Raw genomic sequence first — 53773 nt, 5'->3', positions numbered from 1 at the left:
GGACCGCGGCGGCGGCGCAGCGCGTGGCGGGAGCGGCGCACGGCTGCTCCTCGCCTTCATGGCCAGCGCCGCGCTGCTTTCCATGCTGATATCCAACACCTCCACCGCGCTGATCATGATGCCGATGGCGCTGGCCGTGCTGGCCGCCGGCGGGGCGGGCCTGTCTGGCTCCGCTGACGAAGCGGACGGCCCACCCGGTGGTCTGGGCCTTGCGGGCGCGCTGCCAATCGGCATTGCCTTTGCCGCCAGCATTGGCGGGCTGGGCACGATTGTCGGATCGCCCACCAATGCGATTGCGGTGGGCCTGCTCGACACCACGATCGGCCTGCGCATCAGCTTTGCGCAATGGAGCGCGTTCGGCCTGCCGATTGTGCTGCTGGGCGTGCCGCTCGCCGCCTTCATCATCCACAAAGTGTGCCGCGTGGGCGAACACCGGTTCGATGTGCACGCCGCGCGCGCCGCCATCGACACGCATGCGGCGTGGACTACGCCTGAAAAGCGGCTGGTGCCGCTGGTGGCGCTGACCTTTACCGCCTGGCTGGTGCAGCCGCTGCTGATCCCGCTGCTGCCGGCCGGATCGCTGAGCGATGGCACGATCGCGGTGATCGCGGGGCTGGCGCTGTTCCTGCTGCCCGATGGGACGGGCCGCCCCCTGCTGGTGTGGAAGGAAGCCGACCGTGCGCCGTGGGGCGTCATCATGATGTTCGGCGGCGGGCTGGCGCTGGCCGCCGGCATGACCAAGAGCGGGCTGGCCGCGTGGCTGGGGCAAGCCTTGCTGCCGCTGGCGGGCGTGCCGATGGTGCTGGTGGCGCTGGCCTTGGTGGCGCTGGTGGTGCTGGTGACCGAATTTGCGAGCAATGTCGCCACCGCGAGCGGGATCATGCCGGTGGTCGCCAGCCTGGCGCTGGCGCTGGGCGGCGATCCGATGCTGCTGGCCATGCCCGCCGCCCTGGCGGCGAGCTGGGGCTTCATGCTGCCCGCGGGCACCGGCCCCAACGCGATTGCCTGGGCGACGGGCCGGGTGCGGCTTGCCAATATGGTGCGCGCAGGGGTGCTGCTCGATCTGGCGGGCGTTTTCCTGATCGTGGGCGTGTGCTGGGCGGTGGCTTCGCTCTAGGCGGCGCGCAATTCCGGCTGTTTGTTGACAGGTGATGACGCCGCTGTGTCCGCCAGCACGCGCACGGGCAGATGCACGATGAAGCTCGATCCCGTGCCTTCGCGCGACACCGCATCAATCCACCCGTCCATCAGCCGCACCAATTGCGCGCAGATGGCAAGGCCCAGCCCCGCGCCGCCGTGGCTGCGCGCAATTCCGGCATCCGCTTGCCGGTAGCGTTCGAAGATATGCCGCATCGCCGCCGGCGCGATGCCGATCCCGGTATCGGCCACTTCGATCGACAGCTGCGTTGCCAGCGCGCCTGGTTCGGCACGGGCCTGCACATGGACGTGGCCGCAATCGGTAAATTTTACCGCATTTCCGATAATGTTGAGCAGCACTTGCCGCAACCGCAGCGCGTCGCCCGCAATCAGCACGGGCACGGCGGGATCGATCGAGCAGGTGAGCGCAATCCCCTTTTCCGCAGCGCGCGGGGCGAACATCGCGGTGCAATAGGCGAGTTCGTCATGCAGGCGAACCTCGCCCATATCCAGCGTCAGACGGCCGGCCTCGGCGCGGGTGAAATCGAGAATGTCGTTGAGCAGACGCACCATCGTCTGCCCGCTCTGCGCGATATGTTCCACGCTGGCGGTCTGCGCAGGCGTCAGCGCGCCCTGCCGGCGCAGCAGATCGGCAAATCCGATCACGCCGTTGATCGGCGTGCGAATATCGTGGCTGATGCTGGCGAACAGATCGGCGCGGGCCTCCGCGTGCCGGCGCACCTGCCTGAGCAGCAGGCCGAGCGGCACTCCTGCCGCCGCCATGCCGCCCAGGAAAAGCGCGAGGGCCAGAAGCGGTTCGTCGATCATGCAGATGGTATCCCCAAGCACGGGGCGTGGTAAACGAACAGGGTGAAGCAGGCGTGACCCGGCGCCTGCGTATATTCGCCTAGGACGCGCTCACCCGCGCCATTCGCGGCGTTCCTCGGCCTGGCGCAGCACTTCATAGGCGACCTGCGCTGCCTGAAACGCCTTGGCCGCCGCCTCGTCTCCGGGGCGGACATCGGGGTGCAGTTCCTTGGCGCGTGCACGCCAGGCCTTCTTCACCTCCTCGAAACCGGCATCGACTTCGAGCCCCAGCACTTCGAGCGCGCGCATTTCATCGCGGCTGCGCGTGCCATCGCCGCTGCCGCCCCAGCCGTAATGCTGCGCCTCGGCATAGCCGGCATTGTCGCGCGCTTCGGCGCGGGCGCGCTGTTCCGCCTCTTCCTTGTCGAGGCCCTGGAAATAATCCCAGTTGCGATTGTATTCGGCCGCATGCGCCTGGCAGAAATACCAGCGTTCGCGGCTGTTGGGGCTTTTGGGCGCAGGGCAATCGCCCTTTTCGGTGCAGCCGTGACGGTCGCACAGGCGCACTTCCACCGCCTCGCGGCTGGAACCATAGCCACGCCAGCGCGGAAAACCCCAGTCCATCGACCGGCCGCCGCGCGCCATTACTTGTGCGATCCTGCTGTCATCTTCTGCCCTATACCCGCCCGGCCCGCGTGATGAAACCGCCCAAAGGCCATGCTGCACCGCACAAAGGACAGGAAGCCGTAGCGGTGTGTCTCCGATACAATTGAAGACGCAAATCTGGTTGCAATACGAAACCCAATGCCTATGTGCGGCGGGCGACTGCAAGGAAAAAGGTTTTCCCATGAGCAAACAACTGGCCGTTTCCGCCGCGTTCAGCGTGTTCGCCATGGCCGCCTTTGCCCTGTATGTCGCCCCGCTTCACGGGTTTGACGGCAACGAAAAGGGCGCGCCAGCCTATGCCAGCGCGCCCCTTGAAGGCGGAAGCCAGACGGCTTCCACCCTGATCAACCGCTAGATCAGTTGACCATGATCGTCACCGCGCGGCGGTTGCGGGCCCAGGCCTGTTCGTTCGACGCAGTGGCAACCGGGCGTTCCTCGCCATAGCTGACGGTGCGCAGGCGGCTTTCGGGCACGCCCAGGCTGACGAGGTAGTTCTTGGCCGCATTGGCGCGGCGTTCACCCAGCGCAAGGTTGTATTCGCGCGTGCCGCGTTCGTCCGCATGGCCTTCAATCGTGGCGCGGGCGGCGGTGTGCTGCAGCAGGTAATCGGCCTGCGCGCGCAGCGCGGCGGCGTCTTCGTTGTCGATGTTGAAGCGGTCGGTATCGAAATAGATCACGTCGCGCCCGTTCATCGCGGCGGCGAAATGCGCCTGCGAGCCGGCTGCCGGGCCAGCCGGGGTGACGGGTGCGGGCGTCGGGGTCGGCGTGGTGGGGCGGGCGACTTCCTGCGGCGGGGGCAGTTCTTCCACGCGGTTCTTGGAACAGGCCGACACCGTCAAGGCGGCAGCGACAACGCCAAAAAGGGCAATCTTCTTCATTTCAGACTCCTCATCTGTGTACGAAAAGAATCATTTCGTCGCGCCTGGACAACGCTTCGTCGACCTTAAGACAGACAAAATGCGGCAACTTCATGGCAAAATCGGCCCCCAGGCAGGATCAGACGCGCCAACCGGCGTATTCAGGCGGCGTTCGTTGCGCCCGGTCAGGTCCACCTGCCAAATTGCTGTTTCGCCCGAATTTCTCTCGGTACGGAAGAACTGGATGATGCGGCCATTGGGGGCCCAGGTGGGGCCTTCATCGTGCCAGGCATCGGTCAGATGGCGCATATTGCGCCCCGATGTATCCATCACCGCAATGCGGAAGTTGCCCGCGATGTGGGTAAAGGCGATCTGGTCGCCGCGCGGGCTCCATTCGGGCGTGGCGCAGCGCCCGCCAAAGAAGCTGATGCGGCGCTGGTTCGATCCGTCGGCATCCATGATATAGCATTGCTGGCTGCCCGACTGGTCGCTTTCATACACGATGTAGCGGCCATCGGGCGAGTATGAGCCACCCACCTCGATGCTGGGGCTGTTGGTCAGCCGCTGCGGCGTGCCGCCGGTGGATGGCACGCGGTAGATGTCGGTATTGCCCGCCACCGCCATCGAATAGAGGATATAGCGGCCATCCGGGCTCCAGCGCGGGGCAAAGGTGGGATTGGCGCTCTGCGTTACCAGCGTTTGCCGCCCGGTGCCCAGATCATAGACATAGATGCGCGGATTGCCGTCCGAATAGGACAGGTAGGCGATGCGCGAATAATCGGGGGAATAGCGCGGAGTGAGCGCAGTGGATTGCCCGTTGGTGATAAAGCGGTGATTGGCCCCGTCGCTATCCATGATGGCAAGGCGCTTCACCCGGTTATCCTTCGGCCCCGTTTCCGCGATATAGGCGATGCGGCTGTCAAAGAACGGGCTTTCGCCCGACAGGCGCGAATAGACGAGGTCGGCGCAGCGGTGCGCCGCGCGGCGCCAGTCGGCAGGTTCCACCACCCAGCCATCGCGCACCAATTCATCCTGCAACACCACGTCGTACAAATAGCACCCAACCGTCAGCCGCCCGTCGGAATTGGCGCGGACATAGCCTTGCACCAGCATCTCGGCATTGCGCCCCCGCCAGGTGGCCCAGGCCGGATTGGTGATCTGCGCGTAAGTGGGGCGCGGCAGCGCGTCCGGCCCCACTGGGCGGAACAGGCCATTATTGCGCAGATTGTTGAACACGATGCGCGAAATCTCGTGCCCCAGCGCGGCGGTGCCATTGGCATTGGCGGGCGTTGCCACATCGGCGTTTGTGGCAAAGCTGGCGATCGCAATGCCCAGATCCTGCCAATCCGAATCATCGGTGACGGTGCCGGTCAGCACCTCGTCCTCGGCTGGCGGCGGCGCTGCATCCTGCGCCAGCGCGGGCGCGGGGCCGAATGCCAGCACCAGCAAGGCGGCAAGGAAACCGGAGGCGGGATTACGCATGGGTCATAGCCTTCTGTCGAATGTCCAACGAAGCTTGCGCCACCTGCTGTAATGATCGGCAGGCAGGCGGAACGGAGCGGCAAGCCGGACCGCGCGCATGGCGCGTTCGGCGTGGAGACTGGCCTGCGGGCGGTTGCTGTCGGTAATGCCCGATTGCTGCACCAGCACCGGGTTGCCGCGCAAGGTTCCATCCTCGTTCAGCTCCCACTCGATGATGGTAACAAGCAGCTCCACGTCAACCCCAGACGGGGCCGACCAGTGCGGGCGCAATTGGCGCGTGACGGCGGAATTGAGCGCGGCCTGTTCCGCCGCGCCAAAGGGGGCGGCCTGCCCCCGCTCGCCCGCGCCATCCCCTACCCCGGACATGAAGTCCTGGTTGATCCGGCTTCCGGCCGCGCGCGTGGCGGTAGCGGTGGGCGCAGGCGTGGCGCGCGGCGAAGCGGTGGGGGCGGGGGTTGCCCGCTGCGTCGGTGCCGGGCTGGGCCGTGCGCTGGCGGTGGCTGTCGGCGTGGGTGTCGCGCGCCGCGTAGGTGTTGCCGTGGGCTTTGGCGTTGGCGTGGGCGTCGCACGGCGCGTAGGCGTGGCGGTTGGTGTCGGCGTGGGCCGCGCAGTCTGCACCGGGCTGGGCACCGGCGATGGCGGCGGCGCGGGCAGCACTTCGGGTTCGGGCAGGGGCGCGAGTTCCGGCGCCAGCGCGGCAGCGCTTTCGGGCGAAGGGTCGCGCGTGGTGGTCACCAGGCCCACATCTTCCGCCAGGCTCACCGTGATGCGTTCGGCCGGACGGATCGGCTCTACCGCCTTGTTGTGCAAGGCCAGCGCCAGCGCCAGCGCAATATGCGCCGTGCCGGCCACCAACAGGCCGATGCGTTCTTCGCGCGTAAGGTTGGCGAGCGGTGCCATCACAATCGGGATCCTTGCTCCGGTCAGGCTATGGAGCGTCGGCTGAACCGCTGGTGACCAGCGAAATGGAATTGAAGCCCGCGCGGTTGAGCTCGCCCATCACCGCCATCACCCGCCCGTAATCGAGCGCGCGGTCGGCGCGCAGCGTGACCAGCGGCATTTCGGGCGTGGTGCGGCTGGCGGCAACCTGTTCCAGCGCCACCGGCAGATCGCCTGTCGCCAGCGCGTTGTCGTCCAGATAGATCACCCCGCCCGCATCGATCGAGAGAGTGATCTGGTCCTGTTCCTGATCCAGCGCATTGGCGCGGCTTTCGGGCAGTTCCACCGGCACGCCGCTGTTCAGCATCGGCGCGGTGACCATGAAGATGATCAGCAGCACCAGCATCACGTCGACAAAAGGCGTGACGTTGATGTCCGCCATCGGCGCGCGGCGGCTCGACCGGCCCCTGCGCCGCCCGCCCCCGCCGCCTGCGGAATTGAGGCTCATCGCCATGTCAACCCGCCTCCATCTCGCGGCTGACCTGCGCGTGCACCTTGTCGGCAAAGCGCTGCAGGCGCGCTTCGAACCGGCCCACATCGTTGGAGAAGCGGTTATAGGCGATCACCGCCGGGATGGCCGCGAACAGGCCGATCGCGGTGGCAAACAGCGCCTCCGAGATACCCGGCGCGACCACGGCAAGCGAGGAATTGTTCTGCTGCCCGATCTGGAAGAAGCTGTTCATGATGCCCCACACGGTGCCGAACAGGCCGACAAAGGGCGCAACCGCGCCGGTCGAGGCAAGGAAAGTCAGCCGTTCAGACAGCTTGTCCGCCTCTGCCGCGACCTGCCCTTCCATGGCGAGCGCAATGCGCGCAAGCGTGGCGTTCTTGTCGCGAATGCCTTTCTTGGCGCTGCGGCGAAATTCGGCCAGACCCGCGCCCGCCACCCGGCCTGCGGGAATATCCCCCTTTGACCGCGAGATCAGCGTTTCGGGATCGTCGGCCTGCCAGAACTCGGTCTCAAAGGCGGTGGTCGCCTTGCCCAGCTTGCCCATACGCATGGAAAAGGAAACGATGATCATCCACACCCACACCGATGCCAGCAGCAGGCCCACCATCACCGTCTGCACCACGATGTCGGCCATCAGGAACAGTTCCACCGGGTCGAGCCGGGTGGGCGCGATGGTTCCCGCACCGGAACCGGCAGCAGCAAGAAGGTCGATCATCGTCATGCAGTTGAATTCCCCATAAAACTTGCAAACGCCGCGCGCCATGCATCAGGCTGGCGGCGGGGACGGCCATTGGGGCCGACAAAGCCCACGCGAATAGTCAAATCGGCAAGCACGTCCTTGCCCCGGACGACGCGCTGATCCAGCCGGACGCTGGCAGCGCCCAATTCAGCAACGCGAGTTTGAACGGTCAATGAATCGTCCAGCCGTGCGGGCGCGCGAAAATGGATCTGCGCCTCAGCCACGGCATAGGTGCCTTCGCCCGCTTCCTGCGCAGCGCGTTGATCGACGCCAAGCAGGCGCAACAGATCAGATCGGGCGCGTTCGGCATATTTCAGATAATTGGCGTGATAGACGATGCCAGACAGATCGGTATCCTCGTAATAGACGCGCACGGGGAACAGGTGCCGCGCACCATCAATCACGCCTGAAACCGGTTGCAATTCCCCGCTCATTTCCCGGCCTTAGCGGGCCAGCGACTCGCAGGGCAAGCATTTCGGAGCTTGCACGAAATCTTTAGGTCAGATGGCCGATATCATCCGGCCTAGTGGCCTGCCGCCAAACAGGTGGACATGCAGATGCGGCACTTCCTGCCCGCCATGCGCGCCCACATTGGCGAGCAGCCGGTATCCCGGTTCCACCAGCCCCAATTCGCGCGCCACATGGCCCACCGCACGCACGAAACCGGCAATCTCCTCCGCGCTGGCACGGGCGGAAAAATCGTCCCACGCGACATATTCGCCCTTGGGGATCACCAGCACATGCACGGGCGCCTGCGGGGCAATATCGTGAAAGGCGAGCGCCCATTCGTCTTCGTAAACCTTGCTGCACGGGATTTCGCCGCGCAGGATCTTCGCGAAGATATTGCCGGGATCGTAAGGCTGGGTTGCGTCGACGGTCATCCCTCCTCTCCCCGCGATGCCTTTTCCACCAGCCCCGATACGCCTTCGCGCCGCGCCAGTTCGGCGCGCACATCGGCAAGGCCAAGGCCGCGCGCGTTCAGCGCCACCAACAGGTGAAAGACGATATCTGCCGCTTCGCCCACCAGTTCCGTATCATCGCCCGAAAGCAGCGCGATTGCCGCTTCCACGCCCTCCTCGCCCAGCTTGCGCGCGATCACCGGCAGGCCGCGCGCGTGCAGCTTGGCGACATAGCTTTCATCGGGCGAGGCATTGCGCCGCTGCGCAATCACCTGTTCGAGATGGTCGAGAATATCCATGGTGCGCAGGGATGCGATCCCCGCGGCCAATCGTCAAGCACGCTCAGTCGTGCTTTTCATCCTTCTTGCGGCTGGAAAAGCGACGGCCCAGCATTACGCCCGCCAGCCCCAGCGCGAAAAGGGTCAGGCTCGACGCTTCGGGCACCGCTGCTGTCGCGCGGGCCGCCACATTCGCCATCGCATTGACCGGGGAGGCAAGCAGCACCAGGCTGAAAGAAAGGGCAAGAAGGATACGGGCCAACATGAGCCAAGCCTAGCGCACACTAGACGATTCGCTGCAAATGTGCTTGTTTCACCGTCCAATTTTGGGACTTAGGCCGCCAGACTTCCTAACTGCCTAGCTTAACCACGGGCAGGCAGGCCCGCCGCCCTCAGCGCCGCGTGCGCCTCGGCAATGGTATGGGTGCCGAAATGGAAGATGCTGGCCGCCAGCACTGCGCTGGCATGGCCTTCCACCACGCCAGCGACCAAGTGTTGCAGATTGCCTACCCCGCCGCTCGCCACCACCGGCACCGATACCGCATCGGCAATGGTGCGGATCAGCTTGAGGTCATAGCCCTTTTGCGTGCCGTCGCCGTCCATGCTGGTGACGAGCAGTTCGCCCGCGCCCATCTCTGCCAGCCGAACCGCGTGTTCAACCGCGTCGATCCCGGTCGCGCGCCTTCCGCCATGGGTAAAGATCTCCCAATGCCCGTTTCCTTGGGGGTCATGCACCCAGCGCGCATCGACCGAGGCGACAACGCATTGGCTGCCCATCTTCTCGGCAATATCGGTGACAACTTCAGGGCGCGATACGGCCGCAGAGTTCACCGCCACCTTGTCCGCGCCCGCCAGCAGCAGCGCGCGCGCATCCTCCACGCTGCGCACGCCGCCGCCCACGGTCAGCGGCATGAAGCACACCTCTGCCGTGCGCCGCACAATGTCGAGCAGCGTGCCGCGCCCTTCGTGGCTGGCGGAAATGTCGAGGAAGCAGAGTTCGTCTGCTCCGGCAGCATCATAGGCCTGCGCCTGCTGCACCGGATCGCCGGCGTCCTTCAGATCGACAAAGTTCACGCCCTTGACCACGCGGCCATCGGCCACATCAAGGCAAGGGATGACGCGGATGCGGACGGTCATGCTCTCAAGCCTTCCCCGCCATGGCAATGGCGGTCGCCAGATCGAGCCTGCCTTCGTAAATCGCGCGGCCGGTAATCACGCCTTCGATGCCGTCCTGCGCGTGCAGCGCCAGCAGGCGGATATCGTCCAGCCCCTTCACCCCGCCGCTGGCGATCACTGGGATGTCCACCCGGCGCGCAAGATCCACGGTCGCCTCGATGTTGACGCCTTTGAGCAGGCCATCGCGCCCGATATCGGTGAACAGCAGGCTGGCAACGCCCGCATCCTCGAACCTTCGGGCGAGATCGACCACGGGCACATCGGACACCTCGGCCCAGCCTTCGGTCGCCACCATCCCGTCCTTCGCGTCCACCGCCACGACAATGCCGCCGGGAAACTCGCGCGCCATGTCCTTCACGAATTCGGGGTCTTTCAGCGCCGCGCTGCCCATCACCACGCGGGCGACGCCCAGATCGAACCAGCCTTCGACCGCCGCGCGCGTGCGGATGCCGCCGCCAAGCTGGACATAGCCGGGAAAGGCTTCGACAATTGCTTCCACAGCGTGCGCGTTTTCGGCGCGTCCGGCAAAGCTGCCGTCGAGGTCCACCACATGCAGATGCTGCGCGCCTGCCTCGGCAAAGATCAGCGCCTGCGCGGCCGGATTGTCGCCATACACCGTGGCGCGGGCCATGTCCCCTTCGGCGAGGCGCACCACCTGCCCGGCTTTCAGGTCAATCGCGGGGAAAACAATCATTGCGGATTCCAGTCGAGGAAACGGGCGAGAAGTTCGAGGCCGTAGCGCTGGCTCTTTTCCGGGTGGAACTGCACGCCCAGAATATTGTCACGCGCCACCGCTGCGACCAGTCCGCCGCCGTGATCGGTCATCGCGGCGACATGGCGGCCTTCATCGGGCTGGAAGTGATAGGAGTGGAGGAAATAGGCCTCGCCCGCCTCGATCAACTCTGCGCCGTCATGGTGGGCGGATGGCGCCACATCGTTCCAGCCCATATGCGGCACCTTGATCGCGGGATCGGTGCGCTCGATCAGCTTGACGTCGCCGGGAATCCAGCCAAGCCCCGCCGTCTCGCCATGTTCCAGCCCGCGCGTCGCCAGCAATTGCATGCCCACGCAAATGCCAAGGAACGGCACGCCCTTGCCAATGACGCGTTCCTCCAGCGCCTCGACCATGCCGGGGATGGCCCACAGCCCCGCCGCGCAAGCGCCGAACGCGCCGACGCCGGGCAGCACGATCCGTTCGGCGCGGTGAACCACGGCCGGGTCAGCGGTAACCGCCACATTCGCCGCGCCCGCCGCCTTCAGCGCATTATGCACCGAATGAAGATTGCCCGCGCCGTAATCGATCAGCGCAACGCTCATTTGAGAAGCGCCTCAAGCCCCGCCCCGGCATGGCTGGCGACAAATTCGATGACTTCAACCGTGGCAACGCCGCCTTTGATGAAGGGATCGGATGCCGCCAGCGCCTCGGCTTCTTCACGGCTGGCTGCCGTGGCAAAGATCATACCGCCGCTGCGCGGGCGCTTGCGCCCCCAGGCCAGCAACACCCCCGCTTCGCGCCCCGCGTTGAGCCAGGCGAGGTGATCGGGCAGCAACGCATCCACCTCATCAAGCGGCGCGGCGTAGGAGAGCGAGAAGATGAACATCTCAGCCTCCCAATTGCCCCTTGGTGCTGGGCACCGCGCTGCCCTTGCGCGCATCCAGCTCCACCGCGTCGCGCATGGCGCGGGCAAAGCCCTTGAACGCGGCTTCGCAGATGTGGTGGTTGTTGGTGCCGTAAAGCTGCTGGATGTGCAGCGTCAGGCCCGCCGCCTGCGCGACCGAATGGAACCAGTGGTCGATTAGTTCGGTATCGAGTTCGCCCAGCTTTTCCTGCGTGAAGCGCACTTTCCAGACCAGATAGGGCCGGCCCGAAATATCGAGCACCACGCGCACCAGCGTCTCGTCCATCGGGCTGTGCGCCTCGCCATAGCGGCCTATACCCGCCTTGTCGCCCAGCGCGGCGGCAAGCGCCTGCCCCAGCGCAATCCCGCTGTCCTCGGTCGTGTGATGCTGATCGACATGAAGGTCGCCCTTCACCTTCAGCGTCACATCGATCAGCGAGTGGCGCGAAAACTGTTCGATCATGTGATCGAGAAAGCCGATCCCGGTGGAAATGTCATACTTCCCCGTCCCGTCGAGGTTCACCTCGACGAGGATTTCGGTCTCGGCGGTCTTGCGCTCTATCCGTCCGGTTCTCATGGGCAACGCCTATAGGCACGAAAGCGCCCCATGCAAGCTGTTGCATGGGGCACAAATGCGCTTTGCGCCTTGACCAAGCGCGCTGGCATAGTCACCTAGCCAGAATATGAGCAACGACACGCCCGACAGCCTTATTCCCTATGACGAAATCGTGCAGGAAGCGCTGCGCGCCGTGGTTGGCCGCGTGCTGGGCGAGGTGGAGGCCGCAGGCGGGGTGCTGCCCGGCGCGCATCATTTCTATATCACCTTCAAGACCCACGCGCCCGGCGTGCAATTACGCGCCGATCTGAAGGAACGCTTCCCGGACGAGATGACGATCGTCCTGCAGAACAAGTTCTGGGATCTGAAAGTGGGCGAAACCGGCTTTTCGGTGGGCCTGTCGTTCAACCAGCGGCCGGCAGAGCTGATCATCCCCTTTGCCGCGATCACGGCCTTTGTCGATCCGGCAGTGGATTTCGGCCTGCAATTCCAGGCAGCGGAACTTGCCGAACCCGCCGATCACGAGGAGCCGGAAAACGACAGCAATGGCGGCGAGGCCAAGCCAGCGGTGGCTGAAGACGGCTCCAATGTCGTCACGGTCGATTTCGGCCGGAAGAAATAGGGCGGCCGCGGCATGGCCTGGCGACGCACAAAGCGGTCGGCTGCCAAAAGTTCGAAGAAATCTCCGGCAGCCGCCGTTAAGGACAGCGAGAGCGGCGCTGCCGAAAATCTGGCGCGGAATCCCGTCCTCAGGCTGCTGCTGGCCGATGCGGTGATTATCGGCCTCACCCGCATGATGCGCAGCCAAGTGGCGCACCGCTTCATCGCGCGCAAGCTGGGGATCGTCCCTCCGGCAAAAGGGGGCGGCAAAAGCGCCGCGCCCAAGCCTTCGCTCCCTGCCCGCATTGCCGGGGTCATCGCGCTGCGCGTGGCGACGCGGTCTGTCCCCGGTGCAGCGCTGGTGGGGGCGGGGATGCTGGCGCACACGCTCTACAAACGGGGCAAGGCCCGGCGCGCGGAAAAGCAGGGCAAGCATTGACCGCACCACAGCGGACTTGAAATGCACCGCCGAACCAAGGCAAGTGCGCGCATGACCGATTCATTCGTTCCCGCCGAACGCGCGCGCCTTGCCCTGCCCCGGCGCGGGCTGATGCTGATCATGTCCTCCCCATCGGGCGCAGGGAAAACCACGATTTCGCGCAAATTGCTGGAAGCCGAGGGCGCTTCGCTCGCCATGTCGGTTTCGGTCACTACCCGCCCCATCCGCCCCACCGAAGTGGACGGGCGCGATTACCATTTCACCGATGTGCCCGCCTTTCGGCGCATGGTGGATGAGGGCGCTTTCCTCGAATGGGCGGAGGTGTTCGGCAATCTGTATGGCACACCGCGTGCGCAGGTTTCCGCCGGGCTGGCGGCGGGGCAGGATTACCTGTTCGATGTCGATTGGCAGGGGGCGCAGCAATTGGCGCAGGCCGCCGGTTCGGATGTCGTCACCGTATTCCTGCTACCGCCCTCGGTGGCCGAGCTGGAGAGCCGCCTGCGCGGGCGCGGCACCGATTCCGAGGAGGTCGTGCGCGGCCGCATGGACCGGGCGCGTGCCGAAATGAGCCATTGGAGCGAATATGATTATGTCGTGGTGAACGATGTGATCGAGGATTGCTTCGCCAAGGTGCAGACCATCCTCGCCGCCGAACGGCTGAAGCGCACCCGCCAGACCGGCCTTGTCGATTTCACCCGCGGCCTGATGGCCTGATCCTAGAAGCCCCGGCTCCAGCGCAGCGCCACCCCGGCATCGTCGGGCGCACCCGCAATGTGGCCCGGATCGCGCCGCCAGAACAGGCTGGCCGATGTGGCCCCGCCCGCCAGATGGCCGCGCCATGCCAGTTCGGCATCGACTTCGCGCCCCGATGGCGCCAAGTTCAGCCATTGCTCCTGCCGCGTGGCGGTAAGCGTGGCGTAATCCCATAGGCTGGGCAGCGCGAGCACCAGCCGCCCGCTTTCCACCCGCAAGGGCTGCGCCACGCGCAAAGCCAGCGCATCATCCGCCTGAAACAGGCCGCGCCGCTCGACATCCAGCGCAAAGCTGCGCGTGACCAGTCGCGATCCTCCCGCCACCACAAGGCTTTGCCGCGCGGTGGTGAAGCCTTGCCGGAAACTGCCGCCCAGCCGCCAGCCAGGGGCGATCTGCCAGCCGAGAGAGATATCGGCAAACAGGCTGTCTGCCCCCGCCAGCCCCAGACCGGGCTGGAAGGTCGCGCCCAAAAGGCCCGTTTCCTCGCCCATCCAGGTAAGGCCCAACGCGCCTTCCACATCGCCCAGCCGCCGGTCGAGCGAGAGGCCGATTTGCGCAACGCGTCCCGGTTCCCCCTCGCCGCGCAAAGCCGCCGCATGGCGCGCCGGAGCATCGACCCAAGCCTCGCCATTCTGGGCAGATACCGTCAGCCCCCACGCGCCGACGCGGTGGCGCAGCGCGATGGCCGCTTCGGTCGACTGCCAGCCGCCACTGTCACCCTGCGTCGATCCGGCAATGAGGAAAGCGGGCCTGTCCTGCCCCTGCAATTGCGCCACCAGCCCGTCGGCCCCTTGCGCATAGGCAAAGCCTGCCTTGGTATCAGCGGACAGGTTCAGCACCGCGCGCGCGGCCAGCACGCGGGCCTGCTGCGCCTCTCCGGGTGTAAGCATCAGGGCTTCGGGCCGTGCCGCATTGTCCACGGTAAAGGACACCGCCATTGCCGCATTTGCCCCGCCCAGATGGCGGTGCTGCCCCGCCAGCGCGCCATGCAGCACATTGCGTGATGGCGAGGACCGGAAGGTTCCGCCAAGGTCCACCTCGAACGCGCGGGCATATTCGTCGAGAATCAGCGTGGTAATCGCCGCATTGGCCGCCGCATCGCCCATGGCGGGCGAGAGCGTGCCACCCGCCGCGCCCAGCACCAGCGCGCCCGATCCGCCTGCAACGCTCGTGGTGCCGAGCGGCTGAAACGCCCGGTTGATGTCGAGTATACCGCGCCCGAACTCCGCATCGGTGCCGGTGGCCCCGGCATCAAACGCGCTGCGCAGCAGGATATCGGCCAATTGCTGCCCGGTCAGGTTAGGAAAGGCCGATGCCAGCAGCGCCGCCGCGCCCGCCACTTGCGGCGCGGCAAAGCTGGTGCCCGAAATGACAAAGACCGAACCGCCTTCGACCAGCAATTGCCCGTCGACATAGGTGCAGCACACCCGATCGCCGCGCGCCGCCAGGTAGAATTCCCCGTCACTGCCCGCGCGGTTGGAATAGCTGGCCATGCGGTAGCTTTCGGTCACCGCCCCCACCACCAGCACCGCGCCATCGCCCGCTGCCAGCATCTGCTTGCCGAAATTGTCGAGCGAGCTTCGCCCGTCATTGCCCGCCGCGATCACCACCAGCACCCCCGCAGCGGCGGCATCGCGCACCGCCTGTTGCAGCGCGGCGCTGGCCCCGCTGCCACCGCCCAGCGAGATATTGATGACCTTGGCCCCGCGCGCGACCGCATGGTCTATCCCGCGCGCCACATCGTCATCCAGAAAGGTGCAATCATCCGCAGCAGAAGGGTTATCGGCGGTGCAGCTGTCCGGCTCGTCCCCGCGAATCGCCATGATCGTTGCGCCCCAGGCCATGCCCAGAATGCCGGTTCCGTTGCGCGCGGCGGCCGCAATCATGGCAACGCTGGTGCCGTGGTCATCCTTGCCATCGATCGAATTGCGCGACGGGTAGAGGTCGATCGAATCGGGCGAAAGGCGTCCGGCGAATTCGGGGCTGTCGCTGTCGATCCCGGTATCGATCACCGCGATCGTCACCCCGCTGCCGCTGTGCCCCCCCGTCCAGGCGGCATGGGCGTTGTGTTGGCGCGGCCCGGTAGACTGGCGGAATTCGGCGGTGTTGTAAGCCGTGGGGACGGCTACTTGCGGAAATGCACTTGCTGTAGGCGTGGGTGTGGGCGTGGGCGTTGGGGTGGGCGGGGGTGTAGGCGTGGGTGCCGGTGTTGGCGCGGGCGGCGGTGGCGGCGGAGCGGTGCCGGGCCGTGTCCCTCCCCCGCAGGATGCCAGCATGGCGCAGGCCGTGAGCAGCAACAGGCAGCGAGAGCGCAGGGGCCGGGTGGTTGGAGCAGTCATCACTTGTCCTTGACGGATCGGAACGGATTGTCGCGGATCCGGTGGGCTTATGCCGCTTGTCCCAATTTTTCCTGAACCTGTCCATGCGGCAGAACCATCAGCAGGCGGGTTGAGCGCACATCCCCTTGCCCACCGCCGCCATGCAGGCTAGCCGCGCTGCACACGCGGACAGACAAGGGAATTGAGGCCATGAGCGGCGATCTGGAAAAAGCCATCGAACAGGCATGGGATGCGCGCGACAGCGTAACCCCGGCCAGCGCCGATGTGCGCGAAGTGGTGGAGGCGGCGCTGGGGCTGCTCGATTCCGGCGCGGCGCGCGTGGCAGAGCCCGATGGCGCGGGCGGCTGGAAAGTGAACCAATGGCTGAAAAAGGCCGTGCTGCTATCCTTCCGCCTCAACGACAACGAAGTGATCGCCAATGGCGCGGCGGGCGCTCCGGCCTTTGACAAGGTGCCGAGCAAGTTCGCCGGGTGGGGTGCGGACCAGTTTCGCGCGGGCGGTTTCCGCATTGTGCCCGGCGCGACCGTGCGGCGCGGCAGCTTCATCGGCAAGAACGTCGTGGTAATGCCCAGCTTTATCAACATCGGCGCGCATGTCGGCGAAGGCAGCATGGTGGACACCTGGGCCACGGTCGGCTCCTGCGCGCAGATCGGCAGGAACGTCCACCTGTCGGGCGGGGTAGGCATTGGCGGCGTGCTCGAACCCTTGCAGGCCGGCCCGGTGGTGATCGAGGACGGCTGCTTCATCGGCGCGCGCAGCGAAGTGGTCGAAGGCGTGCGCGTGGGGGAAGGCGCTGTGCTGTCGATGGGCGTGTTCATCGGCGCATCGACCAAGATCGTCGACCGCAACACGGGCGAAGTGCATATGGGCTATGTCCCGCCCTATTCGGTGGTGGTGCCCGGCTCCATGCCCGGAAAGCCCTTGCCCGATGGCACGCCCGGCCCCAGCCTCTATTGCGCCGTCATCGTCAAGACCGTGGACGCGCAGACCCGGTCCAAGACCGGGATCAACGACCTGCTGCGCGATTAAGCCAGAGCTCCGGGAGGGAGCACGCGATGCCAACGCCTCTGATTGCCGACCTGCTCGACGATTTTCTGGTTTCCGCAGTCTTGGTGGTGTTGTGCGTGGCCATGCACGGGGCGGGCCTGTTCGGGCTGAGCCGGTGGATGCGCAGCGAAGCCACGACCGAGCGGCTGAAGCACGTGGACCCGCTGTCCCCCCGCGGCGCGCTGTTCACGCTGGGCGTGGTGGTAGCGATCATCGTGCTGCATGGCCTCGAAATCTGGCTTTACGCCTTTGCCTATCTTGGCATCGGCGCGGTGCGCGGCGGGCTGGAGGAGGCGCTGTATTTCTCGACCATCAGCTATTCCACTGTCGGCTATTCGGATGCGCAGATCCTGCCCGGATGGCGGCTTGTCGGCGCGTTCGAGAGCATACTCGGCGTCATCCTGCTCGGCTGGTCGACAGCCTTCTTCCTGCGCACACTTTCGCGGATCGACCCGCACTGACACAGGGCCATGCGGAACCTTCTTCGCTCCTGTCCGTAGGTTTGATATAACCAAGGGTAAAGACAGGAGCGCGCGATGGAACGCCGCGGAGACGAAGTGCATATCGAAACCGAAGAAGCCCGCGCCGGCGAAACCAATAACGGTGTCCGCTGGGTTCTGGGCATCAGCCTGGGGCTGGCGGTTGTCGCCATGTCGGTGGTGTGGCTGATCCCCGCGCTCAGTTGATCGGCGTTTCGATCGGGGCCATGCCCCGCTGGCTGGCGGCATAGGCCTCTGCCTCGCGCAGCACGCGCATCATGTTGCGGCTGGCGATCTTTTCCATGTCGGCGCGCGAATATCCGCGGCGGGCCAGCTCGGCAAACAGCGCGGGATAGCCGGATACGTCCTCCATCCCCACCGGGCCGGTGGGCATTCCGTCGTAATCGCCGCCAATGCCGATATGGTCGATCCCGGCCACGCGGCGGATATGGTCGATATGGTCGGCCATGTCGCCCACGCTGGCAAGCGGCGCGGGGTTTGCCGCATCCCATGCCGCCAGTTCCTCTGCCGCGCGGGCAGGTTGGCCCTGCCACAGCGAGGCAAGCCGCGCGCGTTCGGCCGCGCGCGCGGCGGTATGTTGGCGCAGGTCTTCGGACAGGTAATCGGGCAGGCCCACCACCATCACGATGCCGCCTTCCTGCGGCAGGCGTTCGAGCACGCTGTCGGGCACATTGCGCGCATGGCCGTTCACCGCACGCGCACCCGAATGGCTGAAGATCACCGGCGCGCCGATCGCGGTCATGGCGTCGTGCATCACTTCCTCGCTCACATGGCTGAGATCGACCAGCATCCCCATGCGCGCCATTTCGCGCACCACCTGCACCCCGAATTCGTTGAGGCCACCGTGGCGCGGCGTGTCGGTCGCGCTGTCCACCCAGTCCAGCGTGCGCGAATGGGCCAGCGTCAGGTAGCGCACGCCCAGATCATACATCTGGCGCAGCACCGCCAGGCTGTTGCCGATTGAACTGCCCCCCTCGGCCCCCAGAAGCGATGCAATGCGTCCGCGCCGCATCGCCGCCTCCACCTCGTCCGCCGTGGTCGCGAAGGCCAGGATGTCGGGATAGCGAGCAATCAGCCGCTTGGTCACATCAATCTGTTCGATCGTGGCGACCACGGCCTCGGCATCGGGCAGACTGGCGGGGACATAGACCGACCAGAACTGCGCCCCCACCCGCCCTTGGCGCAGGCGCGGCGCATCGGTCTGCAACGGATTGGCGTTCTGTCCGGCAGGGGGCACATTGGTGCCATCGTTGAAATCGAAATTGCCGATCACATTGCGGTAACGCAGCCGCAACTGGAACGGCAGGTCGTTGTGCCCGTCCCACACGGGCGCGGCGTCCAGCGCGGCATTGGCGCGTGCCTGCTGGGCGGCCGTCGGTGCTTGCGCAGCCGCCGGAACGGCCAGCAACGCCCCGACCGCGCCAAGAATGGCGGCCCGAATCATCGAACGCTGCGTCACCTGTCGCCCCCTGTTTTTCCGGAAGGCGAAGGTTATCGCTCTTGCCGCGATGCACAATGCCCAAACGCCGATCGGCGGCCCTGCCGAAGCAAGACCGCCGACCTGTGTTGCATTGTTCCGACAGGTAAGCGTCAGAACTTGATGCTGGCGCCCACGCCGCCGCCGACAGCATTTTCCGAGAAGCCGACATTGGCGCCCAGGCCAAAGCCGCTTTCGGTGACGAACTGCGCGCGGATCGCGCCGGCATATTCGCCTTCGAACGTGCCCGCGCCGACCGAGATGCCGCCTTCGCCATTGGCGAGGTTAAGCGGCGCCGCGTTCATCGCAAAGCCCATCGCAACGCCCTGGAAGGCGCGCTGCATGTCGCCTTCGAGCACGGTCACGCGCGCATTGGTGAGGTCGATGCGCGAATTCAGCGTGTTCACCGCGCTGGTGAGCTGGCCGAAGGTCGCCACATCGCTTGCCGCCGTGCCCGCAGCCACGCCGGAAATGCGACCGCCATTGTTCATCACGATGGAACCGGCCTGCACCTGGCCGTTCACCGTCACGATATCGCCATTGGTGGTGGAGATATCACCCGATGCCACGACATTGCCCGCCGAGGTGATATTACCCGTCGCAGCCAGGCTTCCGCCGATCGTGGCGTTGCCCGTGGTCGACAGCGTTGCCGTGGCGATATTGCCGCTGTTGGTGATGTTCCCGGTATTGGTGATGCCGTTGGTCGTGGTCGCCCCCGACACCGCCAGCGCGCCGCCAACCGAAGCATTGCCCGTGGTCGACAGCGTGGTGGTGGCAATGTTGCCGGTGTTGGTGATGCCATTGGTCGTGGTCGCGCCCGTCACCGCCAGCGTACCGGCCAGGGCGGTGTTGCCCGCAACACCAAGGTCGCCGCCAATCGTGGCGTTACCCGTGGTGAACAACGTGCCAGTATTGGTGGCGCTGGAATTTACCGTGCCGAAATTGGCGGTGTTGCCGTTCACCGTGTTGACATTGACGGTGTTGATATTGGCGGTGGTGCCGTTCACCGTGCCAAAGGTGCCGGTGGTTGCCGACACGCTGTTCGCGCCAATGCTGCCCGCGGTCACCGTGCCGAGATTGGCAGTATTGGCGTTGACCACATCGGTGTTGACGGTGTTCGTGTTCACCGTGCCGAGATTGGCAGTATTGGCGTTGACCACATCGGTGTTGACGGTGTTCGTGTTCACCGTGCCGAAATTGCCGGTCGTGCCGTTCACCGCGCCAACAACATTGACATCGCCCGCGACATTCACGTCGCCAGAAAAATTGCCGTCAACCGCGGCGACATTGCCGGTGAAGGTGCCGTTGCCAGCATCGTCGAGCGTGAAGGTGGTGCCATTCGTGCTGTCTTGCACCAAGATGCCGTTGTCGTCGATCGTCACAGTGGTGGAGCTGGAGCCGCCATGCAGCACGACGCTTTCCTCGTTCACCTGGACATAGCTGGGCCCACCCGCCTCGATCGTCAGGCTCGGCGCGGTGCTCGAGATGCCGCCGGCACCATAGGTGGTCGTGTCGGTGCCATCGCTGAACGAAGCGCCGGTGGCGGTGTAATCCGCCGTTTGCGTGCCGCTGCTGTCGGTCTGCGTGGCGCTGAAGCCGTTCGCCGTCTGGCTCGACGAGGACGAGGTGCCGACAGTGTTGTCATACTCCTCGAAGGTCGACTCGAAGACGTCCTCGCGCGAGCTGTTGCCCGCGGTCGGCGTGTAGGCGACATTGCCCGTGGTGGCATCGAAGGTCGAAACACCGGTCGTCAGCGAACGCTCAGTGAAATCCGGATTGACCCAGCCAGAAGACTGGCTGCCCGTCCCGGTCGCGCCGGTGCCCGAAACCGAGGTGGTTCCAGCGTAAAGGTTCTGCTGATCGGTTTCGACCGACTCGGTGTACGAATAGTTGCCCGGGGTCGGCGAAGTCAGCGGAACGACGTCCACATATGGATTGCCCGGATCTGCGGTTGCCGGATTGGTGTTGGTGTCAAACACCTGCGTGGTTTCGGTCACCTGAATGTAGGTCGAAGTGGCCGAACCGGTCTCAGTGGTGGTCGCCGCATCACCATTGAAGGTGGTCACCACAGGCCCCACGGCGGTGTTGTAGCTCTGCGTCACGTCCTGGTTGGTGCAGATCGTGCTCGCCGTATCGTAGGGCGTATCGCTGATGTCCACCATCGGGTTGGGGTGCGTGTCGGGGAACACCGTGGTATAGCCGCCAACGGTCGTCCCGTCGGCACAGGTATTACCACCATTGGGCGTAGCAACCGTGCCGCCCGGGGTGATCGTGCCGATCACCTGCGCGTGTACTTGCAATGCACCCAACGCCAAGGGAGACACCGCAATCAACATGAACGCTCTACTTTTTTGCATTGAACTTCTCCAGGAACAACTCAATTGAAGAACGAGGACACTTAAGACGAGAATGTTTTTGCGTCCTACTGTATTGCGACAGCTTTCAAGCAGTCGATTTTTGGGTGCAGCCCAATTCCCTCCTCCGGCCCACACTTCCCTCCTGTCCCAATAAATGGGCAGCGCGACGATGCCCATATGCCGATCAATCGAAGGGCTTGCAACAACTAATGTTTAGGGTCCGGACTCGTTCGGAGCCAGAACGCGACGGCGGCAGCGAGGCTCACGGCAGATAGGAAGTTTCTGGCGAGCTTGTCGCAGCGGATAGCGATGCGATGGACCCGAAGGGTGGCGAAGCCAACGCCTTGAGGCGGCAGAACATGGCCTCCACGCGTCAGCGGTCCTTGTAGTGGCGTTCGTCATACTGGATCGGGCGCTTGCGGTTGCGGCGCCCGGAGATCACCGGGATCGTTCCCGGATCACGCAAGGCAGCTCTGATGCGGTTCGCGTCGTGGCCACGGTCGGCGATGACACGCATCATGCCGATGGCTTCGCCTATCAGCAGATCAGCCCTTTGCCCATCCGAGGTATTGCCGGGAGTCAGGATGAGGCGAAGTGGTCTCCTGAGGACATCGGCAAGCGCGTGAATCGTGGTCGTTCGACCACCGCGCGCGATACCAATGGCATTGGCCCGCGCCCCCTTTTGCGCCACCGGCAGAGCGGTGGGCCTTGATGTAGCTGCTGTCGATCCGCGCGGTTTCGGCAAGCGCGGCTCGATCGCAGCCCAAGCCTCATCCGACAACAGAACAGCGAACGCGGCATTCGAAACAGCCTCCTTGCACAGAGAAAGCCCCCCTGAATCAGGGTGATCGTCAATTACCAAGAGCCTGATTGGGTTTGGACCCGAACTCGCTGTTCGCTTGTAAGGACAACTCAAACCTTGAACATGCCCTGCGAAAAACAGCATTTGTCATAATGCTTGACGGCTGGATCGGCTGGCAAAGCCGCGCTAGGTTGAGGTGAACAGGTGAGGGATGAACACGATGATGGCGGTTAAGGCCCAACTTCGGATGCGTATACGGGCGCTGATATGCGGCATGGTTACAGCGCTGGCAGCAGCCGTTTCAGCCCCCGTCCCTGCCGCGGCCGAGGGTTTCGTGAACACGCGCGGCGGGTGGATGGCGCTGACGGCGGAGGCGAAGGCTGCCTATGTGCAGGGGCTGAATGACAGCCTCAATTTCTTCTATGTCGACGATACGCTGGTGGAAGCGCTGGCCAAGCGCGGGCGCACGCGCTGCCTGGTGGAACAGCGGGTGACCGCCGCGGCGCTCTCCGCCATCATCACCAACGCCTATAACGAGCCGCAGTTTGCCCGGTCATCGCCGGTCGCGGTCTATGTCCTGAAAATCGGGGAGCTGTGCCGCCCCTATATCAACCGCGAGCGGCAGGAGTTCGGCCTGGGTCCACAGTAAGGCGGCCCGCAATAAGGGGCGGCAAGGCGGGCTGAACCGGCGGATCACTCGGCCGGTTCAGCCTCGACCGAATAATTGATCGCGGCATTGCGGGTTTTCTGGAAATCGGCAACGCTCATGCCCTTCATGGCGGCATAGACATCGATATTGCCCAGCCCCACCACGGGCGCGAGCTTTTCCAGATTGAAGAAGATCACGCCGTAACGGATCATGCCGATCCAATCCAAATCGCGGATCAGCGTCTTTTCCTCCTCGCTCAACCCATGCTCAGCGGCCAGCGCCTCGAAATCGGTCTTGAAGCGGGCGCGGAACGCCGGATCGACGATGGAGTGCAGGAAATTGTTGATCCGCCATGCCTTGGCGCTGCGGCTGACGGTGAAGGGATAGGTGCCCTCCAGCCCCAGCGCGGGCGCGACATCGGCATAGATGCGCGCGGCGTATTCGTCCCTGGTTTCGGGACTGGGATCGGGTTCGGCATCCTCGAACACCATGCTGGCGATGCTCGTCATCGAAGGCAGGAAGAAGCTGCGGTGCAATTCGTTCACCTTGGGAGCAAGGGCACCGCGCATCAGCATCCACATCACGATCTCGGCACCTTCCATGCCGCCCAGCTTCACCAGCTCGCCCACCGGAATATCGATCAGGCTTTCGGGATCATTAGCGAGGCGGTCCATGAATTCATGGTCCCATTCCACATTGTTGAACCCGCAGCGTTCGCCATGCACCTGATGCGACAGGCCACCCGTGCCCGCAATCGCCACCTTGATATCGGCCGGATAGTTCTGGATCGCACGGCGCAAGCTGCGGCCAAAGTTCCAGAACCGCTTCGCCTTGGGGATCGGCAATTCGAGCACCCCGCATTGCAGCGGCACGATGCGGCATGGCCAGCCCGCTTCATCCGAATGGGGGAGCAGCACCGACAGCGGGCTGAACGCGCCGTGATCCAGCCCCATGCCCTGCCAATAGGACAGGTCGAAATCATCCGCCACCAGCCCGAAGGCGATATGTTCCGCCAGCTGCGGATCGCCCTTGATCGGCGGCACCTTGCGCGCCCCGCCCCCTTCGTCGGCTGCCGCATATTCCTCGCCAATGCCGATCGCGAAATGGCTGTAATGCTGCATCCAGAAGCTGGTCATGTGGTCGTTGTAGACATAGACGATCACATCGGGCTTCACCCGCGCCAGCCAGTCCTTCACCGGCTGGAACCCGTCGAAGATCGGCTTCCATACTGGGTCGTCCTGCTTGCCCGCGTCCTGCGCAAAGGCGATGGTGGGGGTGTGCGAAACGGCGAAACCGCCGACAATCTGGGCCATGCATTCTCTCCCGCCGGGCCGAATCCGTGCGGCCCCTCGGCGGGCAGAATTACGGCAGGCGGCGCAAGCGATCCTTGCGCCGGGTCAAACGCAAAAGGGGCCGGCAAGCGGATCGCGCTGCCGGCCCCTGTTCGGTGCAGTGGGTAACGCCGATGCGGCTTACTTTTCCTTGCCCGCCACGCCGTAATTGATCGCGGCGTTACGCGTCTTCTGGAACTCCGGCACGGTCATGCCCTTCATGCTGGCATAGATGTCGATATTGCCGACGCCGGTGACCGCGCCCAGCTTTTCCAGCATGAAGAAGATCACCCCGTAATGGATCATGCCGATCCAGTCGCGGCGGCGCACCAGATCCTTTTCCTCCTCGGTAAGCCCACCCTTTTCATAAGCCGCTTCCTCGTCCTCGCGGAACAGCTTGCGCATGTCGGGCTGGGTCAGCGAATGGAGGAAGTGGTTGAGGCGGAAACCCTTCACGCTGCGTTCGATGGTGAAGGGATAGGTGCCTTCCATCTCCTCGACCCCGACATAATCGCGGTTGGCGCGTGCCAGCGTCTGCGCCGGGTCTTCCACCGGGGCATCGGGGGTGCGTTCTTCGAGGATCATCGTGGCGATCGGGCACATCGAGGGGAGGAAATAGGTCTTGTGGATGCATTCCACATCGGCCGACAGCGCCCCGCGCATCATCAGCCACATGACCACTTCCGCGCCTTCCCAGCCGCCCAGCTTGGCGAGTTCGGCCACGGTCATGTCGAGCAGGCTTTCGGGATCCTTCTCCAGCCGCTCCATGAATTCGTGATCCCATTCGGGGTTGTTGAACCCGCAGCCTTCGCCGTGCACCTGGTGGCTGAGGCCGCCCGTGCCCGCAATCGCCACCTTGATGTCTTCGGGATAGGACAGGATCGCCTGCCGCAGGCTCTTGCCGAACTTGTAGAAGCGGCGCGCCGAAGGCAGCGGCACGGTCAGCACGCCGCATACCACTGGCAGCAGCTTCACCGCCCAGCCGCCATCGTCGTAATCGACCATCACCGACAGCGGCGAGAAGGCGCCGTGATCCAGCCCCTTGCCCTGGAAATAGGACAGGTCGAATTCGTTCGCCACCATCACGCGCGCGACATGTTCGGCAAACTTCGGATCGCCCTTTATCGCGGGAATGTCGCGCGGGCCGCCGCCTTCGTCGGCCGCCTTGAACTCCTCGCCCACGCCCAGCGCAAAATGGCTGTAATGGTCGAAGAACGACGTCATGTGATCGTTGTAGATATAGATCAGCACATCGGGTTTCTTGGCGCGGAACCAGTCCTGCACCGGCTTATACCCATCGAAGATCGGCTTCCACACCGGGTCCTCGAACTTGCCCGCATCCTTGGCAAAGGCGATGGTGGGGGTATGCGACGTGGCAACGCCGCCAACGATGGTAGCCATGGGTCTTTCGTCCTGTCCTCTCGCGCCGGGCCGGCCATACCGCCGGTGCTGTCTGTCATATGGTGCGCGCGATTGTGCCAGCCAAGGCGGGCGGCGGCAAGGCGCTTCTCCGCATGGATGAAGTTTTCACAAGAGTGAATTGCGGACACAAGGCCTTCGGGCGGAACCTTGGGCCAAGGTCGGGCTTTCCTGCTGCAACCAAACCGTTAGAGCCACGGCCATGAAACTTGCCCGCTTTGCTTTCGCCCTCATGTCGAGCAGTGCCGCGCTCGCCGCTGCCTCTGCCGCCCATGCGCAGGGCGGCGCGCCACCCTTGCGCGACACGGTGACGCTTGGCCTGGGGATCGGCGTATCATCCGATTATGACGGGGCGGACGAATACCGGCTGATCCCCGGCGGCGTGGTGCAGGGCACGGTGAAGGGCCATGATTTCCGGCTGAACGGGCTGCAATTGTTCGTCGATGCCGTGCCCAATGATCCGGCGCGGACCGTGCAACTGGAACTCGGCCCGGTGGTGGGTCTGCGCTTCAACCGCAGCGGCGGGATCAAGGATGCGCAGGTTGCCGCGCTGGGCAAGCTGGACGAGGCGGTGGAACTGGGCCTGCGCGGCGGCATCGGCATAGCCGGCGTGGGCAACCGCAGCGGCACGCTGTCGCTGGGCGCAACCGCGGTGCACGATGTGGCAGGCGCGCATGACAGCTGGCGCATCAGCCCCTCGGTCGATTATTCCACGCTGGTGGGTCGGCGCACCTTCGTGCGCGCATCGGTGGGGGTGGATTTCGCCAGCAACGCCTATGCCGATTACTATTTCAGCGTAAGCCCGGCGGGCGCGGTTGCCAGCGGGCTTGCCCCATTTGCGGCGCGCGGCGGGCTGGAAAGCGTGGGCGCGAATGTGCTCGCCACCCATTCGCTGTCGGGCGGACGGCAGGGCTGGTCGATCTTTGCCATCGGCAGCGTCAGCCGGTTGCAGGGCGATTTCGCCGACAGCCCGATCGTGCGCGATGCGGGCGATGCCACGCAATTCTTCGGCTCGGCGGGCATCGCCTACACCTTCTAGGCGGCTTTCCTACAGGCTCCGACACGCGCCAACGGACAGGCGGCTCTTTCCCACTGTCGATCCCGATCAGGAACGAAAGCGTTTCGCTACGATGTCAACTTCGCATTTCCTCCGCAAAGCAATGGTCTTGCTGGAGAAATGCCGCGAATCTGGCATCGTCCCGCTGTCAACTTCGTCATCTTCAGGCCAAGGCGGCCGCAGCAACCCGCATATGAAAACGGGCGGGAAGCACCCAACTGCTTCCCGCCCGCCTGCCTATCTCACCCGAAGGCCGGATCTTAGCTGAGGTGCTTGGACACCGCAGCCGTCATCTTGAACATGCTGATCTGGTCATTGCCGATCACCGCGCCCAGCTTGGCATCGGGGTTGATCTGGCGCTTGTCCTTGCTGTCCTGCAGGCTGTTGGCCTTGATATATTCCCACACCTTGCTGGTCACTTCGGCGCGGGTCATCGGGCCCTTGCCCACCACGTTTTCCAGCGCGCCCGACAGGGTCACCGGCTTGTTGAGAGCGTTGTTCTTGGCAGCCATTGTAATCGTCCTTCCCTTCAAAAGATCGCCCGGTGGGCGGTGTTCCAATTCAATACGTCAACATCAATCCGCGTCGTCGTCGTCCCAGTCGTCATCGCCATCTTCTGCGCGGGCGTAAAGCCCTGTCAGCAATGCAACCGCCGTGACATGGCCCGACATGGCCTTCACCAGATCCTCGCGCGTGGCGCCGGGCATCAGCACCAGCGGCAGGTCAAGCGCGAAAAGCTGGAATACGTAGTGGTGCGGGGCATCGCCATGCGGGGGCGCGGGCAGCAGCCATTCGGAATTGCCGCGCCCGTTCTTGCCGACGCGCGGCGGCGCCTCGCCTTCCAGCAGCTTGCCGCGCTGGCCGGGCAGGCCCCAGACGGCCCAGTGGCACAGCGCGCCCGCCTGCGGGTCCTCGACCAGCAAAACGAGTTCGACAGTGCCGGGCGGAGGCGCGGTCCATTCCAGCGGCGGGGCAACCGAATCTTCCTCGTCTGCGGTGAAGCTGGGGTCCAGCTCCTCCCCATTGGCGAAGGCGGCGCTCGTCAGCGCAAAGCCGCCCTTGCCCAGCATCGCGTCCGATACCAGTCCCTGCTGCGCCAGACGCGCCACGGCAAGGCCGGCATGTGCAGCGCCGGGAGCGACAAGCCCCTTGGCCAACCAGGATGGCACAGGATCAGACATGAAAAACCGTTACTTCCTCCAATGACCCCGCGCGAAGATAGGCGCAGGGATTTGCGCAGACTGGCACGATTCAGCCTTCTCCCCCAGGGCGGAGGTGCCGATGTGCCGCGCAAGACGCCCCTTGGCAAGGGCACTTGGCCCGCAACAGGTCCACTATGGCGTAATTGCGCACAACTTTTGGGCCGGAAGGCGGGTTTATCGTGCTTGCCAGTGATCCAAGGGGCCGATAGCCTTGGACAAATTCTAGCCCTTGGCTGCGCATGACCTTGCGGCAACGGGGCAACCGGACTGGATGACTTCAATGAAAATGGCCCGCCCCGCCCTTGTTCTCGCCTGCGCGGCGATGCTGGCATCCTGCGGGGGATCGGGCAGTGCGGGTGGCGGCGGCACCGGGGTGATCCCCACGCCGACGCCCACCGCCACGCCTACGCCCACGCCCACCAGCGCCACCTGCTCGCTTTCCGCGCGGCAGGATTGGGCGGCGGCGCAACTGACCGAATGGTATCTGTTCCCCGATCTGCTCGCCACCAATGTCAACAAGGCCTCCTATACCAATTTGCAGGCCTATATCGATGCGCTGGTGGCCCCGGCCCGCGCGCAATCGCGCGACCGGTTCTTCACCTACATCACCTCGATTGCCGAGGAGAACGCGTTTTTCGAGGCTGGCTCCAGCGCCGGTTTCGGCTTCCGCCTGGCTTACGATGTCGCAGCGCGGCGCGTGGCGGTGATCGAAGCCTTCGAAGGCGCGCCAGCGCTGGCGCAGAATATCGACCGCGGCAGCGAATTGCTGGCCATCGGCACCAGCGCCAGCACGCTGCAGACCGTCAGCGCGCTGATGGCCAGCGGCGGGCCGGATGCAGTGGTCAACGCGCTGGGCCCTTCCGCTCCGGGCATTTCGCGGGTGCTGCGCGTGCGCGACCAGACCGGGGTGGAGCGGCAGGTAACGCTGACCAAGACCGAATTCGCGCTCGATCCGGTGTCCGACCGTTTCGGCACCAAGATCATCACCGACGGCGGCAAGCAGGTTGGTTACATCAACCTGCGCACCTTTATCGACACCGCCGATCCCGATCTGCGCGCCGCCTTTCTCGCGTTCCGCAATGCGGGGATAAACGAACTGGTGATCGATCTGCGCTACAACGGAGGCGGGCTGATCTCGATTGCCGAACTGATGGGCGACCTGATGGGCCGCAATCTGGGCGGGCAGGTGTTCGATTACATCACCTTCCGCCCGTCCAAGGCGTCGAACAACAGCAGCTATCGCTTCAGCCCGACGCCGCAATCGATCCAGCCGACCAAAATCGCCTTCATCACCACCGGCGGCAGCGCCTCGGCAAGCGAAATGATTATCAATTCGATGCAGCCCTATCTGCCCAATACCGCGCTGGCGATCGTGGGCGAAAACACCTTTGGCAAGCCGGTGGGCCAGATCGCGCTTGACCGCGAGGCCTGTGATGACCGCCTGCGCGTGGTGGCGCTGCGCGTGGAAAACGCCAACCGGCAGGGCGATTACTACACCGGCCTTGCCAGCACGGTGCCCAATAGCTGCCGCGCCTTTGACGATATCAGCCGCCCACTGGGCGATCCGGCGGAAAACATGCTGGCCACCGCGCTCACCTTCCTGCGCGGGGGCACCTGCACGCCCATCACCGCCACGGCAGAGGCGCGCACGACCGCTGGCCTTGCACCCGAAAGAGGCGTGCTGCGCCGCCCCGTGCCCGATGCGGTGCAGGAATATGTGCCGGGATTGTTCTGAGGCAGGAAGGGCTATTCGGTGCCGGTAAAGGGCTGCCGGTCGCTCCAGCCGCAGCCGTTCAGCTGCTGTTCGCCCTTCTGCACGGTCACAGCAAAGGGATAGGTGCGGTCGCTCATCCCATCGCTGCACGGCGCGGGCGTGACCACGATGTCGATGGCTGCGCCTTCCAGCGAGCCACTGAACGACAGGCCGCCGCGCCCGGCAAACCGTTCCACGCTGATGGCCTGCCCGTCAATATTTTCAGGGGTAGACCAGCGCAGCACATTGCCCGTGATCTCCCCGCCCCAGAACGGTTCGGTGCCGACAAGGCGGATCACCTCGTCCGGCGCGATAGCGGAAAAGGGCTGATCGTCCTGCGCATTGCCGGGCAATTGCCCGTCGGGCTGGGACGTGCAGGCGGCAAGTGCGGAACAAAGGCCGAGGGGAATGATTATCCATCGCATGCGGGGGATTTAACGCAAATCACGCAGTCAGACGAGTGCAGTATGCCGCGTGCAAGGGCTTGCATGCCGATGCGCCGTTTGGCACGCGCTTTCCCGTATACAGACTAAAGGAGACGAGCCGGGCCATGTTTTCCCTGCTCTATTGCAGCACCGCCACCGCCAATCTGAACGACGCCGGGCTGACCCGCCTGGCTGAAGGCGCGGCGCGGTTCAACGCACAGCGTAACGTCACCGGCCTGCTCGTGTTCAACGGCAAGAACTTCATGCAGGTTTTGGAAGGTTCGGAAGAGGATGTCCGCGAGGTGATGGATCGCATCGCGGCCGATCCCGGCCATCGCGATATCATTTACCTGCGCACCGAACCGCGCCGGGCGCGGGAATGTCCGAACTGGTCGATGCACGCCATCGTCACGCCCTTGGCAGGCGCGGGCGCATCCACGCAATTTGCGCATAAACTGCCGCTCAGCATGGATATCGACACGCGCATGCTGTTTTCCAGCTTTGCCAGCGCGCTGCGTCCGCAGGAATTAGGCTGAGCATGCAAAAGGCGCAGCGACACTGCCGCCGCGCCTCCTGAAAATTCCTGGGATCAGTCCGCCATCGTCAGATTGACGGCGCTTTCCTTGCCATTGCGGCCGCGCTCAACCTCAAAGTTGACACGCTGTTCCTTGTCCAGCGTGGCCCAGCCCGCTGCCTGCACGGCAGTGATGTGGACGAAGCTGTCCGACGAACCGTCGTCCGGCTGGATGAAGCCATAGCCCTTGTCGGCGTTGAAAAACTTTACGGTGCCAGTCTTGGCCATGCGATGTTCCTTTCCATGGAAACAGAGTAATGCCCGGACAGAATTGCCCGAACGGTCGTGCGTCAGTCTCGTCCAGAGAAAGGAAGTCGTCGTCCAAGTACGCCGTCCCTGCTTGGCAGGGCAAAAGCGGTCGTCAAAAGCCGAAGTCCGTCGCAATATTCGACGTCAGCAAGGGGCTTGTAGCACGCTATCGCCCAATCACCTAATCCTCATCCGCCGATCAGGCACCCATCGCCAGAAGCAGCGTGATCGTGCCGAGGCCCAGCGACAGCGCCAGCCGCAGCCGCAGCCACCATTGCGGCACCAGATCGCCCAACCGCGCATCGACCAGCGGGCTCGCCAGCAGCAGCAGCGCCAGCACCGCAAGGGAAGGCGCGGGCCAGGGGTAGCCGAAAACCCACGGCATGAAGCTTGCCAGCGCAATCAAGCTGGGTGCAACCGCCGCGAGCCACACCCAGGCGGGGACGGCTCGCCCATCGCTCAGCCGGGCGGCGGCAATGCCCCACCACATCCCGCCCAGAAAACTGAAGATCAGCGCGGCATAGGCCCATGCCGCCGCCAGCGCGGTCCAGCGCCATTCGCCAACCCCGCTCCACACCGCCAGCAGGCAGGCCGCCTGCGGCAAAAGGCCGGCAAGACCCAGCCAGCGCGGAAAGGGCGGTACGCAGGCCAGCATCCTATAATTCCCCCAAACAGGCCGGGCCGGCCTGCCGCTGTTCCCCGGAAGGATCAGCGCCAGACCGGCCCGCAAAAATCAAATCCGAGATCAGCCCGGCATCACCACGGTGTCGATCACATGGATCACACCGTTGGACGCAGGCACATCGGTGGCGGTCACGGTGGCAGTGTTGCCCGCTGCATCGGTCAGCTGCACCGCGCCGTCCACGACCCGCGCCGTCAGCGTCGCGCCGTTGACGGTGGTCATCGCGTAACCCGCATCGCCTGCACCTTGGATCGCGGCCAGCAGATCGGCGGCCATCACATTGCCCGCCACCACGTGGTATGTAAGGATGCCGCCCAGCGTTTCGGTTTCGGTGGTGGTCAGCGTTTCCACCGTGCCGGCGGGCAGCTTGGCAAAGGCGGCATTGGTGGGCGCGAACACGGTGAAGGGCCCGGTGCCCGACAGCGTTTCGACCAGGCCCGCGGCCTGCACGGCGGCAACCAGCGTGGAGAAATCGGGGTTGCCCGCGGCCACATCGACAATGGTGCCCGTGGCGGCAGGAGCCGCTTCCATCGCGGTATCGGCGGCGGTGTCGGTTTCGGCAGCCTGGCTGCATGCGGGAAGGGCCAGCACGCACGTCGCCAGCAGGGGAAGGAAAATGCGCTTGGTCATGGTGATCCTTTCAGTGTTCCCCCCGTCCGGAACGACCTCCGCCCACACATATGGGCCCTTGCCAGCGCGATACGACCTGTCCCAAAGGGCAGGTGTGCGCAAAATAGCGGGGGACGCGCCAATGGCGAATGATGACAAAGACTATGTGCATGACGAGGACCGCGGCGAAGGGATGCCTGTCGCGTAACTGGCCGCAAGGCGCGCGCAAGAGATAAGCCAAAGGCCGGACATGTCTCCACGCCCGGCCCTTTGGCCTCGTTGAATGGCGGCAGGGTTACACGCCGCCCGCCGGAATCGACTGGTCCGGGCGCGGATGGCGGTCGGCCTTGCCGAATTGCCGGTCGAGCACGGTTACCAGCTTGTCGGCTGCCGCGCGTGCGGCGCTGTCGACATCGCCCGCATGGGCGGTGGCAGAGAGCGGATCGCCGCCGCGCGGACGCGCTTCGATCAGGCAGCGGACATCGTCACCGCCGCCCTTTCGCCCGTTGGTGTCGCTGATGTGCGCCTCGATGCGGGTCAGCCGTTCGGCAAAGCGGGACAGGCGGTCGCGCACCTGCGATTCCACCCGTTCCGCCACGTTCTCGGTGCCCATGACCGAACTGTCGGTGTTGAAATGGAATTCCATTGCTGTCTCCTCTCGCCTGTTGGGTGTTCTTCAACCCAATGGGCCAAAGGTACCGTTGTTCCCCGGAACCGCAAGCCATGCGCCCGGCGGGGGCCAGATGGAGGAACGCGCCTCAGTCCGCCCGGCGGATCGTCTCGGTCAGCCGGGCCACCGTGATCCCGAAACGGCGGATGCGCATCACATTCTGCGCGCTCTGCCCGCCGGGATGCGCGGTGATGACCTGATGCACGTTCAGATTATTGTCCATCGTGTAGGTCAGCGTCAGCGTATTTCCCGAAAGCGTGCCCGAAAGGTCGTTGGCGGCATCCGAAATCGTCCCGGTAAAGCGGCCCGGCGATGTTTCGCGCAGGCGCCAGGTGCGCGGGCGTTCGGGCTGATCGCCGATCTTCACCGTCTGATCGAGCACCATGCTGCCATCGGCCTGGCGCGTGCCGAAAGTGGACACGCGCGTCGCCTTGTCCGAAGCGAAAATCTGCGTCAGCCTGCCTTCGCTGGTGGTGCGGCCGGTAAAGAAGGCGGCCGGATCGAACCGGGCGGCAGGGGCCTGCGCCTGAAGCGTGGACGATCCGGATAACAGCACCAAGACCAGCGCGGGAACAGCGCCCGCGTGCAGGAGAAAGCCGCGCGCACGCAGCGTCGTCGTCATGTGCCGTGTCATCAAATGCGCCCCTCCCCTTATCGGCCCCGGACAACACCCCGCATGCCGTTTCGCCGCAGTCTGGGTGATGTTCCGCCGATAATCCAGCACAACAGAAAGGTTACGCGCAAAAGACAGGATGGCGCGGCGTGAGCCCCCTGGCCTCGCGCCACAAAGGCCACTGCCCCCTCGCCTATCCTACCCCTTCTGCTTTGCCTTGTGCGCTGCAATCGCTGTATCCAGCGCAGCGATGCGCTGGCGTTCGGGGGTGTGCTTGGCCAGCCCTTTCAACCGGCACGTGGCCCACAGCGCCTTGCGTTCGGATTCGAGGTTTTTGAGGTAAAGGTCGGCCATCAATCGTGCTCGCGCCCGCCTGCGCCCAGATACAGCTCGCGGCCCAGCTCGTCATATTTGCGGCTCATCTCGGCCATGCCCTTTTCCGCTTCCTCTGCGGCGATGAAGGTATCGGGCGCGGCGTTCTGCTTGGCGGCAAAATCGCGCACGTCCTGCGTGATCTTCATGCTGCAGAACTTTGGCCCGCACATTGAACAGAAATGCGCGGTCTTGGCGCCTTCTGCCGGAAGTGTCTGGTCGTGATACTGCTCCGCCGTATCGGGATCGAGGCTGAGGTTGAACTGGTCACGCCAGCGGAACTCGAACCGCGCGCGGGACAATGCATCGTCGCGCAGCTTTGCCGCCGGGTGCCCCTTGGCAAGGTCTGCCGCGTGGGCCGCCAGCTTGTAAGTCACCACGCCGACCTTCACATCGTCGCGGTCGGGCAGGCCCAGATGCTCCTTGGGCGTGACATAGCAGAGCATGGCGGTGCCATACCAGCCGATCATCGCCGCGCCGATGCCGCTGGTGATGTGGTCATATCCCGGCGCAATATCGGTGACGAGCGGCCCCAACGTGTAGAACGGGGCTTCACCGCACGCCTCCAGCTGCTTGTCCATATTCTCCTTGATCTTGTGCATGGGCACGTGGCCCGGCCCCTCGATCATCACCTGCACATCCTGTTCCCACGCGCGCCTGGTCAGTTCGCCAAGCGTGTAAAGCTCGGCAAACTGCGCCTCGTCATTGGCGTCGGCAATGCTGCCGGGGCGCAGGCCATCGCCCAGCGAATAGGCGATGTCATAGGCCTTCATGATCTCGGTGATCTCGTCGAACTTCTCGTAGAGAAAGCTCTCCTTGTGGTGCGCGAGGCACCATTTGGCCATGATGCTGCCGCCGCGGCTGACGATGCCGGTCACGCGCTTTGCCGTGAGCGGGATATAGGGCAGGCGCACACCCGCATGGATGGTGAAATAGTCCACGCCCTGTTCGGCCTGTTCGATCAGCGTGTCGCGGAAGATCTCCCAGGTCAGGTCCTCGGCAATGCCGCCGACCTTTTCCAGCGCCTGATAGATCGGCACGGTGCCGATGGGCACCGGGCTGTTGCGGATGATCCATTCGCGCGTGTCGTGAATGTTGCGCCCGGTGGACAAGTCCATCACCGTATCCGCGCCCCAACGGATCGCCCAGACCATCTTGTCGACTTCGCTCGCCACGTCGCTCGCCACCGCGGAATTGCCGATATTGGCGTTGATCTTGACGAGGAAATTGCGCCCGATCGCCATCGGCTCGCATTCGGGGTGGTTGACATTGCTGGGGATGATCGCGCGACCCCGCGCCACTTCCTCGCGCACGAATTCGGGCGTGACATGATCGGGAATGGCGGCACCCCAATCCTGCCCGTCGCGCGCTGCCGCCTCGCGCAGCATTTCGCGGCCCAGATTCTCGCGGGTCGCAACATATTCCATTTCGGGCGTGATGATGCCGCGGCGGGCGTAATGCATCTGCGACAAGTTCGCGCCCGGCTTGGCACGCAGCACGCGCTTGCGCACATGGGGGAAAGGCGGCACGCCGCCGCTGCGATCGGGGCCAAGCTGGCCGTTGTCTTCGGGCTTCACTTCGCGCGCGTCGTATTCTTCCACATCGCCGCGCGCCAATTGCCACGGACGGCGCAATGGCGGCAGGCCAGCGGCAATGTCGATGGCCGCGGCCGGGTCGGTATAGGGGCCGGAGGTGTCATAGACGCGCAGCGGAGGTTCGCCGCTGGAGGGCTCCAGATCAATCTCGCGCATGGCCACCTTCAGCGGGCCGACATGCACCTTGCGGCTGCCACGAATAGGCCCGGTGGTAACACCGATTTCCAGCTTCGAATTGATATCGGCCATGGCAACGCTCTCCTTCAGGGGCAGGAGAGGGTTTTGCGGCATGTGCAACCGGCCCTCCCTCCGCCCGTGCTAACGGGTTCAGGTTCAACGGGTCGGGCAGAGCTTACCTGCCCCTCTCAGCCAGCTGGCTCCCCGGGGATGGCGATGATGTAGTCCTTTTCGGCCCCGCCGGGAAGCCCTTTACCGACGCATCAGAACCGCAAGGCGGCAAGGCAGATCGCCACCACGCCAAAGCCTGCCCCCAGCAAGGCCCAGACGCGGTTCACCCCGCCAAGATAACGATTAAAGAAATGCAGATAGGCCCGGCCAAAGGCCAGCATCACCAGCCCTTCCACCACCATGGCCGCGCCCATGATCGTCACCGCGACCGACAGCCAGTCTGCCGGATTGTAGGGATTGACCAGATAGACCGCCGCGCCCAGCGTCAGCATGAAAAGCCCGGTCAGAAAGCGCAGGCCTTCGCGCTTCTCGAATTCGTCGAGCATCGCGGCCCAGCTTCCCGGCTGGCGCAATTCACCCACGCTGGCGGCAAGTGCGTAAAGCCCGGTGAACAGGGTTACCCATGCGGTGATCGTGGCGGCAGTGGCCATGGCGGTTATCTCCCTTCCCTGCCCGGCAGGAACGGATCGTGTCGCCGGGCCTCCTCCGAAGGCAGGCTAGGCCCGGCGAGGCGCCAAGTCCACTGCGGAGAGGCCGCGCTTACAACCCCAGCGCCGCCACCAGATCCTCATGCCATGCGCCGGTCGTCTGGTCGCGGATGGCGAAGCTGTTGGTATAGCCCCAGGCGCAGGCGTCCACATTGATCCCTTCATAGGCCACGCGCATCGTGCGGTAATATTCCGCGCGCTCGGCCATGGGAATCCCGTCTATCGCGCCATATTCGCCAAGGAACACGGGACGCCCGGTGCGCGCGGTGAAGTTCTGCACGATCTGGAGGTGAGCCTGCAGCGCGTTGAGGTCAGCCGGGCTGCCGAAGGTTGCGCCCATCGGCGGCGAAGGGTTCACCCAGCTCGCCCCCTGATGCGTGAAATTGAACGGGTCATACGAATGGATCGTGGCGATGATATAGGCATCGTTGGGCAGCGGCAGCGTGTCGAGCGTCGCGACCCCGCTCCAGTTCTCGCCCCCGATCACTACGGGCCGCGTGGGATTGGTGGCGCGCACCTCGGCCAGCGAGGGGCCGAGAACAGACAGCAGATTGGCGTGGGTGAGGTTGTTGTGCGGCTCGTTCAGCAGTTCGAACCAGACCATGTCATCGGGCTCGTTCCGGAACTGGGTGGCGATCTGCTTCCACAGGCCCGCCAGCCGCGCGGTCTGCCCGGCCGGATCGCTGAAGATGCTGCCGCCCGGATCGTCGTAATGGTGGACGTTCAAAATCACGCGCAATCCCGCCGCGCGCGCCTGCCCCACCACCTCGACCACGCGCGCCATGAAAGCGGGATCGATGGTATAGGGCGGGGAATAGCTGGCATGGTTCGACCAGCGCACCGGCAGACGCACCGTCTCGAACCCCTTGGCGGCAATATCGGCAAAGTCGGTATCGTTGATGGCGCGGCCCCAATCGCCTTCGCGCGGCGGTTCGAGCATATTGGCCATGTTGATGCAGGCGCCGATGCGGGCATCGTCCTGGCTGAGCGCGGAAGGGACCAGCACGGCGGGCGGGGTGGGAGTGGGCATCGGGGCCGGAGTGGGTGCGGGCGTTGCCACTGGCGGCGGTGTTGGGGTGGCCGAACTGCCGCTGCCCCCGCAGGCTGCCAGCGCCATCACCAGCGCCGCCATGCTTGCCCGACCGATTGCCCTGCCCGGCAAATGTCCTGCGCCCGCACCCATCGTCCAATCCTTTCCCGTTCAGATGTTTGCGCAGGATGGTAGCGCTCCCAAAACAGGAGTCCAGCGGGCATTTGCACATCGGTCATCGCGGCCCCATGGTGTGGGCAGGATGACCATGCTCTACCGCCTCGATGCGCCCGCTGCGGCGGTGGCGCGCGCCTTTGGCGCGAGCGCGGGGGATGATCCGTGGCCGGGCGGCTATGCCGCGCCGGGGCGGTTTGCGCCGGTCATCACGGCGGGGCGCGAGGCAGTGGCGGGGCCGCGCCCGGCAAGCGCTCCGCGCCGCATGGTGCCGCGCCTGTGGGGCGTGCCGCCGCCGCCTTCGGCCCACGATCCCGCGCGGCTGGTGCCGCATGTCGCCAATGCGGACAGCCCGTTCTGGATCGGCAATCTGAGGAATGGTGAGTTCCGCTGCCTCGTGCCGGCGACCTCCTTCATCGAATGGGGTGCGGGCACAGATGTGGAGGGGCGGCGGGAACGCTATGCCATCACCAGTCCCGATGCCCCGATCATGGCGCTGGCGGGCGTGTGGAAGGACAGCGAGGTGCCCTCCTTCGCGCTGCTCACCTGCCCCGCCAATGGCCTGCTGAAACGGCTGGGCCGCGCACGGATGCCGGTGATCCTGCATGGTGGGCGGGCACAGGAAGATTGGCTTCGCAGCAATTGGCGCAAGGCCGAGGCGCTGATCGCGCCTGCACCCGACGAAAGCCTGAAAGCCAGCCTTTTGGGCGATTTTGCCTGATTTGCACGCTGTGTTACCTTTGCGCCCGACGGGAAACAAAAGGAGATAAGGCGATGGCACGGCGTATCCTCTTGACCCTTGGCGCAGCGGCATTGCTCAGCCCGCTCGGCGCGGCGGCGCATCACGGCTGGGCGTGGACACAGGCGGAGGAAAGCCGGCTTTCGGGCGAGATCCTCGCCATCAGTTTCACCAATCCGCACCTGCAATTGCGCCTGCGCGATGCGGCGGGGGCGACATGGGTGGTGGACCTTTCCCCGCCGATCCAGGCTGCGCCATCAGGCTTTGGCCCCGACCATGCGCGGGCCGGCGACCGGGCGATCGTGACAGGGCACCGTGCGCGCGACATGGAATCACGCACATTCAAAGGCGAGACGATCACGGTGCGCGGGCGCACATTCGATGTCTATCCCAATCGCGAAAAGTCGCTGCGCCCGGCGGGGTAAAGCCATTGCCTTCGCTGTGCTGCTTGCTATGACGGTTGCAACTGCAACTGTTTATCCGGGGCATTCCGTGACATGACCATTCTGCGCCGGGCCGGCCTTGCCAGTGCCCTTGCCCTCCCGCTATTGCTGTCCAACACCGCGCTGGCCCGCCCGATGACGCCCGAAGATGTGGCCCGTGTGCGCGCGGCGGTGAGTCTTGCCGTGTCGCACGATGGCACCGGCATTGCCTATACCACCGGATCGCGCCCCGATGTGACCGCGGGCGAGCCGGATGGGAGCTTGCGCCAGCAATTGTTCCTGGCGGACGCGCCGATGCAGGCGCGCGCCTATCTGCCCGAAGGCGTCAATGCCGGGCAGATCGCCTTTTCGCCCGATGGCAGCCTGATCACCTATCTGTGGGCGCAGGGCGATGAAAAGCGCGCGGTATGGGGTGTGCCGGTCAATGGCGGCGCGCCGCGCAAGCTGGCTGCCGTGGCCGATGCCAATGTCAGCGCCTATGCCATCAGCCCCGATGGGGCCACAGCCTACCTGCTCGCCGGCCCTGCGCCCGACACCGCGCGCGAGGCCGAGGCAGGCAAGGGCTTCACCGCGATAGTTTACGAGGAAGAACAGCGTTTTAACCGCCTGTTCGCCGCCAATCTCGGCGCATCGGTGGACGCTGCCCCGCGTGAAATTGCCGTGCCCGGCCATGTGGACGAGATGCGCCTGTCGCCCGACGGCAGTTTTCTGGTGGTCAAATCGGCCCCCACCACGCTGGTGGACGACAATCTGATGCGCCGCCGCCCGCATATCATCGACCTTGCCAGCGGCGACGTGCGCGTGGTGGAAACCACCGGCAAGATCGAGGATCTGGAAATTGCGCCCGACGGGCAGACGCTGTCGCTGATTGCGGGCGTGGACCAGCACGATCCGGCCGCCACCACGCTCTACATGGTCGATGTCGCCACGCTTGCGCTCACCCCGGTGAACGAGGGCGCGGCCGAAGCGGCGATGGATGCCGAATGGATGGCCGATGGCCGCCTTGCCGCGACCGTCCATGTCGGCGCGCAGAGCGTGCTGCGCTTCTATGACCCGCGTGGCACGCTACTGCGCGAGGTGGATACCGGCGGACTGATCGTCACTGCGCTTGAACAGGGCGGCAACCGGCTGGCCGTGCTGGCCGACAGCCCGACGCATCCGCAGGAGCTGTTCGTCTATTCGGGCGGCGGGTTCGACCGCTGGACCGAGCACAATCCGTGGCTTGCCGAAATCACCTTCGGGCCGCAGCGCACGCTGACCTACACCGCGCGCGACGGGCAACAGATCGAAGGCATTCTGATCGAGCCGGTGGGCGGCATCCCCTTTGGCGGCGCGCCGCTGATCCTCGATGTGCATGGCGGCCCGGAAGCGCATGAGACGAACGGCTGGCAAACCGGCTATGGCAATCCGGGGCAGGTGGCTGCGGGCAAGGGTTATGCCGTGTTCCTGCCCAATTACCGCGGCTCCACCGCCTATGGCGTGGCGTTCTCCATGCAGCACCAGGGTGACTATGCGGGCAAGGAATTCGACGATCTGGTCGATGCCAAGGCCGCTCTGGTGGACATGGGGCTGGTCGATGCAAACCGCGTGGGCATTACCGGCGGCTCCTATGGCGGCTTTGCCAGCGCCTGGGGCGCGACCTATTACAGCGCCGAATTCGCCGCAGCGGTGATGTTCGTGGGCATTTCCAACAATATCAGCAAGTTCGGCACCACCGATATTCCCAACGAAATGTATCTGGTGCACGAACGCAAATGGCCGTGGGAGGAATGGGACCACCTGCTCGAACGCAGCCCGATCTACCATGTCGACAAGGCCGAAACGCCGATCCTGATCATGCATGGCGATGCCGACACGCGCGTGTCGCCCACGCAGAGCTATGAACTCTATCGCCATATCCGCACGCGAAAGCCCGAAACCCCGGTGCGGCTGGTGCTCTATCCCGGCGAAGGGCACGGCAATGCGCGTGCGGCGGCGCGGTATGATTACAATGTCCGCATGATGGAATGGTTCGACACCTATCTGATGACCGGCGACCGCAATGCGGCCCTGCCCGGCCCGCGCCCGGCGCTGCAACTGGGCGGCGATGCAGCGGAAGGGGCGGGCGAGGCGGCGGAATAAACCGCCGCTTTTACCCATACCGCCATCCGCCCATGATTGCGCCCTGTCGCCAATAGGCTAAGGCGCAATCCATGACAGGCCACGCGTGCGACATGGTGATTGCCGGGGGCGGCCTGGCGGGCGGCCTGATCGCGCTTGCCGTCGCAAGGCAGCACCCCGGCATGACGGTGCGACTGGTCGAAGCCGGCCCCGCGCCCGGCGGCAATCACCGCTGGAGCGTGTTTTCGAGCGACCTGACGGACGAGGGGCACGACCTGCTCTTACCCGTGAAGCAGACTGTGTGGGACGCGGGCAACGAAGTGGTCTTTCCGGGCCACAGCCGCCAGTTGGCCGCGCCTTACCGCTCGATCGCGTCAACCGATTTCGCCGCCGCGCTGGCCCGCGAATTGCCGCAAGGCGCGATACAGGTGAACGCGCCCATTGCCGCGCTTGATAAAGGCGGGGTGACGCTGGCCGATGGCACGCGGATCGATGCCACACGCGTGATCGACGCACGCGGCGCGCTGCCCTCCCCGCATTTGCACGGCGGCTGGCAGGTATTCATGGGCCGCCACCTCGCCACCCATGCACCCCACGGCCTCACCCGCCCGATCATCATGGATGCCAGCGTGCCGCAATTGGGCGGATACCGTTTTGTCTATGTCCTGCCGCTGGGGCCAAGCGAACTGTTCGTCGAGGATACCTATTACCAGGACACACCCGATCTGGACGCCGCGCAGCTGTCTGCCCGGATCGACGCCTATTGCGCTCAGCATGGCTGGACGGGCCGCGAGATTGGCCGCGAAACCGGCGTGCTGCCCGTCATCACCGGGGGCAATCCCGCCGCCTATCTGGCCGATGCGCGCGTGGAAGGCGTCACGCTGGCAGGCGCGCGCGGGCTGTTTGTCCACCCACTCACCAGCTACACCCTGCCCTTTGCGGTAGAGACCGCGCTGGCGATTGCCGAAAACGCGCATCTTCCCGCCAGCCAATTGGCGCAACAGATGGAGGCGCGCAGCCTTGGCCATTGGCAGGCCACCGGCTTTTTCCGATTGCTTGGCACCATGCTGTTCGGCGCGGCGGAGCCTGCCGAACGGGTGCGCATTTTCGAACGCTTCTACCGCCTGCCCGAACCGCTGATCGAGCGATTCTATGCCGGGCGATCGACCCTTGCCGACATGGCGCGCGTGCTGGTGGGCAAGCCGCCCGTGCCGGTGGGCCGTGCGCTCTCTGCCCTTGCCAGCGACCGCCCGCCCCTCCTTTTCTCCAACACGAAAGCCTGACCCGATGACGAACCCCGCCCCCCGCACCGCCTGCGTGATCGGAGCCGGCTTTGGCGGCATGGCGCTGGCCATCCGCCTGCAAAGCGCCGGCATCGCCACCACCGTGATCGAGAACCGCGACAAGCCCGGCGGCCGCGCCTATTACTGGCAGAAGGACGGCTTCACCTTTGACGCAGGGCCGACCGTGGTAACCGATCCCGATTGCCTGAAGGAATTGTGGGCATTGTCGGGCCATGACATGGCCGAGGATGTCGAACTGATGCCGGTGATGCCGTTCTACCGGCTCAACTGGCCCGATGGCACCAATTTCGATTACTCGAACGACGAAGCGAACCTGAGGAAAGAGATCGCAAAGCTCGATCCCGCCGATGTCGCCGGATACGATGCCTTCCTCGCCTATTCTGCCGGCGTGTACGAGGAAGGCTATGTGAAGCTGGGCACTGTCCCCTTCCTCGATTTCAAATCCATGCTGAAAGCGGCGCCTGCCCTTGCCAAGCATCAGGCCTGGCGCAGCGTCTATTCCATGGTGTCCAAATATATCCGCAACGAAAAGCTGCGCGAGGCGCTGAGCTTCCACACGCTGCTGGTGGGCGGCAACCCGATGAAGACCAGCAGCATCTACGCCCTCATTCACAAGCTGGAAAAGGACGGCGGCGTGTGGTGGACGCGCGGCGGAACCAACCGCCTGATCGCAGGGATGGTGCGCCATTTCGAGCGGCTGGGCGGCACGATGCGCGTGGGCGACGGGGTGGAACGGGTCGAAACGCTGGGCAACAAGGCGACCGGCGTTGTCACGAAAAGCGGGTGGACCGGGCAGTTCGATGCGGTCGCCAGCAATGCCGACATCATGCATTCCTACCGCGACCTGCTGGGCGACAATTACCGCGGCAAAAGCTACGCCAAGAGCCTTGGCCGCAAGACCTTCTCGCCCAGCCTGTTCGTGGTGCATTTCGGGATTGAAGGCACTTGGCCGGGCATTCCGCACCACATGATCCTGTTCGGCCCGCGCTATAAGGGCCTGCTGGACGATATTTACAGCCATGGCGTGCTGCCCGAAGATTTCTCGATCTATCTGCACCACCCCACCGTGACCGATCCGGCGATGGCGCCCGAAGGCAAGAGCACCTTCTACGCGCTGGTCCCCGTGGCGCATCTGGGCAAACTGAATGTCGATTGGGACGTGGTTGGCCCGCAATTGGAAAAGCGGATATTGGACGAGGTCGGCCGCCGCCTGATCCCCGATATTCACGACCGGCTGGTGACGAGTTTCCATTATACCCCCACCGATTTCTGCCACGATCTGAACGCGCATCTGGGCAGCGCCTTCAGCCTGGAGCCGGTGCTGACGCAAAGCGCATGGTTCCGCGGCCACAACCGCGACGATGTGATCGGCAATTTCTATCTGGTAGGCGCAGGCACGCATCCGGGCGCAGGCATCCCCGGCGTGGTGGGCAGCGCCAAGGCCACCGCCGGGCTGATGATCGCGGATCTGCTGGGGTAAGAATCCTGCCCGCACCGTGGGAGAGGGGGAGAACACGTTTTGAAACGCCTTGCCATCTATTGCGGCTCTGCCACGCCGGCTGATCCGCGTTATGTCGCGTTGGCGCGAGAGGTGGGCCGGACGCTGGCCGAAAGGAATATCGGCGTGGTCTATGGCGGCGGCAGGCTCGGCCTGATGGGCGCAGTTGCCTCCGCCGCGCTGGACGCGGGCGGCGAGGTGATCGGCGTCATCCCCGAAGCGCTGGAAGGGCACGAGGTCGCCAACCGCGATTGCACGCAGCTGATCGTGGTGCCCGGAATGCACGAGAGGAAGCGCGCCTTTACCGACCTTGCCGACGGCTTCATCACCCTGCCCGGCGGGGTGGGCACGATGGACGAATTGTGGGAAGCGGTCAGCTGGGCGCAACTGGGCTATCACGCAAAGCCGGTGGGCTTGCTCAACGCCTTCGGCTTTTACGACCTGTTGCTGGCGTTCAACCGGCAGATGGCCGAAGTGGGCTTTATCCGGCCTGCGCATCGCGGCATCATTCTGGACGCTGAAACGGTCGAAACGCTGCTGGAGAAGATGGCCGCCTTCACCCCCATCACCACCGTGCTGAAAATCCGCACCGAGGATTTGTGAGAGCGCCGCGCGCGGCATTGGTGGCGCAGGCGCGCGAGGCGATTGCGGCAGGCTCGAAAAGCTTTGCCGCCGCATCGCTGCTGTTCGATCCCACCACGCGCGAGCGGGTGCATCTGCTCTATGCCTGGTGCCGGGCGTGCGATGATCTGGCCGATGGGCAGGACATGGGCGGCGCATTGGCGCTGCGCGACGGGCACGAGGGCGAACGGCTGGAGATGATCCGCGACCTGACCGCGCGCGCCATGGCGGGCGAGGAAACGGGCCATCCGGCTTTCGATGCGCTGCGCGTGGTCGCCGCCGAATGCGGGCTTACGCAGGCCATGGCCGACGATGTCATTGCCGGCTTCGCGCTCGATGCTGCCGAATGGCAACCGCGCAGCGAAGGCGATCTGATGCGCTACTGCTACCATGTCGCGGGCGCGGTGGGCGTGATGATGGCGGTGGTGATGGGGGTCTCGCCGCAGGATGACGACACGCTCGATCGCGCTTGCGACCTGGGCCTTGCCTTTCAACTGGGCAATATCCTGCGCGATGTGGCCGAAGATGCGGCGGCGGATCGCTGCTATATCCCCGCCGAGTGGCTGGCCGAGATGGATATTCCGCCCGGCCGGCATATGCACCCTGCGCACCGTCCCGCTCTGGTAACGCTCGCCGCGCGCATGGCCGCGATGGCAGAGGCGCATGAGGCGGCGGCACGGCTGGGCGCAGCGCGCCTGCCCTGGCGCAGCCGCTGGGCGGTGCTGTCTGCTGCCAATATCTATGGCGCGATTGCCCGCGAAGTGCGCGCCCGTGGGCCAGCGGCCTGGGATGCCCGCGTGCATACCGGCAAGGGCGAAAAACTCGCCCATGTGGTGCGGGCGCTGGGGCAGGTGTTCACGACTCCGCCCCGCGTGCCGCAAATGCCGCGTTGGACGCGGCGCGAGCTGATGGAAATGGCGCGGGCGGACGGGTGAAGGCTGGTTCTCGCCTCCCGCCTGCGGGAGCGGGCATTACGCCCCCAGATACTCACGCAAGCCCGCCATCTCGGCCGCGCTCATATGCAGGCCCAGCTTGGTGCGCCGCCACAGGACATCCTCGGCGGTGAAGGCCCATTCCTGCTGGATCAGGTGCCGCACTTCCGCTTCGGACAGACCGCAGCCGAAATCGCGGCCCAGATCAATCCGCGCCTTTGCGTCTCCCAGAATGGTCACCGCATCAAGGCCATAGCAACGCGCCAGCCGCAGGGCATCCTCATGCGCCAGAAAAGGATATTCGCGTGTGAGCTCCCCCACCAGCAGGCCGATGGCGTCGCGCGGAAAATCGCCGCCGGGCAGCGGTTCGTCGGCGGTCCAATGCGCCGCTTTCAGCACCGGCAGCCGCGCCGCGAGCAGATCGACCGCTTCTTCCGCCACATGGCGGTAGGAGGTGAGCTTGCCGCCGTAAATGCTGAGCAAAGGCGCGCCTTCCTCCGGCGCGCTCAGCACCAGACGGTAGCCGCGCGTGGCCGCCTCTGGCCGTGCGGTGCCGAAATCGACAATGGCGCGCACCCCGGCATAGGACCAGATGATGTCGGCGGGCGTGATGTTCTCCACGAAATAGCGGTTCACCGCGTCGCACAGATAACGGATCTCCTCCGCATCCGGCTCGACATGGTCGAGCGGCCCCTTGTGATCGGCGTCAGTGGTGCCGATCAGCGTGAAATGCTCCTCATACGGAATCGCAAAGCAAATGCGCGTATCGGGCTGCTGGAAGACATAGGCGAAATCGTGATCGAACAGGCGCGGCACCACGATATGCGATCCGCGCACGCGGCGAATGGCATATTTGGGCGCGGTGCCCGCCATCCACGCCAGATCGTCTACCGCGGGGCCAGCGGCGTTGACCAGCGCGGCGGCGGTGTAACCCTCGTCGCCTGCGATGACCTTCCAGCCGTCACCTTCGCGCGCAATCGCGGTAACAGGGCAGCGCGTGCGCACCATTGCGCCACGCCGCGCGGCATCCACCGCGTTCAGCACCACCAGCCGCGCATCGTCCACCCAGGCATCCGAATATTCGAAGCCCCCGGTAATCTCGGCATAGAGCGGATCGCCCGCCGGGTGATCCTCCAGCCTGATCGCCTCGGCCCCCGGAAAGCTGCTTTTGCCGGCGATATGATCATACAGGAACAGCCCGGCGCGCAGTTTCCAATGCGCGCGGATCGCCTTGTTCACCGGCAGGACAAAGCGCATCGGCCGCACGATATGCGGGGCAATGCGCCACAGCACCTCGCGTTCGGCCAGCGCCTCGCGCACCAGCGCGAATTCGCCGTGCTCCAGATAGCGCAAGCCGCCGTGCACCAGCTTTGTCGATTTGCCCGATGTGCCGCTGCCCAGATCGCCCGCTTCGAGCAGCAGCACCCGCGCGCCGCGCCCCGCCGCATCGCGCGCCGCGCCCGCGCCGTTGACCCCGCCGCCGATCACGATGAGGTCGAAATGCTGGGTCACGGGACAATACGCTCCTGCGGCGGTTTCCTGTTCAGGCGGCGGAACAGCACGCCCTTCTCGCTATAGAGCACGAAACACAGCGCGAGGGTAGAATTGATCAGCAGGGCATAGGCAAAGGGGCGCGCGCTGCCATCGTAGAACTGGCCGATCACCAGCCCCACCATCGCCGCGCCGAACATACGGAAAAAGCTGTGCACGCTGCTCGCCGCGCCTGCGATATGGGCAAAGGGTTGCAACGCGATGGAGCCGAAATTGGCACCCAGAAAGCCAAGCAGGCCCAGATTGAGCGCCATCAGCGGCACGAAATAGCGGATGTCGCCCGGATGCGTGTGCGCCGCCCAAACCTGGCCCAGGCTGACCGCGATGAAAATCAGCACGCCGGTATGCGACACGCGCCGCGCGCCAAACCGCATGACGATGCGCGAATTGGTGATGTTGGCCACCGCCATCATCGCTGCCGTGCCGCCGAACACCAGCGGAAAGGCCGCCTCGCTTACGGCGAAATGTTCCGTGTAGAGCTGCTGCGCGATGTTCACGTAACCAAACACCCCGCCCATCACCAGCGCGGTGCCAATGACATAGCCGATCGACTGGCGGTTGACCAAGGCATCGCGCATATTGCGTGCGATGACGGGAATGTTGATCTCCTGCCGGTTTTCGGGCTTCAGCGTTTCGGGCAGGCGTTGCCACACCCACCAGGCCGCGAGGGCGCCTACTCCGGCCAGCGCCACGAAGATCCAGCGCCACCCCGCCACCAGCAGCACCGCCTGCCCCAGGCTGGGGGCGATCACGGGCACGGTGATGAAGACGGCGGCAATCACGCTCATCAAACGGGCCATGGCGTCGCCTTCATACAGGTCGCGCACAATCGCCATCGGCGCCACCATCAGACCTGCGCCCAACAGCCCGCACAGAACACGCGCGACCAGCACCGATTCGAAATCGTGCAGCAGCGCGATCAGCAGGTTGCACGCGACATAGAAGCCCAGCGCCAGCAGCATGATCGGGCGGCGACCATACCGGTCGGCATAGGAGCCGGGGACGAGGCAGCCGATACCCATGGCGATGGAATAGGCTGCGATCACCAATTGGCGGCGGTTGCCGTCCTCAACGCCCAGTTCGCCCGCCAAATCGGCGAGCGCGGGGATCATCGCGTCGATCGCCAGCGCGTTGAGGCTCATCAGCAGCGCCAGCAGCACGATCAGTTCGCGCTTGCCCATGGCCGGCCGCCTGGCACTTTCATTTTCGGATAAAGTCATCCTGCGCTGCTAGACCATGGCAAAGGCAGGGGGAAGTGGCCTAAAGTGCGCCCATGGACGAAGCGGGCCGATCCGACGCAGCGCAGGAAGCAGCCACCGATGCCGCTGACAGCGCGTTTCCCGAAGCCGCTTTGGGCCTGCGCAAGATCATCCATGTCGATATGGACGCCTTCTTCGCCAGTGTGGAACAGCGCGACAATCCGGAATTGCGCGGGAAGCCGGTGGCGGTGGGCGGCGCGGGCGGGCGCGGCGTGGTGGCGGCGGCGAGTTACGAGGCGCGCAAGTTCGGTGTGCGCAGCGCCATGCCATCGGTTACCGCCAGCCGCAAATGCCCCGGCCTCATCTTCGTGCGGCCGCGCTTTGACGCCTACCGCGAGGTATCGCAGCAGATTCGCACGATCTTTGCCCGCTACACCCCGCTGATCGAACCGCTGAGCCTTGATGAGGCCTATCTCGATGTGACGCAGGATGTGCAGGGCATCGGCAGCGCCACGCGCATCGCGCAGATGATCCGCGCCGCGATCCGCGCCGAAACCGGGCTTACGGCAAGCGCGGGCGTTTCCTACAACAAGTTTCTGGCCAAACTCGCCAGTGACCAGAACAAGCCCGATGGGTTGTGCGTGATCCGCCCCGGCGAAGGCGCGGCCTTTGTCGCAGGCCTGCCGGTCAGGCGCTTTCACGGGGTCGGGCCACGCGGCGCGGAAAAAATGGCTGCGCTGGGCATCGCCACCGGCGCCGATCTGGCGGCAAAGGACATTGCCTTCCTGCGCACGCATTTCGGCAGCTTTGCCGATTACCTCTACCGCGCGGCGCGGGGGATCGACCTTCGCCCCGTGCGCCCCGACCGGGTGGCGAAATCGATTGGCGGCGAACGCACCTTCTTCGAAGATATCCACGCGCCGGATGCCTTGCGCGCCACGCTGGAGGACATCATCGCCATCGTCTGGGGCCGGATCGCGGCGAAACAGGCGGCGCGCTCCGACGGGAGGAGGGTGCGGGGCCGCACCGTAGTGCTGAAACTGAAATACCGCGATTTCACCATCGCCACCCGTTCGCGCAGCGTAACAGGCTGGATCGAAACCGAGCCGGATTTTGCCGCCCTTGCCCGCAGCTTGCTGGAGGACGAATTGCCCCTGCCCGCACCGATCCGGCTGATGGGGCTGACGTTGGCGAACCTCGACCATGGCGACGATGCGCGGGCCAAGCCGCCACGCGACGAGGCGCAGCTCAGCCTGCTTTAGTTTCCAGAAGCGCAAGCCGCCGCCGCACATTGGGCGCGGTATCGGAAGGCAGATTGTCGGGCGCAAAAAAGCGCGCATCCACAATCTCGCGCCCATCTGGCACGGGCTCCCCATCGATTAGGCCGGTGAAGATATGCGCCACATTGCGCGCGCCGTGGAACTCTTCCTCCACCGTTGCCAGATGCACCGGATCGGTGACGGCGCAGCCCAGTTCCTCGGCAAATTCGCGGCACGCGGCGGCCAGCGCGTCCTCGCCCCGCCGCATACCGCCGCCGGGAAAGGCCCACCGGCCGGTGCCATAGGAATGGCGCACCAGCAGAACGCGCCCCGCATCGTCGCGGGCAATGATCGAACAGCCATGCACCTCGCCCCCGCGCAGCCGCAGCCATTTGCTGCGCAACCAGTACGCCACGCGGTAAAGCTGGCGGTGCAAAGAAGCGGGAATCAGGTGAAGCACGTGACCGGCTGCCGTGCCGCGCGGAGCAGCCGCGCGATCGGCAGATCATGTTCGCCGCGAAGCGCCCCATCGAAGACCGCGCGCTTGTCCTCTCCGCGCATGACGATCAGCAGCTCATCACTGTCGAGCAACGCCGGGATAGTGAGCGTCAGCCGGTCGAACGGGGCTTCGGGCGGCAGCGGATCGGGGGTCAGGCGGCGCAGCCTGATCGGATCGGCGGGATCGGGATCGGTGTTCGGAAACAGGCTGGCAATATGGCCGTCCGCGCCCATGCCCAGCCAGGTGACCGCGAAATGCGGCGGCAGCGCGCCTTCCGCCAGCGGCACGATGCGCGCGCCCACCGGTTCCAGCAAGGCACGGATGCGGCCCACATTGCTGGCAGGGTGATCTTCGCCCACGATGCGGTCGTCGCCCGGCCACACGGCGATGCGCGACCAGTCCAGCGCACGTGTCGCAAGGTCGGCAAGGATGGGAAAAGGAGTGGAGCCCCCCGGCACGCAGACCGCCACCTCGCCAGGCGTGGTGGACAGCGCGGCGGCCAGACGCGCCTCGATCCAGTCGGCAATCGCGCGATCCTCTGCGCCCGGAATAGTGGCAATATTACTCATATCCTTGTCCCTAAAGCAAAGGCCACCGGAACGCGATGGGTTCCGGTGGCCTCGGTTTATGCCGCGCCGGCTGAGGGGGGGTCAGAAGGCCAGCGGCGCGACGGGGAATGCGTCAGGCCAGCACGCTGGAGAGGAACCAGACGCGCTCCTCTGCCTGATCGGTCCAGTCATCGATCAATCCGTCGGTCGCGTTGTCGCCCGCCTTTTCGGCATGCTCCTTCAGCTCCTTCAGTCGTTTGACCAAAGCCGCGTTGTCGTCCCGCAGTTCGGCGATCATATCCTCCGCGGAAAGGCCCGCCTTGTCCTGATCCGCGATCTGCGTTGCCCTCATCACCGATCCGATCGAGGTGAGTGTCGGCGCGCCGTTCTTGCGCACACGTTCGGCAATCAGATCAACCTGCGCGAAAATCGCGGCGGCCTGCTCGTCGAACAGCAGGTGCAGGTCGCGGAAACGCGGGCCGGTGACGTGCCAGTGGAAATTCTTGGTCTTGAAATAGAGCGCCAGATGATCCGCCAGCAGGCCGTTCAGCCCATCGATCAGCGCGGTTTTCGAATTGTCGCCGGTCTTGGCCATGTGAGTCTCCGTTGTTTGCATTCCACCCTATAACCCGGCAAGCAGGCAAAGGTTTCATGCAAAGCTCTCGCCAGGTTGATCGCAAAAACCGATCAGAACAGGACGTCACGGACCGAAAGTCCGATCATGAACGCGGCCAGCAGCAACAGCACGGCCAGTGCCCACGCCATTATGCGCAGGGGCAGGCGCCTTTCCCATTCGCTACCCGCCAGCGCGGCCAGCGTCAGCGCCACACCGCTGCCCAGCGTGCCGCCCGCCGCCACCAGCCACGGCTCCTGCGTCAACAAGGCCAGTGCGGCAATCACGAAACGCGCGCTGTCGGTGATCTGCGCGGCGACCAGAACGATCAGGATTGCCCCGGTGGAGCGGGTCGGCTCGGCAGGAGCGCGCGGCGCTTTGCGCACCGCCAGCTCCAGCGCCGCTACGCCCAGTGCCAGCGCCACGAACATCGGGCGCGCGGCAGCCGGCATTTGCGGGGCCAACCACGCACCCGCCCCTGCCGCCAGAGTCGATGCGGCAAACGCGCTGAGCCAGATGGCGAGCACCAGCCCCGGCGCCGCGCCCAAGGCCGTGGCCGGGCCGGAACCTGCCGCCAGGCGCGCCACGCGCACCCCATCCCTTCCCGCCGCGCCCAGCAGCAGAGCGGCAAGAAAGGAGAGGAAGAAGGCGGTCATCCCCGGCCCTTCATCATCGATGCAGTCATCAGCGGTGGTGAATGTGGAGCGGGTGAGGGGAATCGAACCCCCGTCGTCAGCTTGGGAAGCTGCTGCTCTACCATTGAGCTACACCCGCATTTGCGCCGCGCGGGGTGCCGATTGCCATGCGGGCGGCGGGCGGTCAATCGGCTTTCTCGCCGGCCTCGTGGCCGCAACATGGCCCCGCCTGGCCGCGCTTTTTTGTCACACTTCGTAATTGCCCCGCATTGACGGGTGGCACCCGCCGCAGAGTCTGGTTATGGAGCCGAGTCGAAGGGCCGCACGCTGGGGAGCTTTGAGCGCGCCTGCCGGATAACAAGGAGCTTATCATGCCTCTCGTCAACATGAAGCCGCTGCTGCGCCACGCGATGGACAACCATTATGCCGTGGCCGCATTTAACCTGGTCGATTACAACACCACCAAGGCGATGGTGAAGGCTGCCGAAGGGCTGAACGCACCCGTCATCTGCCAGACTTCGTCCAAGACGATCAAGTATTACAGCCACAAGGAAATCGTATCCTGGGTGCGCACCGTGGCCGAGGATTCGCCCGTGCCCGTGGTGCTGCATCTCGATCACTGCCACGACCTCGCCATGATCGAGGAATGTGCCCGCACTGGCTGGACGTCGATCATGATCGACGCGTCCGAGCTGCCGTTCGAGGAAAACCTCGCCCAGTCGCTGAAGGTGCGCGAAATCGCCGAGAAGTATGGCGTGGGCATGGAGGCCGAACTCGGCCAGATCATGGGCGTGGAAGACGACATGGTGGTGGACGAGGCGGACAGCGTGCTGACCGATCCCGAAGACGCCAAGCGCTTCTGCGACGCGCTCGACCTGTCGGCCTTTGCCTGTGCGGTCGGCACCGCGCACGGCTTCTACCACGGCGAGCCGAATGTGGATTTCGACCGGATCGCCGCGATCAACGCCGCCACCAAGACGCCGATGGCGCTGCACGGCGGCACCGGCCTGTCGGACGAAACCTTCGCCAAGGCGATTGCGCGCGGTGCGGCCAAGATCAACATCTCGACCAATCTCAAGCATGTCTGGGTCAAGAGCTTCGTCGATTACCACCTCGCCAACCCCAAGGATTTCGAACCGCTGCGCGTGGGCGATGCGCAGTACCAGGCGTGCAAGGCCATGTTCGCGGGCTTTATCGAGAAGTTCGGCGGCAAGGATCAGGGCGCAGCCTTCCTCTCCAGCCAGATGCAAGCGGCTTGAGGGAGCGAACGCAGGGACATGTTCAAGGCCTTGATTTTCGATTGCGACGGCGTGCTGGTGGATACCGAGCGCGACGCGCACCGGGTTGGCTTCAATCTGGCGTTCAAGCAGTTCGGCATCGAAGCCGAATGGAGCGTCGAGCTTTACGCCCGCCTGCTGCTGACCGCGGGCGGGAAGGAGCGCATGACGGTCTATTTCGACGAATTCGGCTGGCCTGAGGATCAGGTCGTCAAATTCGGCGGAAAGCAGGAACTGATCGCTGCGCTGCACAAGGAAAAGACGCGGCTCACCAGCGAGATAGTGGCCGATCTGCCGGTGCGGCCCGGCATCCTGCGCATCATCGACTGTCCGTCGTCAGAACATTTGGCGCAGATCGCGGCGTAAATTTGCGGAGTGCGGGCCTCGTCTGGGTTTGGGTTTTAGGCGGCGAGCTTGCGGTGTTGCAAGCGCCGATATTCGATGGTCTGTCGCTTGATCCTTTCGCGCTGTTTGATGATGGCTGGTGCCCTGCCGAAGTAGGCGTCTGCAGGCGTCACGTTGTTCAGGCTCTCGTGGTAGCGCCGGTGGTTGTAGTGCTCGACGAAGGCCTCGATCTGGGCTTCGAGGTCGCCGGGCAGGAAGTAGTTTTCCAGGAGGATGCGGTTTTTCAGGGTCTGGTGCCAGCGCTCGATCTTGCCCTGGGTCTGGGGGTGCATCGGGGTGCCGCGCACGTGGCTCATCTGGTTGGCCTCGATGTATTGCGCCAGTTCCCCCGCGATGTAGCTGGGGCCGTTGTCGCTGAGCAGCCGGGGCTTGTGCAGCACCGTGGCGCAGTCGCAGCCGGAAGCTGCCAAGGCCAGATCCAGCGTGTCGGTCACATCCTCGGCGCGCATGTTGGTGCACAACTTCCAGGCGATGATATAGCGCGAGAAGTCGTCGAGCACCGTCGACAGATACATCCAGCCCCACCCAATGATCTTGAAGTAGGTAAAATCGGTCTGCCACATCTCGTTCGGCCGGGTGGTCTTGGTGTGGAACTGATCGGCCGCTTTCACCACGACGTATGCCGGGCTGGTGATCAGATCGTGGGCTTTGAGCAGGCGGTAGACCGTGGCCTCGGACACAAAGTATTGGCGTTCATCGGTAAATCGCACTGACAGCTCGCGTGGGGACAGCTCGCTGTAATCCAGTGCCATCTCGACGATCTGATCCTGCACCTCAGGCGCGATGCGGTTCCACACCCGGCTCGGCGCGGAGGGGCGATCTTCCAGCGCCTCCGGCCCACCTTCGAGGTAGCGATCATACCAGCGGTAGAAGGTCCGGCGGGCGATGCCGAGCTGGTCCAGCGTGCGCTTGGCAGGCAGGTGCGACTGC

General features: G+C 64.9%; 63 protein-coding genes, 1 tRNA gene and 1 riboswitch (1 of these 65 cut by a window edge). Of the genes, 22 read left to right on the top strand and 42 right to left on the bottom strand.

Annotation, left to right across the window (positions count from 1 at the left end; all coding sequences use genetic code 11):
• Positions 1–1117 carry the 3' portion of an SLC13 family permease gene (locus WFP39_RS12735; RefSeq protein WP_336920104.1) on the top strand. It extends 338 nt beyond the left edge of the window, so 1117 of the gene's 1455 nt are visible here — the last part of the coding sequence; the start codon falls outside the window, past its left edge; its stop codon occupies positions 1115–1117.
• Here WFP39_RS12735 and WFP39_RS12730 read toward each other — a convergent pair.
• Together WFP39_RS12730 and WFP39_RS12725 are read right to left on the bottom strand one after the other, a co-directional pair.
• On the bottom strand, positions 1114–1965 hold the full coding sequence (locus WFP39_RS12730) for a sensor histidine kinase (RefSeq protein WP_336920102.1): 852 nt from the start codon (positions 1963–1965) through the stop codon (positions 1114–1116). The genes WFP39_RS12735 and WFP39_RS12730 overlap by 4 nt on opposite strands.
• A gap of 90 nt (positions 1966–2055) precedes the next feature.
• Positions 2056–2589: a J domain-containing protein gene (locus tag WFP39_RS12725; protein ID WP_336920100.1), complete on the bottom strand. Its 534-nt coding sequence runs from the start codon at positions 2587–2589 to the stop codon at positions 2056–2058.
• Between the two features lie 202 nt (positions 2590–2791).
• On the opposite strand from WFP39_RS12725, the gene WFP39_RS12720 reads away from it, so the two are divergent.
• Complete coding sequence (locus WFP39_RS12720) at positions 2792–2965, top strand: hypothetical protein (protein WP_336920099.1); 174 nt, start codon at positions 2792–2794, stop codon at positions 2963–2965.
• 1 nt (position 2966) lies between these two features.
• Here the strand turns inward: WFP39_RS12720 and pal are convergent, their stop codons facing one another.
• The 14 genes from pal to hisB form a co-directional block, all read right to left on the bottom strand.
• The gene (gene pal / locus WFP39_RS12715; protein WP_336920098.1) at positions 2967–3488 is read right to left on the bottom strand and encodes a peptidoglycan-associated lipoprotein Pal; all 522 of its coding nucleotides are present in this window, start codon (positions 3486–3488) and stop codon (positions 2967–2969) included.
• Between the two features lie 90 nt (positions 3489–3578).
• A complete protein-coding gene (gene tolB / locus WFP39_RS12710) occupies positions 3579–4949 on the bottom strand; it encodes a Tol-Pal system beta propeller repeat protein TolB (protein WP_336920096.1) in 1371 nt (456 codons plus the stop codon).
• A gap of 3 nt (positions 4950–4952) precedes the next feature.
• Positions 4953–5849, bottom strand: coding sequence for an energy transducer TonB (locus WFP39_RS12705; RefSeq protein ID WP_336920094.1), 897 nt, complete (start codon positions 5847–5849; stop codon positions 4953–4955).
• A gap of 28 nt (positions 5850–5877) precedes the next feature.
• Positions 5878–6342 carry a protein TolR gene (tolR, locus tag WFP39_RS12700; protein WP_336920093.1) on the bottom strand — a complete coding sequence of 155 codons (465 nt, stop codon included), beginning with the start codon at positions 6340–6342 and terminating at the stop codon, positions 5878–5880.
• Between the two features lies 1 nt (position 6343).
• Positions 6344–7060: a protein TolQ gene (gene tolQ, locus WFP39_RS12695; protein ID WP_336920092.1), complete on the bottom strand. Its 717-nt coding sequence runs from the start codon at positions 7058–7060 to the stop codon at positions 6344–6346.
• Entirely contained in the window at positions 7057–7512 is a 456-nt protein-coding gene (gene ybgC, locus WFP39_RS12690) for a tol-pal system-associated acyl-CoA thioesterase (RefSeq protein ID WP_336920090.1), read from the bottom strand. The genes tolQ and ybgC overlap by 4 nt, the downstream gene beginning before the upstream one ends.
• A gap of 66 nt (positions 7513–7578) precedes the next feature.
• On the bottom strand, positions 7579–7959 hold the full coding sequence (locus WFP39_RS12685; RefSeq protein WP_336920088.1) for a histidine triad nucleotide-binding protein: 381 nt from the start codon (positions 7957–7959) through the stop codon (positions 7579–7581).
• Entirely contained in the window at positions 7956–8276 is a 321-nt protein-coding gene (locus WFP39_RS12680) for a phosphoribosyl-ATP diphosphatase (RefSeq protein WP_336920087.1), read from the bottom strand. The genes WFP39_RS12685 and WFP39_RS12680 overlap by 4 nt, the downstream gene beginning before the upstream one ends.
• Before the next feature lie 43 nt (positions 8277–8319).
• A complete protein-coding gene (locus WFP39_RS12675; protein ID WP_336920086.1) occupies positions 8320–8520 on the bottom strand; it encodes a PEP-CTERM sorting domain-containing protein in 201 nt (66 codons plus the stop codon).
• Between the two features lie 98 nt (positions 8521–8618).
• Positions 8619–9392: an imidazole glycerol phosphate synthase subunit HisF gene (gene hisF / locus WFP39_RS12670; protein ID WP_336920085.1), complete on the bottom strand. Its 774-nt coding sequence runs from the start codon at positions 9390–9392 to the stop codon at positions 8619–8621.
• Positions 9393–9396: 4 nt separating this feature from the next.
• Positions 9397–10125, bottom strand: a complete 729-nt coding sequence (gene hisA, locus WFP39_RS12665; protein ID WP_336920084.1) for a 1-(5-phosphoribosyl)-5-[(5-phosphoribosylamino)methylideneamino]imidazole-4-carboxamide isomerase — start codon at positions 10123–10125, stop codon at positions 9397–9399.
• Entirely contained in the window at positions 10122–10748 is a 627-nt protein-coding gene (gene hisH / locus WFP39_RS12660) for an imidazole glycerol phosphate synthase subunit HisH (RefSeq protein ID WP_336920083.1), read from the bottom strand. Before hisH ends, hisA begins: the two co-directional genes overlap by 4 nt.
• Positions 10745–11032, bottom strand: coding sequence for a YciI family protein (locus WFP39_RS12655; protein ID WP_336920082.1), 288 nt, complete (start codon positions 11030–11032; stop codon positions 10745–10747). The genes hisH and WFP39_RS12655 overlap by 4 nt, the downstream gene beginning before the upstream one ends.
• A gap of 1 nt (position 11033) precedes the next feature.
• A complete protein-coding gene (hisB, locus tag WFP39_RS12650; RefSeq protein WP_336920080.1) occupies positions 11034–11627 on the bottom strand; it encodes an imidazoleglycerol-phosphate dehydratase HisB in 594 nt (197 codons plus the stop codon).
• 106 nt (positions 11628–11733) lie between these two features.
• On the opposite strand from hisB, the gene WFP39_RS12645 reads away from it, so the two are divergent.
• The 3 genes from WFP39_RS12645 to gmk are packed head-to-tail and all read left to right on the top strand — an operon-like array spanning position 11734 to position 13359.
• Complete coding sequence (locus WFP39_RS12645; RefSeq protein WP_336920078.1) at positions 11734–12228, top strand: SspB family protein; 495 nt, start codon at positions 11734–11736, stop codon at positions 12226–12228.
• A 12-nt stretch (positions 12229–12240) separates the two neighbouring features.
• Positions 12241–12645: a hypothetical protein gene (locus tag WFP39_RS12640; RefSeq protein ID WP_336920076.1), complete on the top strand. Its 405-nt coding sequence runs from the start codon at positions 12241–12243 to the stop codon at positions 12643–12645.
• A 51-nt stretch (positions 12646–12696) separates the two neighbouring features.
• The gene (gmk, locus tag WFP39_RS12635) at positions 12697–13359 is read left to right on the top strand and encodes a guanylate kinase (RefSeq protein WP_336920075.1); all 663 of its coding nucleotides are present in this window, start codon (positions 12697–12699) and stop codon (positions 13357–13359) included.
• Positions 13360–13361: 2 nt separating this feature from the next.
• On the opposite strand, the gene WFP39_RS12630 is transcribed toward gmk, so the two are convergent.
• Positions 13362–15737, bottom strand: a complete 2376-nt coding sequence (locus WFP39_RS12630) for a S8 family peptidase (RefSeq protein ID WP_336920074.1) — start codon at positions 15735–15737, stop codon at positions 13362–13364.
• A 189-nt stretch (positions 15738–15926) separates the two neighbouring features.
• Between WFP39_RS12630 and dapD the strand changes: the two genes are divergently transcribed.
• From dapD to WFP39_RS12615, 3 genes are all read left to right on the top strand, one after another.
• The gene (gene dapD / locus WFP39_RS12625) at positions 15927–16766 is read left to right on the top strand and encodes a 2,3,4,5-tetrahydropyridine-2,6-dicarboxylate N-succinyltransferase (RefSeq protein ID WP_336920073.1); all 840 of its coding nucleotides are present in this window, start codon (positions 15927–15929) and stop codon (positions 16764–16766) included.
• Positions 16767–16792: 26 nt separating this feature from the next.
• On the top strand, positions 16793–17245 hold the full coding sequence (locus tag WFP39_RS12620; protein WP_336920072.1) for an ion channel: 453 nt from the start codon (positions 16793–16795) through the stop codon (positions 17243–17245).
• Between the two features lie 75 nt (positions 17246–17320).
• Complete coding sequence (locus WFP39_RS12615; RefSeq protein ID WP_336920071.1) at positions 17321–17470, top strand: hypothetical protein; 150 nt, start codon at positions 17321–17323, stop codon at positions 17468–17470.
• On the opposite strand, the gene WFP39_RS12610 is transcribed toward WFP39_RS12615, so the two are convergent.
• The 3 genes from WFP39_RS12610 to WFP39_RS12600 all read right to left on the bottom strand — a co-directional run bounded on the left by WFP39_RS12610 (position 17463) and on the right by WFP39_RS12600 (position 22064).
• Positions 17463–18728, bottom strand: a complete 1266-nt coding sequence (locus WFP39_RS12610) for a dipeptidase (RefSeq protein WP_336920182.1) — start codon at positions 18726–18728, stop codon at positions 17463–17465. The genes WFP39_RS12615 and WFP39_RS12610 overlap by 8 nt on opposite strands.
• A gap of 146 nt (positions 18729–18874) precedes the next feature.
• Positions 18875–21097, bottom strand: a complete 2223-nt coding sequence (locus WFP39_RS12605) for a beta strand repeat-containing protein (protein WP_336920070.1) — start codon at positions 21095–21097, stop codon at positions 18875–18877.
• Positions 21098–21491: 394 nt separating this feature from the next.
• Positions 21492–22064, bottom strand: a complete 573-nt coding sequence (locus WFP39_RS12600; protein ID WP_336920069.1) for a transposase — start codon at positions 22062–22064, stop codon at positions 21492–21494.
• 130 nt (positions 22065–22194) lie between these two features.
• On the opposite strand from WFP39_RS12600, the gene WFP39_RS12595 reads away from it, so the two are divergent.
• The gene (locus WFP39_RS12595) at positions 22195–22569 is read left to right on the top strand and encodes a hypothetical protein (protein ID WP_336920068.1); all 375 of its coding nucleotides are present in this window, start codon (positions 22195–22197) and stop codon (positions 22567–22569) included.
• Positions 22570–22613: 44 nt separating this feature from the next.
• Here WFP39_RS12595 and WFP39_RS12590 read toward each other — a convergent pair whose 3' ends face one another.
• Together WFP39_RS12590 and WFP39_RS12585 are read right to left on the bottom strand one after the other, a co-directional pair.
• A complete protein-coding gene (locus WFP39_RS12590; RefSeq protein WP_336920067.1) occupies positions 22614–23882 on the bottom strand; it encodes a gallate dioxygenase in 1269 nt (422 codons plus the stop codon).
• A 159-nt stretch (positions 23883–24041) separates the two neighbouring features.
• The gene (locus WFP39_RS12585) at positions 24042–25301 is read right to left on the bottom strand and encodes a gallate dioxygenase (protein ID WP_336920066.1); all 1260 of its coding nucleotides are present in this window, start codon (positions 25299–25301) and stop codon (positions 24042–24044) included.
• Between the two features lie 220 nt (positions 25302–25521).
• On the opposite strand from WFP39_RS12585, the gene WFP39_RS12580 reads away from it, so the two are divergent.
• Complete coding sequence (locus WFP39_RS12580; protein ID WP_336920065.1) at positions 25522–26358, top strand: MipA/OmpV family protein; 837 nt, start codon at positions 25522–25524, stop codon at positions 26356–26358.
• 278 nt (positions 26359–26636) lie between these two features.
• On the opposite strand, the gene WFP39_RS12575 is transcribed toward WFP39_RS12580, so the two are convergent.
• Both WFP39_RS12575 and WFP39_RS12570 read right to left on the bottom strand, forming a co-directional pair.
• Positions 26637–26888, bottom strand: a complete 252-nt coding sequence (locus WFP39_RS12575) for an SWIB/MDM2 domain-containing protein (protein WP_336920063.1) — start codon at positions 26886–26888, stop codon at positions 26637–26639.
• Positions 26889–26951: 63 nt separating this feature from the next.
• A complete protein-coding gene (locus WFP39_RS12570) occupies positions 26952–27557 on the bottom strand; it encodes a YbhB/YbcL family Raf kinase inhibitor-like protein (protein WP_336920062.1) in 606 nt (201 codons plus the stop codon).
• Positions 27558–27858: 301 nt separating this feature from the next.
• Here WFP39_RS12570 and WFP39_RS12565 point away from each other — a divergent pair, with 301 nt between their 5' ends.
• Complete coding sequence (locus WFP39_RS12565) at positions 27859–29313, top strand: S41 family peptidase (RefSeq protein WP_336920061.1); 1455 nt, start codon at positions 27859–27861, stop codon at positions 29311–29313.
• Between the two features lie 11 nt (positions 29314–29324).
• Here the strand turns inward: WFP39_RS12565 and WFP39_RS12560 are convergent, their stop codons facing one another.
• Positions 29325–29756 carry a COG3650 family protein gene (locus WFP39_RS12560; RefSeq protein WP_336920060.1) on the bottom strand — a complete coding sequence of 144 codons (432 nt, stop codon included), beginning with the start codon at positions 29754–29756 and terminating at the stop codon, positions 29325–29327.
• Between the two features lie 125 nt (positions 29757–29881).
• Here WFP39_RS12560 and WFP39_RS12555 point away from each other — a divergent pair, with 125 nt between their 5' ends.
• Positions 29882–30292: a BLUF domain-containing protein gene (locus WFP39_RS12555; protein ID WP_336920058.1), complete on the top strand. Its 411-nt coding sequence runs from the start codon at positions 29882–29884 to the stop codon at positions 30290–30292.
• Positions 30293–30345: 53 nt separating this feature from the next.
• Here WFP39_RS12555 and WFP39_RS12550 read toward each other — a convergent pair whose 3' ends face one another.
• The 9 genes from WFP39_RS12550 to WFP39_RS12510 all read right to left on the bottom strand — a co-directional run bounded on the left by WFP39_RS12550 (position 30346) and on the right by WFP39_RS12510 (position 37199).
• Positions 30346–30558, bottom strand: a complete 213-nt coding sequence (locus WFP39_RS12550; protein WP_336920057.1) for a cold-shock protein — start codon at positions 30556–30558, stop codon at positions 30346–30348.
• Positions 30559–30778: 220 nt separating this feature from the next.
• A complete protein-coding gene (locus WFP39_RS12545) occupies positions 30779–31234 on the bottom strand; it encodes a DUF3429 domain-containing protein (protein WP_336920055.1) in 456 nt (151 codons plus the stop codon).
• A gap of 90 nt (positions 31235–31324) precedes the next feature.
• Positions 31325–31891 carry a fasciclin domain-containing protein gene (locus tag WFP39_RS12540; protein WP_336920054.1) on the bottom strand — a complete coding sequence of 189 codons (567 nt, stop codon included), beginning with the start codon at positions 31889–31891 and terminating at the stop codon, positions 31325–31327.
• Positions 31892–32165: 274 nt separating this feature from the next.
• Complete coding sequence (locus tag WFP39_RS12535) at positions 32166–32516, bottom strand: HPF/RaiA family ribosome-associated protein (RefSeq protein ID WP_336920053.1); 351 nt, start codon at positions 32514–32516, stop codon at positions 32166–32168.
• A 112-nt stretch (positions 32517–32628) separates the two neighbouring features.
• On the bottom strand, positions 32629–33174 hold the full coding sequence (locus tag WFP39_RS12530) for a DUF3833 family protein (protein WP_336920051.1): 546 nt from the start codon (positions 33172–33174) through the stop codon (positions 32629–32631).
• 177 nt (positions 33175–33351) lie between these two features.
• The gene (locus tag WFP39_RS12525; RefSeq protein WP_336920050.1) at positions 33352–33507 is read right to left on the bottom strand and encodes a hypothetical protein; all 156 of its coding nucleotides are present in this window, start codon (positions 33505–33507) and stop codon (positions 33352–33354) included.
• Positions 33507–35369 carry a phosphomethylpyrimidine synthase ThiC gene (thiC, locus tag WFP39_RS12520; RefSeq protein WP_336920048.1) on the bottom strand — a complete coding sequence of 621 codons (1863 nt, stop codon included), beginning with the start codon at positions 35367–35369 and terminating at the stop codon, positions 33507–33509. The genes WFP39_RS12525 and thiC overlap by 1 nt, the downstream gene beginning before the upstream one ends.
• A 38-nt stretch (positions 35370–35407) precedes the next feature.
• A riboswitch (TPP riboswitch) is annotated at positions 35408–35514 on the bottom strand.
• 46 nt (positions 35515–35560) lie between these two features.
• Positions 35561–35959: a hypothetical protein gene (locus tag WFP39_RS12515; protein ID WP_336920047.1), complete on the bottom strand. Its 399-nt coding sequence runs from the start codon at positions 35957–35959 to the stop codon at positions 35561–35563.
• 109 nt (positions 35960–36068) lie between these two features.
• Positions 36069–37199 carry a glycoside hydrolase family 5 protein gene (locus WFP39_RS12510; protein ID WP_336920046.1) on the bottom strand — a complete coding sequence of 377 codons (1131 nt, stop codon included), beginning with the start codon at positions 37197–37199 and terminating at the stop codon, positions 36069–36071.
• Positions 37200–37308: 109 nt separating this feature from the next.
• Between WFP39_RS12510 and WFP39_RS12505 the strand changes: the two genes are divergently transcribed.
• From WFP39_RS12505 to WFP39_RS12475, 7 genes are all read left to right on the top strand, one after another.
• Positions 37309–37941: an SOS response-associated peptidase family protein gene (locus WFP39_RS12505; RefSeq protein ID WP_336920045.1), complete on the top strand. Its 633-nt coding sequence runs from the start codon at positions 37309–37311 to the stop codon at positions 37939–37941.
• Positions 37942–37994: 53 nt separating this feature from the next.
• Entirely contained in the window at positions 37995–38384 is a 390-nt protein-coding gene (locus tag WFP39_RS12500) for a DUF6152 family protein (RefSeq protein WP_336920044.1), read from the top strand.
• A gap of 72 nt (positions 38385–38456) precedes the next feature.
• Positions 38457–40523 carry a S9 family peptidase gene (locus WFP39_RS12495; RefSeq protein WP_336920043.1) on the top strand — a complete coding sequence of 689 codons (2067 nt, stop codon included), beginning with the start codon at positions 38457–38459 and terminating at the stop codon, positions 40521–40523.
• A gap of 71 nt (positions 40524–40594) precedes the next feature.
• Complete coding sequence (crtY, locus tag WFP39_RS12490; RefSeq protein ID WP_336920042.1) at positions 40595–41785, top strand: lycopene beta-cyclase CrtY; 1191 nt, start codon at positions 40595–40597, stop codon at positions 41783–41785.
• A 4-nt stretch (positions 41786–41789) separates the two neighbouring features.
• The gene (locus WFP39_RS12485; protein WP_336920041.1) at positions 41790–43286 is read left to right on the top strand and encodes a phytoene desaturase; all 1497 of its coding nucleotides are present in this window, start codon (positions 41790–41792) and stop codon (positions 43284–43286) included.
• A gap of 39 nt (positions 43287–43325) precedes the next feature.
• Positions 43326–43907, top strand: coding sequence for an LOG family protein (locus WFP39_RS12480; RefSeq protein WP_336920039.1), 582 nt, complete (start codon positions 43326–43328; stop codon positions 43905–43907).
• A complete protein-coding gene (locus WFP39_RS12475; protein ID WP_336920038.1) occupies positions 43904–44860 on the top strand; it encodes a phytoene/squalene synthase family protein in 957 nt (318 codons plus the stop codon). Before WFP39_RS12480 ends, WFP39_RS12475 begins: the two co-directional genes overlap by 4 nt.
• A gap of 36 nt (positions 44861–44896) precedes the next feature.
• Here the strand turns inward: WFP39_RS12475 and WFP39_RS12470 are convergent, their stop codons facing one another.
• The gene (locus WFP39_RS12470) at positions 44897–46369 is read right to left on the bottom strand and encodes a glycerol-3-phosphate dehydrogenase (RefSeq protein ID WP_336920036.1); all 1473 of its coding nucleotides are present in this window, start codon (positions 46367–46369) and stop codon (positions 44897–44899) included.
• The gene (locus tag WFP39_RS12465) at positions 46366–47589 is read right to left on the bottom strand and encodes a multidrug effflux MFS transporter (RefSeq protein WP_336920034.1); all 1224 of its coding nucleotides are present in this window, start codon (positions 47587–47589) and stop codon (positions 46366–46368) included. Before WFP39_RS12465 ends, WFP39_RS12470 begins: the two co-directional genes overlap by 4 nt.
• Before the next feature lie 92 nt (positions 47590–47681).
• Here WFP39_RS12465 and dinB point away from each other — a divergent pair, with 92 nt between their 5' ends.
• Positions 47682–48869: a DNA polymerase IV gene (dinB, locus tag WFP39_RS12460; protein WP_336920033.1), complete on the top strand. Its 1188-nt coding sequence runs from the start codon at positions 47682–47684 to the stop codon at positions 48867–48869.
• Here dinB and WFP39_RS12455 read toward each other — a convergent pair.
• From WFP39_RS12455 to WFP39_RS12435, 5 genes are all read right to left on the bottom strand, one after another.
• Positions 48856–49281 carry an NUDIX domain-containing protein gene (locus WFP39_RS12455; protein WP_336920032.1) on the bottom strand — a complete coding sequence of 142 codons (426 nt, stop codon included), beginning with the start codon at positions 49279–49281 and terminating at the stop codon, positions 48856–48858. The genes dinB and WFP39_RS12455 overlap by 14 nt on opposite strands.
• A gap of 32 nt (positions 49282–49313) precedes the next feature.
• Positions 49314–49934 carry a 6-phosphogluconolactonase gene (locus WFP39_RS12450; protein ID WP_336920031.1) on the bottom strand — a complete coding sequence of 207 codons (621 nt, stop codon included), beginning with the start codon at positions 49932–49934 and terminating at the stop codon, positions 49314–49316.
• 112 nt (positions 49935–50046) lie between these two features.
• Positions 50047–50508 carry a Dps family protein gene (locus tag WFP39_RS12445; protein ID WP_336920029.1) on the bottom strand — a complete coding sequence of 154 codons (462 nt, stop codon included), beginning with the start codon at positions 50506–50508 and terminating at the stop codon, positions 50047–50049.
• Between the two features lie 92 nt (positions 50509–50600).
• Positions 50601–51182: a TMEM165/GDT1 family protein gene (locus WFP39_RS12440; RefSeq protein WP_336920028.1), complete on the bottom strand. Its 582-nt coding sequence runs from the start codon at positions 51180–51182 to the stop codon at positions 50601–50603.
• 44 nt (positions 51183–51226) lie between these two features.
• A tRNA-Gly gene (locus tag WFP39_RS12435) sits at positions 51227–51300 on the bottom strand.
• 232 nt (positions 51301–51532) lie between these two features.
• On the opposite strand from WFP39_RS12435, the gene WFP39_RS12430 reads away from it, so the two are divergent.
• Positions 51533–52420 carry a class II fructose-bisphosphate aldolase gene (locus WFP39_RS12430; RefSeq protein ID WP_336920026.1) on the top strand — a complete coding sequence of 296 codons (888 nt, stop codon included), beginning with the start codon at positions 51533–51535 and terminating at the stop codon, positions 52418–52420.
• Between the two features lie 18 nt (positions 52421–52438).
• Positions 52439–52804 carry an HAD family hydrolase gene (locus WFP39_RS12425; protein ID WP_336920025.1) on the top strand — a complete coding sequence of 122 codons (366 nt, stop codon included), beginning with the start codon at positions 52439–52441 and terminating at the stop codon, positions 52802–52804.
• Positions 52805–52839: 35 nt separating this feature from the next.
• Here the strand turns inward: WFP39_RS12425 and WFP39_RS12420 are convergent.
• The coding region (locus tag WFP39_RS12420; RefSeq protein ID WP_336920024.1) for an IS3 family transposase at positions 52840–53773 on the bottom strand (934 nt) is incomplete at its 5' end.

This window comes from Alteraurantiacibacter lauratis (genome assembly GCF_037154155.1).
GTDB classification, from domain to species: domain Bacteria; phylum Pseudomonadota; class Alphaproteobacteria; order Sphingomonadales; family Sphingomonadaceae; genus Alteraurantiacibacter; species Alteraurantiacibacter lauratis.
The sequence above is the reverse complement of the archived record's forward strand: the minus strand, read 5'-3'. Positions and strand labels throughout refer to the sequence as shown.

Excerpts from the sequence above, each read along its gene's own strand:
- WFP39_RS12730 (WP_336920102.1), bottom strand. The coding sequence starts at position 1,965 with ATGATCGACGAACCGCTTCTGGCCCTCGCGCTTTTCCTGGGCGGCATG.
- WFP39_RS12725 (WP_336920100.1), bottom strand. The coding sequence starts at position 2,589 with ATGGCGCGCGGCGGCCGGTCGATGGACTGGGGTTTTCCGCGCTGGCGT.
- WFP39_RS12720 (WP_336920099.1), top strand. The coding sequence starts at position 2,792 with ATGAGCAAACAACTGGCCGTTTCCGCCGCGTTCAGCGTGTTCGCCATG.
- pal (WP_336920098.1), bottom strand. The coding sequence starts at position 3,488 with ATGAAGAAGATTGCCCTTTTTGGCGTTGTCGCTGCCGCCTTGACGGTG.
- tolB (WP_336920096.1), bottom strand. The coding sequence starts at position 4,949 with ATGCGTAATCCCGCCTCCGGTTTCCTTGCCGCCTTGCTGGTGCTGGCA.
- WFP39_RS12705 (WP_336920094.1), bottom strand. The coding sequence starts at position 5,849 with ATGGCACCGCTCGCCAACCTTACGCGCGAAGAACGCATCGGCCTGTTG.
- tolR (WP_336920093.1), bottom strand. The coding sequence starts at position 6,342 with ATGGCGATGAGCCTCAATTCCGCAGGCGGCGGGGGCGGGCGGCGCAGG.
- tolQ (WP_336920092.1), bottom strand. The coding sequence starts at position 7,060 with ATGACGATGATCGACCTTCTTGCTGCTGCCGGTTCCGGTGCGGGAACC.
- ybgC (WP_336920090.1), bottom strand. The coding sequence starts at position 7,512 with ATGAGCGGGGAATTGCAACCGGTTTCAGGCGTGATTGATGGTGCGCGG.
- WFP39_RS12685 (WP_336920088.1), bottom strand. The coding sequence starts at position 7,959 with ATGACCGTCGACGCAACCCAGCCTTACGATCCCGGCAATATCTTCGCG.
- WFP39_RS12680 (WP_336920087.1), bottom strand. The coding sequence starts at position 8,276 with ATGGATATTCTCGACCATCTCGAACAGGTGATTGCGCAGCGGCGCAAT.
- WFP39_RS12675 (WP_336920086.1), bottom strand. The coding sequence starts at position 8,520 with ATGTTGGCCCGTATCCTTCTTGCCCTTTCTTTCAGCCTGGTGCTGCTT.
- hisF (WP_336920085.1), bottom strand. The coding sequence starts at position 9,392 with ATGACCGTCCGCATCCGCGTCATCCCTTGCCTTGATGTGGCCGATGGC.
- hisA (WP_336920084.1), bottom strand. The coding sequence starts at position 10,125 with ATGATTGTTTTCCCCGCGATTGACCTGAAAGCCGGGCAGGTGGTGCGC.
- hisH (WP_336920083.1), bottom strand. The coding sequence starts at position 10,748 with ATGAGCGTTGCGCTGATCGATTACGGCGCGGGCAATCTTCATTCGGTG.
- WFP39_RS12655 (WP_336920082.1), bottom strand. The coding sequence starts at position 11,032 with ATGTTCATCTTCTCGCTCTCCTACGCCGCGCCGCTTGATGAGGTGGAT.
- hisB (WP_336920080.1), bottom strand. The coding sequence starts at position 11,627 with ATGAGAACCGGACGGATAGAGCGCAAGACCGCCGAGACCGAAATCCTC.
- WFP39_RS12645 (WP_336920078.1), top strand. The coding sequence starts at position 11,734 with ATGAGCAACGACACGCCCGACAGCCTTATTCCCTATGACGAAATCGTG.
- WFP39_RS12640 (WP_336920076.1), top strand. The coding sequence starts at position 12,241 with ATGGCCTGGCGACGCACAAAGCGGTCGGCTGCCAAAAGTTCGAAGAAA.
- gmk (WP_336920075.1), top strand. The coding sequence starts at position 12,697 with ATGACCGATTCATTCGTTCCCGCCGAACGCGCGCGCCTTGCCCTGCCC.
- WFP39_RS12630 (WP_336920074.1), bottom strand. The coding sequence starts at position 15,737 with ATGACTGCTCCAACCACCCGGCCCCTGCGCTCTCGCTGCCTGTTGCTG.
- dapD (WP_336920073.1), top strand. The coding sequence starts at position 15,927 with ATGAGCGGCGATCTGGAAAAAGCCATCGAACAGGCATGGGATGCGCGC.
- WFP39_RS12620 (WP_336920072.1), top strand. The coding sequence starts at position 16,793 with ATGCCAACGCCTCTGATTGCCGACCTGCTCGACGATTTTCTGGTTTCC.
- WFP39_RS12615 (WP_336920071.1), top strand. The coding sequence starts at position 17,321 with ATGGAACGCCGCGGAGACGAAGTGCATATCGAAACCGAAGAAGCCCGC.
- WFP39_RS12610 (WP_336920182.1), bottom strand. The coding sequence starts at position 18,728 with ATGATTCGGGCCGCCATTCTTGGCGCGGTCGGGGCGTTGCTGGCCGTT.
- WFP39_RS12605 (WP_336920070.1), bottom strand. The coding sequence starts at position 21,097 with ATGTTGATTGCGGTGTCTCCCTTGGCGTTGGGTGCATTGCAAGTACAC.
- WFP39_RS12600 (WP_336920069.1), bottom strand. The coding sequence starts at position 22,064 with ATGCTGTTTTTCGCAGGGCATGTTCAAGGTTTGAGTTGTCCTTACAAG.
- WFP39_RS12595 (WP_336920068.1), top strand. The coding sequence starts at position 22,195 with ATGGTTACAGCGCTGGCAGCAGCCGTTTCAGCCCCCGTCCCTGCCGCG.
- WFP39_RS12590 (WP_336920067.1), bottom strand. The coding sequence starts at position 23,882 with ATGGCCCAGATTGTCGGCGGTTTCGCCGTTTCGCACACCCCCACCATC.
- WFP39_RS12585 (WP_336920066.1), bottom strand. The coding sequence starts at position 25,301 with ATGGCTACCATCGTTGGCGGCGTTGCCACGTCGCATACCCCCACCATC.
- WFP39_RS12580 (WP_336920065.1), top strand. The coding sequence starts at position 25,522 with ATGAAACTTGCCCGCTTTGCTTTCGCCCTCATGTCGAGCAGTGCCGCG.
- WFP39_RS12575 (WP_336920063.1), bottom strand. The coding sequence starts at position 26,888 with ATGGCTGCCAAGAACAACGCTCTCAACAAGCCGGTGACCCTGTCGGGC.
- WFP39_RS12570 (WP_336920062.1), bottom strand. The coding sequence starts at position 27,557 with ATGTCTGATCCTGTGCCATCCTGGTTGGCCAAGGGGCTTGTCGCTCCC.
- WFP39_RS12565 (WP_336920061.1), top strand. The coding sequence starts at position 27,859 with ATGAAAATGGCCCGCCCCGCCCTTGTTCTCGCCTGCGCGGCGATGCTG.
- WFP39_RS12560 (WP_336920060.1), bottom strand. The coding sequence starts at position 29,756 with ATGCGATGGATAATCATTCCCCTCGGCCTTTGTTCCGCACTTGCCGCC.
- WFP39_RS12555 (WP_336920058.1), top strand. The coding sequence starts at position 29,882 with ATGTTTTCCCTGCTCTATTGCAGCACCGCCACCGCCAATCTGAACGAC.
- WFP39_RS12550 (WP_336920057.1), bottom strand. The coding sequence starts at position 30,558 with ATGGCCAAGACTGGCACCGTAAAGTTTTTCAACGCCGACAAGGGCTAT.
- WFP39_RS12545 (WP_336920055.1), bottom strand. The coding sequence starts at position 31,234 with ATGCTGGCCTGCGTACCGCCCTTTCCGCGCTGGCTGGGTCTTGCCGGC.
- WFP39_RS12540 (WP_336920054.1), bottom strand. The coding sequence starts at position 31,891 with ATGACCAAGCGCATTTTCCTTCCCCTGCTGGCGACGTGCGTGCTGGCC.
- WFP39_RS12535 (WP_336920053.1), bottom strand. The coding sequence starts at position 32,516 with ATGGAATTCCATTTCAACACCGACAGTTCGGTCATGGGCACCGAGAAC.
- WFP39_RS12530 (WP_336920051.1), bottom strand. The coding sequence starts at position 33,174 with ATGACACGGCACATGACGACGACGCTGCGTGCGCGCGGCTTTCTCCTG.
- WFP39_RS12525 (WP_336920050.1), bottom strand. The coding sequence starts at position 33,507 with ATGGCCGACCTTTACCTCAAAAACCTCGAATCCGAACGCAAGGCGCTG.
- thiC (WP_336920048.1), bottom strand. The coding sequence starts at position 35,369 with ATGGCCGATATCAATTCGAAGCTGGAAATCGGTGTTACCACCGGGCCT.
- WFP39_RS12515 (WP_336920047.1), bottom strand. The coding sequence starts at position 35,959 with ATGGCCACTGCCGCCACGATCACCGCATGGGTAACCCTGTTCACCGGG.
- WFP39_RS12510 (WP_336920046.1), bottom strand. The coding sequence starts at position 37,199 with ATGGGTGCGGGCGCAGGACATTTGCCGGGCAGGGCAATCGGTCGGGCA.
- WFP39_RS12505 (WP_336920045.1), top strand. The coding sequence starts at position 37,309 with ATGACCATGCTCTACCGCCTCGATGCGCCCGCTGCGGCGGTGGCGCGC.
- WFP39_RS12500 (WP_336920044.1), top strand. The coding sequence starts at position 37,995 with ATGGCACGGCGTATCCTCTTGACCCTTGGCGCAGCGGCATTGCTCAGC.
- WFP39_RS12495 (WP_336920043.1), top strand. The coding sequence starts at position 38,457 with ATGACCATTCTGCGCCGGGCCGGCCTTGCCAGTGCCCTTGCCCTCCCG.
- crtY (WP_336920042.1), top strand. The coding sequence starts at position 40,595 with ATGACAGGCCACGCGTGCGACATGGTGATTGCCGGGGGCGGCCTGGCG.
- WFP39_RS12485 (WP_336920041.1), top strand. The coding sequence starts at position 41,790 with ATGACGAACCCCGCCCCCCGCACCGCCTGCGTGATCGGAGCCGGCTTT.
- WFP39_RS12465 (WP_336920034.1), bottom strand. The coding sequence starts at position 47,589 with ATGGGCAAGCGCGAACTGATCGTGCTGCTGGCGCTGCTGATGAGCCTC.
- dinB (WP_336920033.1), top strand. The coding sequence starts at position 47,682 with ATGGACGAAGCGGGCCGATCCGACGCAGCGCAGGAAGCAGCCACCGAT.
- WFP39_RS12450 (WP_336920031.1), bottom strand. The coding sequence starts at position 49,934 with ATGAGTAATATTGCCACTATTCCGGGCGCAGAGGATCGCGCGATTGCC.
- WFP39_RS12445 (WP_336920029.1), bottom strand. The coding sequence starts at position 50,508 with ATGGCCAAGACCGGCGACAATTCGAAAACCGCGCTGATCGATGGGCTG.
- WFP39_RS12440 (WP_336920028.1), bottom strand. The coding sequence starts at position 51,182 with ATGACCGCCTTCTTCCTCTCCTTTCTTGCCGCTCTGCTGCTGGGCGCG.
- WFP39_RS12430 (WP_336920026.1), top strand. The coding sequence starts at position 51,533 with ATGCCTCTCGTCAACATGAAGCCGCTGCTGCGCCACGCGATGGACAAC.
- WFP39_RS12425 (WP_336920025.1), top strand. The coding sequence starts at position 52,439 with ATGTTCAAGGCCTTGATTTTCGATTGCGACGGCGTGCTGGTGGATACC.